Annotated in this window: 45 protein-coding genes (2 of these 45 only partly in view); 16 read left to right on the top strand and 29 right to left on the bottom strand. The window is 62.9% G+C overall.

The features are described 5' to 3' along the window. Positions 1-204 carry the end of a helix-turn-helix domain-containing protein gene (locus tag ACCO56_RS05030; RefSeq protein ID WP_433638353.1) on the top strand. Its footprint begins 600 nt before the window's first position, so only the last 204 of its 804 coding nucleotides appear in the window; its start codon lies off the left edge, out of view; the stop codon is at positions 202-204. Between the two features lie 6 nt (positions 205-210). Here the strand turns inward: ACCO56_RS05030 and ACCO56_RS05025 are convergent, their stop codons facing one another. From ACCO56_RS05025 to ACCO56_RS05015, 3 genes are all read right to left on the bottom strand, one after another. Beyond that, complete coding sequence (locus ACCO56_RS05025) at positions 211-2,082, bottom strand: ABC transporter ATP-binding protein/permease (protein WP_433638229.1); 1,872 nt, start codon at positions 2,080-2,082, stop codon at positions 211-213. A gap of 592 nt (positions 2,083-2,674) precedes the next feature. Beyond that, positions 2,675-3,622 (bottom strand): DMT family transporter, encoded by a 948-nt coding sequence (locus ACCO56_RS05020; RefSeq protein WP_433638226.1) that lies wholly within the window; start codon positions 3,620-3,622, stop codon positions 2,675-2,677. Positions 3,623-3,705: 83 nt separating this feature from the next. Then, a complete protein-coding gene (locus ACCO56_RS05015) occupies positions 3,706-6,012 on the bottom strand; it encodes a xanthine dehydrogenase family protein molybdopterin-binding subunit (protein WP_433638224.1) in 2,307 nt (768 codons plus the stop codon). A 142-nt stretch (positions 6,013-6,154) separates the two neighbouring features. Here ACCO56_RS05015 and pepN point away from each other — a divergent pair, with 142 nt between their 5' ends. Next, positions 6,155-8,800 (top strand): aminopeptidase N, encoded by a 2,646-nt coding sequence (gene pepN / locus ACCO56_RS05010; RefSeq protein WP_433638222.1) that lies wholly within the window; start codon positions 6,155-6,157, stop codon positions 8,798-8,800. A gap of 178 nt (positions 8,801-8,978) precedes the next feature. After that, on the top strand, positions 8,979-11,297 hold the full coding sequence (locus tag ACCO56_RS05005; protein WP_433638220.1) for a PAS domain-containing sensor histidine kinase: 2,319 nt from the start codon (positions 8,979-8,981) through the stop codon (positions 11,295-11,297). A gap of 560 nt (positions 11,298-11,857) precedes the next feature. On the opposite strand, the gene ACCO56_RS05000 is transcribed toward ACCO56_RS05005, so the two are convergent. From ACCO56_RS05000 to ACCO56_RS04940, 13 genes are all read right to left on the bottom strand, one after another. Beyond that, positions 11,858-14,836: a bifunctional [glutamine synthetase] adenylyltransferase/[glutamine synthetase]-adenylyl-L-tyrosine phosphorylase gene (locus tag ACCO56_RS05000; RefSeq protein WP_433638219.1), complete on the bottom strand. Its 2,979-nt coding sequence runs from the start codon at positions 14,834-14,836 to the stop codon at positions 11,858-11,860. Further along, positions 14,833-16,278: an ATP-binding protein gene (locus ACCO56_RS04995; RefSeq protein WP_433638218.1), complete on the bottom strand. Its 1,446-nt coding sequence runs from the start codon at positions 16,276-16,278 to the stop codon at positions 14,833-14,835. The genes ACCO56_RS05000 and ACCO56_RS04995 overlap by 4 nt, the downstream gene beginning before the upstream one ends. A gap of 39 nt (positions 16,279-16,317) precedes the next feature. Further along, positions 16,318-16,989 (bottom strand): response regulator transcription factor, encoded by a 672-nt coding sequence (locus tag ACCO56_RS04990; protein ID WP_433638351.1) that lies wholly within the window; start codon positions 16,987-16,989, stop codon positions 16,318-16,320. Positions 16,990-17,194: 205 nt separating this feature from the next. Beyond that, positions 17,195-18,718 carry a Do family serine endopeptidase gene (locus ACCO56_RS04985; protein WP_433638217.1) on the bottom strand — a complete coding sequence of 508 codons (1,524 nt, stop codon included), beginning with the start codon at positions 18,716-18,718 and terminating at the stop codon, positions 17,195-17,197. Positions 18,719-18,865: 147 nt separating this feature from the next. Next, positions 18,866-19,336, bottom strand: coding sequence for a cytochrome c-type biogenesis protein (locus tag ACCO56_RS04980; protein WP_433638215.1), 471 nt, complete (start codon positions 19,334-19,336; stop codon positions 18,866-18,868). Next, positions 19,333-21,324, bottom strand: a complete 1,992-nt coding sequence (locus tag ACCO56_RS04975) for a heme lyase CcmF/NrfE family subunit (protein ID WP_433638212.1) — start codon at positions 21,322-21,324, stop codon at positions 19,333-19,335. The genes ACCO56_RS04980 and ACCO56_RS04975 overlap by 4 nt, the downstream gene beginning before the upstream one ends. Before the next feature lie 4 nt (positions 21,325-21,328). Next, a complete protein-coding gene (gene ccmE, locus ACCO56_RS04970) occupies positions 21,329-21,763 on the bottom strand; it encodes a cytochrome c maturation protein CcmE (protein ID WP_433638211.1) in 435 nt (144 codons plus the stop codon). 4 nt (positions 21,764-21,767) lie between these two features. Then, complete coding sequence (gene ccmI, locus ACCO56_RS04965) at positions 21,768-22,907, bottom strand: c-type cytochrome biogenesis protein CcmI (protein WP_433638349.1); 1,140 nt, start codon at positions 22,905-22,907, stop codon at positions 21,768-21,770. Between the two features lie 97 nt (positions 22,908-23,004). Beyond that, positions 23,005-23,442, bottom strand: coding sequence for a hypothetical protein (locus ACCO56_RS04960; RefSeq protein ID WP_433638209.1), 438 nt, complete (start codon positions 23,440-23,442; stop codon positions 23,005-23,007). Between the two features lie 121 nt (positions 23,443-23,563). Continuing rightward, on the bottom strand, positions 23,564-24,946 hold the full coding sequence (locus tag ACCO56_RS04955) for an ATP-binding protein (protein WP_433638207.1): 1,383 nt from the start codon (positions 24,944-24,946) through the stop codon (positions 23,564-23,566). A 27-nt stretch (positions 24,947-24,973) separates the two neighbouring features. Beyond that, positions 24,974-25,639: a response regulator transcription factor gene (locus ACCO56_RS04950; RefSeq protein WP_433638206.1), complete on the bottom strand. Its 666-nt coding sequence runs from the start codon at positions 25,637-25,639 to the stop codon at positions 24,974-24,976. Between the two features lie 72 nt (positions 25,640-25,711). Next, complete coding sequence (locus ACCO56_RS04945) at positions 25,712-25,981, bottom strand: hypothetical protein (protein WP_433638204.1); 270 nt, start codon at positions 25,979-25,981, stop codon at positions 25,712-25,714. A gap of 107 nt (positions 25,982-26,088) precedes the next feature. Continuing rightward, positions 26,089-26,517 carry a DUF3168 domain-containing protein gene (locus ACCO56_RS04940; RefSeq protein ID WP_433638203.1) on the bottom strand — a complete coding sequence of 143 codons (429 nt, stop codon included), beginning with the start codon at positions 26,515-26,517 and terminating at the stop codon, positions 26,089-26,091. Positions 26,518-26,735: 218 nt separating this feature from the next. Between ACCO56_RS04940 and ACCO56_RS04935 the strand changes: the two genes are divergently transcribed. Continuing rightward, complete coding sequence (locus ACCO56_RS04935) at positions 26,736-28,892, top strand: transglycosylase domain-containing protein (RefSeq protein ID WP_433638201.1); 2,157 nt, start codon at positions 26,736-26,738, stop codon at positions 28,890-28,892. Between the two features lie 180 nt (positions 28,893-29,072). Here ACCO56_RS04935 and ACCO56_RS04930 read toward each other — a convergent pair whose 3' ends face one another. The 5 genes from ACCO56_RS04930 to ACCO56_RS04910 all read right to left on the bottom strand — a co-directional run bounded on the left by ACCO56_RS04930 (position 29,073) and on the right by ACCO56_RS04910 (position 33,989). Then, positions 29,073-29,660 carry a DJ-1/PfpI family protein gene (locus ACCO56_RS04930; RefSeq protein ID WP_433638199.1) on the bottom strand — a complete coding sequence of 196 codons (588 nt, stop codon included), beginning with the start codon at positions 29,658-29,660 and terminating at the stop codon, positions 29,073-29,075. Positions 29,661-29,721: 61 nt separating this feature from the next. Continuing rightward, complete coding sequence (locus ACCO56_RS04925) at positions 29,722-30,684, bottom strand: substrate-binding domain-containing protein (RefSeq protein ID WP_433638197.1); 963 nt, start codon at positions 30,682-30,684, stop codon at positions 29,722-29,724. Positions 30,685-30,730: 46 nt separating this feature from the next. Continuing rightward, on the bottom strand, positions 30,731-31,720 hold the full coding sequence (locus tag ACCO56_RS04920; protein WP_433638196.1) for an ABC transporter permease: 990 nt from the start codon (positions 31,718-31,720) through the stop codon (positions 30,731-30,733). Then, on the bottom strand, positions 31,717-33,297 hold the full coding sequence (locus tag ACCO56_RS04915; RefSeq protein ID WP_433638195.1) for a sugar ABC transporter ATP-binding protein: 1,581 nt from the start codon (positions 33,295-33,297) through the stop codon (positions 31,717-31,719). Before ACCO56_RS04915 ends, ACCO56_RS04920 begins: the two co-directional genes overlap by 4 nt. 2 nt (positions 33,298-33,299) lie before the next feature. Continuing rightward, the gene (locus ACCO56_RS04910; protein ID WP_433638192.1) at positions 33,300-33,989 is read right to left on the bottom strand and encodes a GntR family transcriptional regulator; all 690 of its coding nucleotides are present in this window, start codon (positions 33,987-33,989) and stop codon (positions 33,300-33,302) included. Positions 33,990-34,091: 102 nt separating this feature from the next. Here ACCO56_RS04910 and ACCO56_RS04905 point away from each other — a divergent pair, with 102 nt between their 5' ends. Genes ACCO56_RS04905 through ACCO56_RS04890 form a run of 4 tightly spaced genes read left to right on the top strand, consistent with a single transcriptional unit; the run spans position 34,092 to position 38,651 of the window. Then, a complete protein-coding gene (locus tag ACCO56_RS04905; RefSeq protein WP_433638190.1) occupies positions 34,092-35,096 on the top strand; it encodes an Ldh family oxidoreductase in 1,005 nt (334 codons plus the stop codon). 22 nt (positions 35,097-35,118) lie between these two features. Beyond that, entirely contained in the window at positions 35,119-36,318 is a 1,200-nt protein-coding gene (locus ACCO56_RS04900; RefSeq protein ID WP_433638188.1) for an iron-containing alcohol dehydrogenase, read from the top strand. 17 nt (positions 36,319-36,335) lie between these two features. Beyond that, the gene (locus ACCO56_RS04895) at positions 36,336-37,799 is read left to right on the top strand and encodes an NAD-dependent succinate-semialdehyde dehydrogenase (RefSeq protein ID WP_433638186.1); all 1,464 of its coding nucleotides are present in this window, start codon (positions 36,336-36,338) and stop codon (positions 37,797-37,799) included. A 15-nt stretch (positions 37,800-37,814) separates the two neighbouring features. Further along, positions 37,815-38,651 (top strand): alpha/beta hydrolase, encoded by an 837-nt coding sequence (locus ACCO56_RS04890; protein WP_433638184.1) that lies wholly within the window; start codon positions 37,815-37,817, stop codon positions 38,649-38,651. 122 nt (positions 38,652-38,773) lie between these two features. Here the strand turns inward: ACCO56_RS04890 and ACCO56_RS04885 are convergent, their stop codons facing one another. Next, positions 38,774-40,000: a PLP-dependent aminotransferase family protein gene (locus tag ACCO56_RS04885; RefSeq protein WP_433638182.1), complete on the bottom strand. Its 1,227-nt coding sequence runs from the start codon at positions 39,998-40,000 to the stop codon at positions 38,774-38,776. Positions 40,001-40,441: 441 nt separating this feature from the next. Here ACCO56_RS04885 and ACCO56_RS04880 point away from each other — a divergent pair, with 441 nt between their 5' ends. From ACCO56_RS04880 to ACCO56_RS04845, 8 genes are all read left to right on the top strand, one after another. Next, positions 40,442-41,437 (top strand): substrate-binding domain-containing protein, encoded by a 996-nt coding sequence (locus ACCO56_RS04880; protein ID WP_433638180.1) that lies wholly within the window; start codon positions 40,442-40,444, stop codon positions 41,435-41,437. A 132-nt stretch (positions 41,438-41,569) separates the two neighbouring features. Continuing rightward, positions 41,570-42,592, top strand: coding sequence for a galactitol-1-phosphate 5-dehydrogenase (locus ACCO56_RS04875; RefSeq protein ID WP_433638178.1), 1,023 nt, complete (start codon positions 41,570-41,572; stop codon positions 42,590-42,592). A 30-nt stretch (positions 42,593-42,622) separates the two neighbouring features. Beyond that, on the top strand, positions 42,623-44,143 hold the full coding sequence (locus tag ACCO56_RS04870) for an FGGY-family carbohydrate kinase (protein WP_433638176.1): 1,521 nt from the start codon (positions 42,623-42,625) through the stop codon (positions 44,141-44,143). After that, the gene (locus tag ACCO56_RS04865; protein WP_433638174.1) at positions 44,140-45,135 is read left to right on the top strand and encodes a sugar-binding transcriptional regulator; all 996 of its coding nucleotides are present in this window, start codon (positions 44,140-44,142) and stop codon (positions 45,133-45,135) included. The genes ACCO56_RS04870 and ACCO56_RS04865 overlap by 4 nt, the downstream gene beginning before the upstream one ends. Then, positions 45,125-46,621, top strand: coding sequence for a sugar ABC transporter ATP-binding protein (locus ACCO56_RS04860; RefSeq protein WP_433638173.1), 1,497 nt, complete (start codon positions 45,125-45,127; stop codon positions 46,619-46,621). The genes ACCO56_RS04865 and ACCO56_RS04860 overlap by 11 nt, the downstream gene beginning before the upstream one ends. Continuing rightward, the gene (locus ACCO56_RS04855; RefSeq protein ID WP_433638171.1) at positions 46,608-47,621 is read left to right on the top strand and encodes an ABC transporter permease; all 1,014 of its coding nucleotides are present in this window, start codon (positions 46,608-46,610) and stop codon (positions 47,619-47,621) included. Before ACCO56_RS04860 ends, ACCO56_RS04855 begins: the two co-directional genes overlap by 14 nt. After that, the gene (gene deoC, locus ACCO56_RS04850; RefSeq protein WP_433638168.1) at positions 47,618-48,622 is read left to right on the top strand and encodes a deoxyribose-phosphate aldolase; all 1,005 of its coding nucleotides are present in this window, start codon (positions 47,618-47,620) and stop codon (positions 48,620-48,622) included. The genes ACCO56_RS04855 and deoC overlap by 4 nt, the downstream gene beginning before the upstream one ends. Positions 48,623-48,632: 10 nt before the next feature. Continuing rightward, entirely contained in the window at positions 48,633-51,029 is a 2,397-nt protein-coding gene (locus ACCO56_RS04845) for an aldehyde dehydrogenase family protein (protein ID WP_433638166.1), read from the top strand. A 160-nt stretch (positions 51,030-51,189) separates the two neighbouring features. Here ACCO56_RS04845 and ACCO56_RS04840 read toward each other — a convergent pair whose 3' ends face one another. From ACCO56_RS04840 to ACCO56_RS04810, 7 genes are all read right to left on the bottom strand, one after another. Continuing rightward, a complete protein-coding gene (locus ACCO56_RS04840; RefSeq protein ID WP_433638164.1) occupies positions 51,190-51,648 on the bottom strand; it encodes a RidA family protein in 459 nt (152 codons plus the stop codon). Next, complete coding sequence (locus ACCO56_RS04835; RefSeq protein ID WP_433638348.1) at positions 51,645-52,640, bottom strand: ABC transporter ATP-binding protein; 996 nt, start codon at positions 52,638-52,640, stop codon at positions 51,645-51,647. Before ACCO56_RS04835 ends, ACCO56_RS04840 begins: the two co-directional genes overlap by 4 nt. A gap of 5 nt (positions 52,641-52,645) precedes the next feature. Further along, complete coding sequence (locus ACCO56_RS04830) at positions 52,646-53,695, bottom strand: ABC transporter ATP-binding protein (RefSeq protein WP_433638161.1); 1,050 nt, start codon at positions 53,693-53,695, stop codon at positions 52,646-52,648. Between the two features lie 2 nt (positions 53,696-53,697). Further along, entirely contained in the window at positions 53,698-54,558 is an 861-nt protein-coding gene (locus ACCO56_RS04825; protein WP_433638159.1) for an ABC transporter permease, read from the bottom strand. After that, positions 54,558-55,499 (bottom strand): ABC transporter permease, encoded by a 942-nt coding sequence (locus ACCO56_RS04820; protein WP_433638156.1) that lies wholly within the window; start codon positions 55,497-55,499, stop codon positions 54,558-54,560. The genes ACCO56_RS04825 and ACCO56_RS04820 overlap by 1 nt, the downstream gene beginning before the upstream one ends. 65 nt (positions 55,500-55,564) lie before the next feature. Then, positions 55,565-57,091 carry an ABC transporter substrate-binding protein gene (locus ACCO56_RS04815; RefSeq protein ID WP_433638154.1) on the bottom strand — a complete coding sequence of 509 codons (1,527 nt, stop codon included), beginning with the start codon at positions 57,089-57,091 and terminating at the stop codon, positions 55,565-55,567. 58 nt (positions 57,092-57,149) lie between these two features. Beyond that, on the bottom strand, positions 57,150-57,671 hold the 3' portion of the coding sequence (locus ACCO56_RS04810; RefSeq protein ID WP_433638152.1) for a creatininase family protein. The gene runs 240 nt beyond the window's last position; the window shows 522 of its 762 coding nt (coding positions 241-762); its start codon lies beyond the right edge, outside the window — the gene reads right to left on this strand; it ends in the stop codon at positions 57,150-57,152.

Here is a 57,671-nt window from a genome sequence, read left to right as displayed (position 1 = left end):
CGCGTGGTGCATGACGAAGGCACGGCTATAGTCCATCCCTTGAGGATCCGCGCGGCCGGCACCGTGCTTTCCCTGATCAGCACCATCACCGTTTTCGGTACGCCGGTCGACGTGACGCTTTCGGAGCTTGCGATAGAGAGCTTCTTCCCCGCCGATGAACAGACGCGCTTCGCCCTGCAACGAATGGCGCTCGCTGCGGCCTGAACGAATTCAGAGCGGCGACAGCCGCGTCCGCGCCGCCGGCGCCCAGGTTTCGGCGGTTCTCGGCTTCGTCTCGGCCAGGGAACGCTTGACGGCGCGGCCGCCCTCGAAGGTCACGATGCTGGCGTAGAAGGGAGCGCCAGAAGGCGACCGCGGCGCTTCCGTCTCGTGCATGACGCTGATCAGCGTCATGCCGGGACATTCTTCCTTCAGTGCCTGATGGAAGGCGATCTTACCTGCAGGGTCGAGCGCCCCCGCCGCCTCGTCGAGGAAAAGAAGATCCGGCTTGTGCAACAGGATACGCGCCAGGACGAGCTTCTGCTTCTGGCCGCCCGAAAGGACGAGGTCCCACGGTCTCCCCTCCCGGCATTCGTCGTCGAGGTGCTCTATGAACGAGCCGAGGCCTGCCTTGTGCAAAGCCGCCGCGACCCGTGCGTCCGAATGGTCTTCGATATCGCCCGGTAAGCAGACCAGAGCCTTGAGAGAAAGGCCCGGCAGCTTCACTTCCTGCGCCGCATAGAATGAGCGTACCCCCTCCGGCAATACGATATCGCCCCGTCCATAAGGCCACAACCCATTGATCGCCTTGATCAGCGAGGTCTTACCGCAGCCGGATTCGCCTTTCAGGAAGGTCCACTCGCCGCGACGGAAACGAAGATTCGTAACCTCAAGGAAAGGCTTGGCGTCCTCGCCTTGATGCATCAGTTCGAGCTGGCGCACGGTCAGTCCGAACACAGCATGCTGCGTGGAATAGGTGAAATCCGAGTGGCCGGTCAGCCGGTAGAATTCCTCTGGCTTCCGCACGTCCTCGATGGCCTGTGCCAGGTCCGTGACGCGCTTGGCATTTGCCTTCAGTGCCGCGATCGCCGGCATGACCTGAATGAACCAGGAACACTGGCCGATGAGCCCGTTGACCAATTCGGCCCCCGTTACGTAGCTCTTGAGGCTGATCTGACCGCTGACGTAGGAAAGCAATCCCGGACCGTATGAGACGATGCGCGCCGCCACGAAATGGTAGATCAACTCGAAGGACTGATAGCCGGCGTTGATCCGGTTCAGCTTGGCCCAGGTTCCGTCGATGTCGGAATAGAGGCGACCGTGCATGTCCTTCTGGACGTCCTCGCCGCGAGAGGCAGCCACGTGGAAGGAACGCCGCAACAGGGTAGTGAGCTCGGCCCTGTAGGTACCCTCGGCACGCTGCAGGGCGATGGTGAGCCTCTCCATGACCTTGCCGAGCTTCACGGCAAGAAGCGTATTGAGCGGCACATAGGCTCCGACCGCCGCGAAGGCCAGAACCGCGCTGCCATACACGCCTAGAAATTCCAGACCATCGACAGCGGTCGATGTTTCAAGCAGCTTCTGACCAACGAAATAGAGTGAGGTGGCCACTCCGAGCACGCCCATGGCCAGTCCGATCGCACCGCCTGTCATGCTCTTGATGGATTCCTGAACCCGCTGGTCGATATTGTCGGGGGGCGAGCGAACCTCGGCCGTGCCACCACCCGCGCCGTGCTGAACGTGGAAATGGGTATGGTTGCCGTCGAGAAGCGCCTCGTTGAAGCGTCGGTCCAGCCATGCTCTCCATTTACGATGGAGCGTGGCGGAAACAAGATGCCGGATGCCGACGAGTCCGGCATCCTTGGCGAAAACGATCAGTAACAGCGTTCCTGCACTGATGAGGAGCGATTGCAGTGGATTGATGTTGCGGGGGTCGTGAAAGAACGCAATCGCGTTGACGAGCTCGCCTGACGCTTCCGCCATCCAGACCGTGGCCTTGCTCGTGGCCGCCGTCAGGAGGGCGATGATCACCGTGAGGAACCACGCTTCCTTCCAGCTATCCGAGAACCAGTAGGCTCTCATCAGGCCCCAGAAGCTGCGCATCGAGGAAACAGGATCTCCCGGCGAGGATCGCGTCGTGCCGCGTTTTGTCTCGCCAATTTGTCCCAATCGGGTTCCTGCGACCCGTGCGCGAATCACCTTTTACCCACCCTTGCTTTACCCCGTTTATGGTTAAAGGTAACCTCAGTTCACGAATTTGCAAAACACTTTATTTTTATGTGATGTCAGTAATCCCGCTGAAATCGATGGATTTTCCCCTTTTTGATGAAACGGATGCACCGCTGACTAGGCCAAAAGGCCAACACTCCACGACAAGTTGAAAGCAACAAAGAAGCGACGGAATTATCAACCAATTTCAGTCAATTACGCTTTTGCCGCTTGCCTTCGCGGTTTAACTCTCCTTCTGGGTGGAACTAAAGCGCCGACCCGAAAAACGGAACAATTTGGCTGCGCCGTCCTGCGGTTCGGAAGCGCGATACGTAATATCAGAGCGATCGAGCATCCTTTGCGCGTCCAATCGGAGGCACGGCGCTCTACAGCTCATCGCGTGAAAAGGATTCACGCGATGAGCTGTAGGTTCTGGATTGCGCATGTCTTTTTCCCGAAACCGCTGCACATTTTCGGGAGACATGCTCTATTGGGGCGGAGCGAGCTTGCGAGCCCCTGCCCGCTCGATTCCGAGGCGCCGCTCACGCCAGATGATGAAGAGCCCGGCAGCAACAACGATCGCGCCTCCGACGATCATATGCAGTGTCGGGATTTCGCCGAAGGCCAGGTAGCCTACGGCAATTCCGAGAATCATCGATGTGTATTCGAAAGGTGCCACTGTAGACGCCTCGGCATAGCGGTAGGCCTCGGTCATCAGGATCTGCGCGACGCCACCGCAAATGCCGGCCGCCACAAGGAAGGCCGCCTGCTCGCCCGAGAGCGGTTCCCAGCCGAAGGGCAGCGACAGGAGGCCGGCAGCGCTGGAAGTAAGAGAGAACCAGAGCACGATGGTCGTCGACTTTTCCGTGCCGACCAGGTTCCGGACGAGGAGCAACGCTACCGCCGACACGGCCGCACCCGCCAGGGCCGCAAGGGCACCGACCGCCGCCTGATTGCCCAAGCCTCCCCCGGCGCCGAACAATGTCAGCTTCGGCCAGGAGACGATGCAGACACCCACGAGCCCTATGATGACCGCGCTCCAGCGATAGATGCGGATCGCCTCTCCAAGGAACAGCACGCTGAATATGACCACCAGCAACGGTTGCGCGTAATTGAGCGTGATCGCTTCAGGCAGCGGCAGTCTCGTCAGGGCAAAAAAACTGAGGCCCATCGCGGTGACGCCGACGACACCGCGCATGATGTGGCTGAGCGGTCGTTTCGTCGCGAGGGCGAAACGCAGTTCCTTCTGCCATGCGAGCATGACCAGGATCGGCAGAATGGCGAAGAAGGAGCGGAAGAAAACGATCTGGCCGGCGGGGACTTGTCCTGCCGCTTTGATGCAGGACGACATGCCAACGAAAATCGCCACCGAGGCGATCTTCAGGGCGATCCCACGCAGCGGACTTTGGTTGTATCGGGTGTCACCGGGCCGCATCGCGGCTCCCGGTGCTGCATTCGCGTTCCATTTCGCCCTCGGCTATCGAGGGCGCGGTGTTCATCCCGGCCGCCCTCGCCTGGTCAAGCTGATCTGGCTTCGCGAATTGTGTTCCAGACACGTGTCGGCGTCGCCGGCATCTCGACATGCCGGATTCCGTAGGCGCGGTAAAGTGCGTTCGTCACGGCATTGAGCGCAGCCGGCGTTGCCCCGATGGTGCCAGCCTCCCCCGCCCCTTTGATGCCTAATGCGTTGGTCGTCGACGGCACGTTGCGCGTTTCGAAATGAAAGGAGGGCACGGTGTCGGCACGCGGCATGGCATAGTCCATGAAGCTTGCAGTCAGAAGCTGGCCGTCCTCCCCATAAACGGCATTCTCGCTCAAGGCCTGGCCGATGCCTTGCACCACGCCGCCATGGACCTGGCCGGCGAGAAGAATCGGATTTACCGTGGCCCCAAAATCGTCGACAATCGTGTAGCGCACGATCTCGGTGGCGCCGGTATCGGGGTCGATCTCCACCTCGCAGATATGCGTGCCATTGGGATAGGTGCACTCGTCCTGCACGAAATCGCCGAACCCTTCGATATCCTCCGGCTTCTTCGCCGCCTGGGCGATTTCGGCGAAGCCGACCTGGCGATCGGTCCCGACGATGCGCGCCATTCCGTCTACCAGCTCGATGTCGGATGCCGAAGCTTCGAGCTCGTCCGCCGCGATCCTGCGGATCTTTTCGGCGAGATCCTCGCCGGCGCGGGCAGCCGACACACCGCCCAGCGGGATCGAGCGCGAGCCGCCTGTACCGCCGCCGCTCTTCAGGCGATCGGTATCGCCCTGATGCACCTTGATCTTCGCGATGTCGAGATTGAGCTTTTCCGACACGAATTGCGCATAGGCCGTAGCGTGACCCTGGCCATTGCTCTGCGTGCCGATGGACAAGGTGACGGTACCGTCGCCGTTCAGCCGCAGAAATGCCGGCTCCGAGCCCGGGAAGGCGCAAGCTTCGATATAGGTCGCCATGCCGATGCCGCGGATCTTGCCCGCACGCGCCGATTGCGCCGCGCGCGTGTCGAAATCCTCCCAGCCGGCGCGTTCCATCGCCTGCGACATGTGGCCTTCGAACTCGCCAGTATCGTAAAGCCGCCCGGTCGCGGTGCGATAAGGAAACTGCTCGGGCCGGATGAAATTCCGGCGGCGGATTTCTTCGACACCGAGCCCCATATCCCGCGCGCAGGCATCGACCAGTTTCTCGAGCAGCAGCGCCGCCTCGGGCCGCCCGGCACCGCGATAAGCATCGACCGGGCAGGTGTTGGTGTAGACCCCGCTGATCAGGACGTGGAGCGCTGGAATATCGTACACGCCCGTCGACATGCTGACGCCGACAAAGGGAATGAACGGGCCGTATTGGGAGATGTAAGCGCCCATATTGGCGACGAGGTTCACGCGCATGGCGAGGAAGCGGCCATTTTCGTCCATGGCCATTTCGGCCGTTACCATATTGTCGCGGCCCTGCGCATCGGTCAGGAAATGCTCCGTCCGATCGCCCGCCCACTTGACCGGACGCTTCAAACGGCGGGCAGCCTCGATGACCAGAGGGTACTCACGGTAGACGAAGGTCTTCGGTCCGAAGCCGCCACCGACGTCGGGTGTGACGACCCGCAATTGCGCGGTCGGCATGCCGAAGACGCCGGCCAGGATCTTCTGCATGGAATGCACGCCCTGGGATCCGGTGGTGAAAACGAAACGCTCTTCGTCCTCCCTCCATTCGGCGATGGCCGAGCGCGGTTCCATGTAATTGCAGACGAGCCGGTTGTTGACGAATTCGACGCGGGTCACCTTGGCAGCCTCGGCGAAGGCGGCGGCTGTCCTGGCTTGGTCGCCGATTTCGTTGAGGAAAGCTCGGTTCGAGCCGAGTTCCGGCCAGACCAGGGGCGTGCCTTCGTCCAGCGCGGTCGCCGTTTCCGCCGCGGCGTCCTCGCTGTCGTAGTCGATTTCGATCAATTCGGCGGCGTCCTGCGCCTGCGAGCGAGTGTCGGCCACCACGAAGGCCACGGCATCGCCGACATATTGGACGCGGTCGCGGCACAGAATCGGGATGTCGCGCGTCGGCGCGCGCGTGCCGTCGGGCTGCTTCTGCATCACGTCGGAACGAAGGTCGCCGAGATGCTCGAGATCGGCACCTGTGAGGACGAGATGCACCCCAGGTGCGGCGCGCGCCGCAGCCGTCGAGGTGATCCGGAAGGTCGCCTTTGCTACGGGTGAGCGCATCACATATCCATGCAACAGCCCCTCGGGAACAATATCGTCGGTGTAGCGGCCCTGGCCAGTGATGAAGGCCCGGTCCTCCAGGCGCAGGACCGATGCGCCCATCCCGAATTTCGGCGTGACGACGGTCATGCTTTCCCTCGCAATCGTGGTGAAGAAGTTCAGCTAAGAGCAGCAGTTTTGTCGAGGCTGCCTTTGGTGTAAAGAGCACCCGTTCGTTTTTGTTGGGCCAGCGTTTCACTCCGGGCGCCCGAGGACAAGACAGGAAACACCGATGCGCACCGATACCGGCCAGATCTTTCGGCTGGAGGACTACCGTCCGAGCGATTACCTGATACCCACGACCAGCCTGGATTTCCGGCTCTCTCCCGATCGCACGAGGGTCATCGCCGAACTCGCCATCGAGCGGCGCAAGGGCGTGGCCGGTGACGCGCCGCTGGTTCTCGACGGCGACGGGTTGGCGCTGAAGCGGCTCGAGATCGACGGCCGAGCGGCGGCCGCGAATGCCTATGAGGCGACACCGGAAAGATTGACGATATCGAAGCCGCCAAAGGCCACCCGCTTTCGCCTGACGATCGAGACCGAGCTCGGGCCGGCCACCAATCTGGCCCTGATGGGACTCTATCGCTCCAACAATGTCTATTGCACCCAGTGCGAGGCCGAGGGCTTCCGCCGCATAACCTATTTCCTCGACCGGCCCGATATCCTCTCCGTCTACACGGTGCGCATCGAGGCCGACGCCAAGGAAGCGCCACTGCTTCTCTCCAACGGCAATCCGAGAGAGACAGGCAAGCTTGAAGGCGGACGGCACTATGCGGTATGGCACGACCCCTTCCCCAAGCCGTCCTATTTGTTCGCATTGGTGGCCGGGGATCTCGGACGCATCGGAGACACATTCGTCACGGCATCCGGCCGGAGCGTCGAACTCGGCATCTATGTCGAACATGGCAAGGAAGCGCGCGCAACCTACGCGATGGATGCGCTCAAACGGTCGATGCGTTGGGACGAGGAGAAGTTCGGGCGCGAATACGACCTAGAGGTCTTCAATATCGTGGCCGTGTCGGATTTCAACATGGGGGCCATGGAGAACAAGGGCCTCAATATATTCAACGACAAATACGTCCTGGCCGATTCCGACACCGCAACGGATGCCGACTTCGCCAACATCGAGGCGATCATCGCGCATGAGTATTTCCATAATTGGACAGGCAACAGAATCACTTGCCGGGATTGGTTTCAGCTCTGCCTCAAGGAGGGTCTGACCGTTTACCGCGACCACGAGTTCTCCGCCGACCAGCGGTCGCGCGCGGTCAAGCGCATTGCGGAGGTGCGCACGCTGAAGTCGCACCAGTTCCCCGAGGACCAGGGCCCTCTGGCTCATCCGGTCCGTCCGCGCCGCTATCGCGAGATCAACAATTTCTACACGGCGACCGTGTACGAGAAGGGTGCCGAAGTCGTCCGCATGATCCATACGATCCTGGGGGCCGAGATCTTCCGCAAAGGCATGGACCTCTATTTCGAGCGGCATGATGGCGAGGCCGCGACCGTCGAAGATTTCCTGAAGGTTTTCGAGGACGTGTCGGGCAGCGACCTGTCGCAATTCGCGCTGTGGTACCATCAGGCCGGCACGCCGAACCTTGCCATCACCACCTCGCATGATGCCAAGAACAGCGAATTTCTGGTCGAGATCGAGCAGAGCGTGCCGCCCACGCCGGCCGAAAGCCGCAAGCGTCTCATGCACATCCCCCTCGCCTTCGCTCTCGTCGGCAAGAATGGAGGAGATATCGCCTACACGGGCGTGGAAGGCGCGACAGTCGAGAACGGCGTCATCCATCTGCGCAAGCGGCGCCACAACATCCGCTTCTCCGGTGTCCCCGGCCGCCCCGTCCTTTCACTTAACCGCGGCTTCTCGGCGCCTGTCACTCTTTCGGTCGAGCAGCGACCGGAAGATCAATATTTCCTGGCGCGCCACGACAGCGATACCTTTTCCCGCTGGCAGGCCTTCAATACGCTGCTCACCGACGCCCTTGTCGCGGCCTTCCGGCGGATACGCGGTGGCAAGGAACCGGAATTCGCGAGCGATATCGGAGATTTGGCCGGCGTCTTTGCGGCAGACTCCACGCTCGAGCCGGCATATCGGGCACTCGCGCTGACTTTGCCGGGCGAAGCCGATATCGCTCGTGAAATCGGCGCCAATATCGACCCGGACGCCATATTCACCGCACGCGAACTCCTCGCACGATCGATCGCCGACACGAACGTCGGGAGGTTTGGCGAACTCTATGCCTCGCTCAGGAATGAGGGAGCCTTCAGCCCGGACGCGGCAAGCGCCGGCAGAAGGGCGCTGCGCAACGTGTTGCTCGACTATCTCTCACTGAAGCCCGGCGATGTGACGCTGGCGGAGGGGCAATTCGCCGACGCGACGAACATGACGGACCGGGCGACCGCTCTCGCCATTTTGGCGCACCGGCAGCCAGGAAGCGAACCGGCAAAGGCAGCACTCGCTTCTTTCGAGAGGCGCTACGCTTCCGATCCTCTCGTGATGGACAAGTGGTTCCAGATCCAGGCAAGCGTTCCCGGCGCCGCCACTGTCGAAGCGGTTAAGGCGCTGACACGCCATCCCGCGTTCTCGATGAACAATCCGAACCGGGTCCGTTCGCTTATCGGGACATTCTCCAGCGCCAACCAGACAGCCTTCCATCGCCCCGACGGCGCCGGTTACGATTTCTTCGTCGAGGCCGTATTGAAGGCCGACGGCGACAATCCGCAACTCGCCGCGCGGCTTGCCACGGCACTTCGCTCGTGGCGATCCCTGGAACCGGGACGCCAGGGCAAGGCCCGGGAGGCCTTGCTCGCCATCGCCAACGCCAAGGATCTGTCCACCGACCTGCGGGACATCGTGGAGCGTACGCTGGCCTGAGGCGATGCCGGGCGGATAGTCGAGAGGCTTGGTCGCGCACTGCGGGTCATTTCCAAATTTTTTATAATTTTAACGATCCGGGTCTGGACAAGCCGAATCACGAGTGATTCTTTGTGGCAGATTCGGAAGTGCGGCGTTGCCGGATCCTCAACGGGCAATGGAGTATCGGGGAGCCATTATGGCGAAGGCGGACGCGTGGCGCGCGCCCGGAGGGACGATTTTCGCGCGGCGCCGGCCTGCTCGTCGGGCCGGACCCGCGGGGAATGCGAAAATCATAGCGGCGCCTGCCTACAAGCGGCTGCTGGCGGCCGAGCCGTTGCTTCGTCGCTCCATCCCGGCCCTCGTCATCATCTTCCTTGTCGTGGTCGCGGCTGCGCGGTTCCTGTCGCTCGCCGCCACCCATGACGACGTCGAACGCAACGCCAAGGCGGTGCTGTCGCTCGCCGCGGGCGAACTAGCCAATGCGCTGATGCTCACCGAGGGTGGGCCGGCGGCCGCGCAACGCTCCCTCGAAGAGATCCTGCAGACCACTGGCCAGCACGGCGCGATGGGAACGCGGCATGTGCTCGCGATCACCGACGACGATTTCAAGGTCATAGCGGTGTCGCCGGAATCGACCGGCTGGCAAGGTGACTCGATGGAGGCCATGGTGACCGGCGGCCAGCCGCTTTTCCTGTTCGGCGAACGCGCCGGAGTGATGGAAATCCGGATTGGCGGCGAGGACTGGCTCGCGGCGCTCAGCTTCACGGCCGACCGAAAGGCGGCGGCAGTCGCCCTCATCTCCCAGGACGACGCCTTTGCCGAATGGCGCAAGACCGTCTCGCTCAACGTCACCCTTTTCGTGCTCACCGCCAGCGTGCTGCTCGCCATCCTTTATGCGTATTTCAGCCAGGCTGCGCGCGCCCAGGCGGCGGACCGCATCTACCTCGAGGCGCATCAGCGCATCGATCTTGCACTGGTACGCGGCCGTTGCGGACTGTGGGACTGGGACATGGTGCGTGGCCGAATGTACTGGTCGCGGTCCATGTACGACCTGCTCGGCTATGAGCACAGCGACGACATGCTCTCCTTCGGCGACGTCGCCGAGATCATCCATCCCGACGACGCCGATCTTTTCGTCCTGGCCAACCGTATCGTCTCCCGCGAAACCGACCATATCGACCAGATCTTCAGGATGCGCCACGCGGCCGGCCATTGGGTCTGGATGCGAGCCCGCGCCCAGGTGATCGATCCCGAGGCGCCGGAGATCCAGTTGATCGGCATCGCGGTGGACATCACCGAGCAGCGCCACCTGGCGCTTCGGTCGGAAGCGGCCGATCTCAGGCTGCGCACCGCGATCGAGAGCATCACCGAGTCCTTCGTTCTTTGGGACTCGGCCAGACGTCTCGTGATGTGCAACACGAAGTATCAGCAGGACAACGGCCTAGCCGATCGGGACGTGATGCCCGGAGTGGCCCGCGACGTGGTCGAGGCACGCATGGCCGCCTTGGTGTCCGAACGCAGGCTGGCCAACGGCTCGCGCGGAGTGTCGGCTTTCGAGCGCCAGCTCGGCGACGGACGTTGGCTGCAGGTGACCGAACTCAACACGCGAGACGGTGGGACGGTGTCGGTGGGGAGCGACATCACCGCCCTCAAGCAGCACCAGGAAAAGCTCGTCGACAGCGAGCGCCGCCTCATGGCGACGATTCACGATCTCAGCCTAGCGCGCAAGGCGGAAGAGGAGCGGGCCCGCGAGCTTTCAGAGCTCAACCGTAAATACATGAAGGAGACCGAACGCGCCGAGGCAGCCAATCGCGCGAAATCGGAGTTCCTGGCCAACATGTCGCATGAGCTGCGCACGCCGCTCAACGCCATCATCGGCTTCTCCGAACTCATGGACTCGGCGCTGTTCGGGCCGCTCGGCGCGCCGAAATACGAGGAGTATGTCAAGGACATCCACAGCAGCGGAACCTACCTGCTCGGCGTCATCAATGACATACTCGACATGTCGAAGATCGAAGCCGGCCAGTTCTCCATGGACAGCGAGGAGATCGATCTCTGTCCTCTGATCCATGAGACCGTCAGGGTGATCTCGCTCCAGGCGGCGGGCAAGTCGATCACGATCGAGACAGAAATCGCTGAAACGATGCGCCTTTATGCCGATCGTCGCGCGATCAAGCAGATCGTGATCAATCTCCTGTCGAATGCGGTGAAGTTCACGGGTCAGGGTGGACGCATCACTGTTCGCGCCCGCAATGTCGCAAATGCGATGATGCTTTCCATCGAGGACACCGGCTGCGGCATCCCGCGCGATGCCCTGAACAAGCTCGGCCGGCCGTTCGAGCAGGTGCAGAACCAGTTCTCGAAGAACCATACGGGTTCGGGCCTTGGCCTGGCGATCTCACGTTCTCTGGCGGAACTGCACGGCGGCGCGCTGAAGATACGCTCCACCGAAGGTGTAGGAACCATCGTTTCGGTTCGCATACCGGCCAGGCGCCCGGTCAAGAAAGCAGCCTGACGTTGATGTTCACACATCTCGGCGATACGGAAGGAGCGGATGGTGGCTGCTGTTGCCTACGTTCGGCTGCTTCGCTCGGCACCGTCGGGTGGCCGGCCGCTTGGGAACGGAATGGATCCACGGGTCACCTCACCTCGCTTCCCTCGGCTCGGGCCCGAGGATGACGAAGCTTCTATGTCGATGCCAACCACAAGCGTTGGCGATTGATTCAAGCCTTCAACGCGAATCGTCATCCTCGGGCGTGAGCCCGCGCCAGCGGGCGAGCTGACCCGAGGATCCATTCCGTTCCCAAGCGGCCGGCCACCCGACGGTGCCGAGCGAAGCAGCCGAAGGGTATCAGCAATCGTCCCGCTCTTCGAGCTTTCGATGCATTGCGCGACGTATTTCACCATCCAACGGGCCGCCACCGCGAGATGTGAATACCGTAGGTAAAAAACGGGGAGAGAGAGGATGGCCGCTTGGGTTCCGCCATTCGGAGCGTTGGCGATTGATTGGCGAAAGTGGAGATGAAAGCGGTCTTCTCTCCGCCTGCGGGAGGTGCCGGCAGGCGGATGAAGGGCTCAATGGTTGTTGCGACCCCTATTCGACCGAAGCAAAAGGTCGAAGATTTTCCTCACCTTCCGCGACGTTTCCTTCACATGCGCTTCGAGCACCGCGAAATCGGGAAGATCAGTCACCCCCAAGAGCAGGTCGCAGAGACCTGGAGGGGCATCGTCCCGTTCGAACGGGCCGGTCAGGCACAGGCGTATGATCTGCGTCAGAGCGGAATAAAGATGATGCGCATCGACGAGCTCCTGGCGCCGCTGAGCATCGGCGAGCGAGGGCGCGAGATGGGCAAGCACGTCTCCCGTCCCCGTCATGTGGGCAATCCCGGCCCCTTGCCCGGTCAACACCGCAAACTGCGCGATAAATTCGAGATCGATAAGGCCGCCCGGGATCAGCTTCAGGTCCCAGAGGTCGCGCGGCGGCTTTTCCTCGCCGATAAGCTCGCGCATTTCCGCTACTTCCCTGGCAATTTTTGCCGTGTCGCGCGGCAACGCCAGAATCTCGTCCACCTCCTTCTCGATCTCCGCCGAGAGCGCGGGATCGCCGGCGACCGGTCTGGCCCGGGTGAGAGCCATGTGTTCCCACGTCCAGGCGTCGTTTCGCTGATACTTGCGAAAGGCGTCGATATGGGTGGCGACCGGCCCCTTGTTGCCGGATGGCCGCAGGCGGAGATCCAACTCGTAGAGCACGCCTTCGGCGGTAGGGGCTGAAACAGCCGCGATCAGCCGTTGCGTCAGCCGAGCGAAATAATGCGACGGGGCAAGCGGCCGGCCGCCGTCGGACTCCTCCGTATCGGCATCATGGTCGTAGAGCAGGATCAGATCGACGTCGGAGCCGGCAGTGAGTTCGCGACTGCCGAGCTTGCCCATGCCGAGGATCACCGCCTTGCCACCCTTTACCCTGCCGTGATGCAGCGCGAATTCCTTCTGGACCGCATCGAAAGCCGCCCCGATGGTCAGGTCCGCCAGGTCGGAAAATGCCTTGCCCGCGCGCACCGCGTCGATCGAACCGGTGAGCAATCTGACGCCGATCAGGAACTTCTGCTCCGCCGCGAAAATCCGAAGCCGGTCGAGCACGTCCTCATGTCGGATGGTACCCTCCAGAAATACCGAGAGGCGAGCGGCGAGGTAGGGACGATCCGGAAGCTCGGACAGGAGTTGAGGATCGAGCAGCCCGTCGAAGACGTGCGGACGGCGGGTGATGATCCCCGCAAGGCGCGGCGCGGCACCCATGATCGTCGCGATAAGCTTCAACAGCCATGGATTGGATTGAAGCAGTGAGAAAAGCTGGATGCCGGCGGGCAGGCCGGCCAGGAACTCGTCGAAGCGCAGCAGCGCCTCGTCGGCCCGGTGCGTTTGGCCGAAAGCCTGGAGAAGCGCCGGGGTCAGTTCCGTCAGCCTCTCACGCGCCTCGGCCGACCGAGTGGCCCGGTAACGCCCGAAATGCCAGGTCCTTATCACGCGGCAGATATCGCTCGGCCGCTCGAAGCCGAGATTGCGCAGGGTCTGAAGCGTGTCCGGATCGTCCACGTCGCCGGTGAAAACCAGATTGCCCACGCCGGCCGAAAGCTGGGGCGCGGCCTCGAACAAGGCAGCATAGTGCTTCTCGACCAGTTGCAGCGACACCCGGAACACCTGCGAGAAGGCGGCTGCGTCCGAATAGCCCAGCAGGTGCGCGATGCGCTCCAGCCCCTCATCGTCCTCCGGCAAGGTATGGCTTTGTTCATCGGCCACCATCTGGATGGCATGTTCGACCCTGCGAAGGAACCAGTATTGCTGCGTCAGCGCGTCCCGCGCCTCAGGCGTTATCCAACCGCGCGAAGCGAGCACCCCGAGCATCGAGACGGTCTCGCGGCCGCGGAGTTCAGGAAAACGGCCGCCGGCAATGAGCTGCTGGGTCTGGACGAAGAACTCGATCTCGCGGATGCCGCCGCGACCGAGCTTGACGTTATGGCCTTTGACCGCGATCTCGCCGTGCCCTTTGTGCGCATGGATCTGCCGCTTGATCGAGTGCACGTCGGCGATCGCCGCGTAATCGAGATATTTGCGCCAGACGTAGGGTTCCAGCTCCTTGAGGAACCGACTGCCCGCCGCAACGTCGCCGGCGACGGGCCGCGCCTTGATCATGGCCGCGCGCTCCCAATTCTGGCCTCTGCCTTCATAATAGTTGAGCGCGGCGAGAACCGGGATGGCCAGGGGCGTCGAGCCGGGATCCGGCCGCAGCCGCAGGTCGGTTCGGAAAACGTAGCCGTCGGACGTCCGATCCTGCAGGATGCGCACCAAACGGCGCGTGAGGCGGGAAAACAGGTCGCTCGCTTCGTACGGGTCGAGGACGGCTGGCGCCTCCGGATCGAAGAACACCACCAGATCGATGTCCGACGAGAAATTCAGCTCGTGCGCGCCCAGCTTTCCCATGCCGAGCAGAATCCAGCCTGATCCTTCGGAGGGGTGCTCGGGAAGCGGCAGCTTGAGCTTGCCTTGCATGTGGGCGTCGCGCAACAAGAAGGACACCCCTGCGGTCACGCAGGCATCGGCGAGGTCGCTCAGACGGCGTACGGTTGTTTCCGCCTCGACCTCGCCCGCCAGTTCGGACAAGGCGATCAGGAAATGCGCCTCCGTCTTCAATGCTCGCAATGCCGACATCAGCCCCGCCTCGGAAACGTCACCGGCGAAGGGTGCAGCGCCTATGGCCTCGACGATGCTCGCCAGCCGCTGATCCGTCGTCTCGCCGAAGAGCCGGTCGAGCATTCCGGGACGCCGGCGCGCGCAGTCGCGCAGGAAGAAGGAGAGATTGAAGGCTGCGCCGAGGAAATCCTGCAGAGGGCCTTCGCCCTCGAGCAGCGCGGCAAGCCTGGGCAGCTTTGCCTCCTTTGCCGCGTCGGCGAGTTCGACCAGTTCCCTGGCCGCCTCGCTGGCGTCGAGAGGCGTCAGCGCGCGCGCCGGCCCGCCGAACCATTCGATCCGCTTCGTCTTCCGTTTCGGCGCGGCCGTCATCCGTTACCCCAACGTTCCGGGAAAATCATCGTGACGGATAATCCGGGATCGCGAGGCGAAAGATCAAGCCTCCCGCCATGAAACTTCATGACGGCCTTGGCGAGGCTGAGGCCGAGGCCGGAGCCCGGCTGCGAGCGGCTCTTCTCCAACCGGACGAAACGCTCCGTCGCGCGCTGGCGGTCGGCGTCGTTGGGAATGCCCGGACCGTTGTCCGAGACCTCTAGCGATATCTCACCGCCATCGCGGGCGAGGCTTACCCGGACCTGCGGCTTGCCTTCGGTCCCGGCCGAATATTTGATCGCATTGTCGACGATGTTGGAAAGGGCCTGGGCGATCAATTCGCGATTGCCGTCGATGGCGAAAGCTCCGCGCACGTCCGCGTCGAGCGCCACGCCCACCTCGTCCGCGACCGGTTCATAAAGCTCGACCACTCCCTGGACCAGTTCGACGAGGTCGACCTTCGAGACAGCCTCGGTCGAATAGCCGGCTTCAAGGCGGGAAATCATCAGGATCGCGTTGAAAGTACGGATGAGTTGGTCGGATTCGGCGATTATCGCCTCCAAGGTCTCCCGGTATTCAACCGATTTCTTCGGACCGGCAAGGGCGGATTCCGCGCGGTTGCGCAGCCTCGTCAGCGGCGTCTTGAGGTCGTGGGCGACGTTGTCGGAGACCTGTTTGAGGCCCTCGTTGAGGCTGGCGATCCTGGTCAGCATGATGTTCAGGTTTTCCGAGAGACGATCGAACTCGTCTCCCGAACCGGTCACCGGAAGCCGGCCGGCCAAGTCGCCGCCCATGATACGCACGCTCGCCTCGGAAACGCTGTCGATGCGCTTCAGGGCCCGGCGCCCGACGAGATACCAAATGGCCAGGCCGCCGAGGCTCATCATGCCGAGGGCAACGACCAAGGCCCTGCGGACGACGTTTCGGAAGCGCTCGGGCTCGCCGAGGTCCCGTCCGACCATCACGATCATGCGATTGGGGAGGCGAAGGACCAGCGCGATCGCCTCGTGCCGGTTCTCGCTGGCACGCGAGACCTGCCCTGTATTGCCGCGGTCGATTGTGCCGGTGTCGCCATAACGCTGGTAGGAGAAGGGTCTCCGTGTCCAGCCCTCGACATCGAGTATGCCGCCATCGAGGCTTTCGACATTGCCGGAAAGAATACGGCCGTTGGGATCGGCGATCAGATAGAGGTTGGCGCCGGGCTGGCGGGCCCGACGTTCGATGGTCCGGACCAGAAGTGGCAGGCCCCCGCGCTGATATGCCGAGGCGAGCCCCTGCATTTCCTCGTTGATCGTCTCCTGCAACTGTGTCGCCAGCATCCGCTCGGAAAGCGACGTCATGTAGAAGACGAGAAACGTGGCGCAGATCGCGAACAGCAGCAGATAGAGCGCCGACAGCCGAGCGGCGGTCGTTTTCATGATGGCCGAAAGCGTTTTCCACATCCGGCTTTAGACCATGAGGAGACCAAGGTGCATGATGGTCTAAGCCTTGAGCATGTAACCGGCCCCTCGGACCGTATGAAGAATGGCGCTATCGAAGCCCTTTTCGATCTTGCTCCGCAGACGCGAGACATGAACGTCGATGACATTGGTCTGCGGATCGAAATGATAATCCCAGACATTTTCGAGCAGCATGGTACGCGTCACGACCTGGCCGGCATGCCGCATGAGATATTCCAGCAGCCGGAATTCGCGGGGCTGGAGAATGATCTCCTTCCCGGCGCGGCGAACCGTATGGGAAAGCCTGTCGAGCTCGAGGTCCCCGGTGCGGTAGAGGGTTTCGACTTCCTTGGCGCCGACACGGCGGCTGAGCACTTCGACCCGCGCCAATAGTTCGGAAAAGGCATAAGGTTTGGTGAGATAGTCGTCGCCACCCGCGCGCAGCCCGGTCACACGGTCGTCGACTTCGCCGAGCGCGGAGAGGATGAGCACCGGCGTCTTGTTGCCGCGCGAACGAAGCGCGGCAATCACCGAAAGCCCGTCGCGACGTGGCAGCATGCGGTCGACCACCATCACGTCGTAGTCGCCGGCATCGGCCAGCGCGAAGCCCGTTTCGCCATCAGAGGCCACATGGGCGGTATGCCCCGCCTCGGCGAAGGCCTTCACCATATAGTCCGCTGCTTCGCGGTCGTCCTCGATCACGAGAATCTTCATGGGTGTGTTATACGCGATATCTGCTTCGATTGCCGCCCTGGCGCGCATTTCAAACACTCCCCGCTCTCTGGTCAAAGTTGCGGCAGCGGGAGATGGGACCCGCTGCCGCAGGAGCCGATGCAAGAACTGACGCAGCATCGACCCCGGCCCTGTCGCCGGCCACCCCGGGGATGGAGTAGCCAGCGGCAAGGTTGCATGGCTCGGCTCAGCCTTGCTCGACGGGGAGCGCTACGAAGCGGCTCGTATCCTCACGCATGACCTGCATGAGCACCGCCTTGCGGCCGGACTTCGCAGCCTCGGCCACGGCTGCCGTCACCTCGTCGCCCGAGGACACGTCCTTCGAGTTGACCGACACGATCACGTCTCCCGCCTGGATGCCCCTGTCAGCGGCATCGCTGCCGGGCTCGACATCGGTAACCACGACGCCCTTCCCGTCCTCGTTGCGGGTCACGGTCAGGCCAAGATCCTCGAGCAGGTTTGCGTCGGCCGGAGCAGGCTGCTCCACCTTGGCCTGTTTGTCGGCGCCGGGCATCGTGCCGAGGTCGACCTTGACGTTCTCGGACTTGCCGTTGCGCCACAGCGACACTTCGACGGACTTGCCAGGCTGGACGCTCGCAATGAGACGCGCCAGCTCCCGCGGCGACGCGACCTCCTTGCCGTCGACGGCGGTGATCACATCACCGGCCGTAATGCCGGCCTTCTTGGCAGGACCATCAGCCGGAACATCCGACACCAGCGCGCCCTTCTCGGCCGAGAGGCCAAGCGACTCGGCGATGTCCTTGGTCACCGGCTGGATCTGCACGCCGAGCCAGCCGCGCGAGACGCTGCCGTTCTTCATCAGATCCTGGACGACCTCACGCGCGGTCGAAGCAGGAATGGCGAAGGCGATGCCGACATTCCCGCCGGAGGGCGAGAAGATCGCGGTGTTGACGCCGACCACCTCGCCATTGAGATTGAAGGCCGGGCCGCCGGAGTTGCCACGGTTGACGGCCGCATCGATCTGGATGAAGTCGTCATAGGGGCCAGCGCCAATGTCGCGGCCGCGAGCCGACACGATGCCGGCAGTCACCGTGCCACCGAGACCAAAGGGGTTGCCCACGGCGACGACCCAGTCGCCGACCCGCACCTTTCCGTCGTCTGCGAAGTCGACATAGGTGAACTTATCCGAGCTGTCGACCTTGAGCACCGCGAGGTCGGTGCGCGGATCCGTGCCGATCAGCTTGGCATCCATCTCGTCGCCAGAGTCGGTCACGATCGTAAATTCGGAGCCGCCGTCTACCACGTGGTTGTTGGTGACCAGATAGCCGTCCTCGGAGATGAAGAAGCCAGAGCCCTGGGAGCTGGGGCGCGCCCTCTCGCGGCGCTCGCGATGCTCGAAGCGCCGACCCCCGTCACGATCCTGATCGCCGCGGAACTCGCGGAAGAAGCGCTTGAGCGGGTGGTCGTTGGGGAGATCCTCGAACGCACGAGGCCCAAAGAACATGCTGTCGTCGCTGGCCGGCTGCACTTTGGATTTCACGCGGACGCTGACAACCGCCGGGCTGACTCGCTGCACGACATCGGCAAAGCTCGGCACCTGCGGTGCCTCGACACGCACGGCTTCGGCAAGAACTGGGGCTGTGCCGGACGCTATGGCGCCGGCGCCGATCGCGCCGGCGATCGCAACAGAGGCAACCGCAGCCAAAAGACGCTTGCGGCGGCTCGAAGACGGATTGGGGGAAGAAGTCATGATCTCGTGTCCTCTCGGGTTCCGGGATGCGTGCTTCGGCATCCGTTAAGCCGAGAGATAGGAGCCGTCACATTACGGCGTCCTTTCCACCGAATGAAATTTTCGTAATGTTGAATAAACTACTGATTTTACAAGAAGTTTTTCGATCTACTCGCCATCGCGCAGCAGCCGATCGAGCGCCTCGCTTTCAGCCTCGGTCAGTTCCCCCGTTGCCGGTCGTTTGCGGCTGCGAGCCGAAACGAACAGGAAGAAGCCGCCTGCGAGCAGCAATATGGCCGGCACCGACCATAAGAGCGCATTGCGCAGGTTGAAGCGCGGCTTCAGGAGGACGAATTCGCCGTAGCGCGATACGACATAGTCGAGCACCTGCGCGTCCGTGTCTCCGGCAGTGAGCCGATCCCGCACGACGATACGCAGGTCGCGCGCCAGATCAGCGTCCGAATCGTCGATCGACTGGTTCTGACACACCATGCAACGCAGTTCGGAGGACAGGCGGCGCGCGCGCTCCTCCAGCGCTGGATCCTTCAGAACCTCGTCCGGCTGAACCGCCCGTGCCGCATGGCCCGCGAAAAGCGCCACAAGCAGGACGAGACAGGCTAAGGTCTTGCCGAAACTCATGACGTTGCAGCTGCAGGCTTGGAGGTGCCGCGAGGTTTCTTGCGCGAGGGGGCGCCGACACGCAGTCGGCGATCCGCCAACGATACGAAACCGCCCACCATCATCACCACGCAACCACCCCAGATCAAAGTCACCAACGGCTTCCACCAGATCCGCACGACGATGGCGCCGGACGGCGTCGCGTCGCCCAGGGAGACATAGAGCTGGCTCAAGCCAAGCGTTCTGATGCCAGCCTCCGTAGTCGGCATCTGGCGCACTGGGTAGAGCCGCTTGGACGACATGATCTCTCCGAGTTTGCGGCCCTTCGAGTCGAACAAGGGGAAGCGTCCCTGATCCTCGGTGTAGTTCGGGCCCCTGACGCTCGCGATACCTTCGAAGCGCAGCGTGTAACCAGCGATGTCAACGGTTTCGCCGGGCCGCATGGCGACGATCCTCTCGCCCTCGAAGGCCGTGACGCCGACAATTCCAAGGACGGTCAGGCCAAGCCCCATATGGGCCAGCGCGGTGCCGAAGACGGATTTCGGCAGGCCGACAAACCGTCGGAAAGCGACATTCGGCTTCACCGAACCTACACCGGCGCGCAAGGACAGATCGGTCAGCGCGCCGAGCACGAGCCAGGCGGCGAGCCCCGCACCCAGAGCAGCCAGGACGCTCGCACCGTCGACGAAAAGAAGGAGGACGAGCACGACGGCCAAGGCGCAGGCAAAGGCAGTGAGCAGCCGCTGCGCCGCGGCCAGCAGATCCCCACGTTTCCAGGCCAGCAGCGGCCCGAACGGCACCATGACCAGCAGTGGCACCATCAGCGGGCCGAAGGTCAGGTTGAAGAATGGCTCACCCACGGAGATCTTGTCGCCCGTGAATGCCTCGATGAAGAGCGGATAGAGCGTGCCGATCAGAACCGTCGCCGTGGCAGTGGTGAGGAACAGGTTGTTCAGCACCAATGCGCCCTCCCGCGAGATCGGATGAAACACGCCTCCGGTGGTCAGTGATGACGCCCGAAAAGCGAAAAGAGCGAGCGAACCGCCGATGAAAAAGGTGAGGATGCCGAGGATGAAGACGCCGCGGCTCGGATCGGTGGCAAACGCGTGGACCGAGGTCAGCACGCCGGAGCGAACGAGAAAGGTGCCGAGCAGCGATAGCGAGAAAGTGAGTATCGCCAGCAGCAGGGTCCACACTTTCAGCGCCGAACGTTTCTCCATGACGATCGCCGAATGAAGCAAAGCCGTTCCGGCAAGCCAAGGCATGAAGGAAGCGTTCTCGACCGGGTCCCAGAACCAGAACCCACCCCAGCCCAGTTCGTAATAGGCCCAATAGGAGCCCATGGCGATGCCGCCGGTCAGGAAGGTCCAGGCAGCGAGCGTCCAGGGCCGGACCCAGCGCGCCCAGGCAGCATCGATCCTGCCGTCGATCAACGCCGCCACGGCAAAGGAGAAGCAGACGGAGAATCCGACATAGCCGAGATAGAGAAGCGGCGGATGAACAGCCAGGCCGACATCCTGCAGGATAGGATTGAGGTCCCGCCCTTCGAACGGCGCCGGCGAAAGACGCGTGAAGGGATTGGAGGTGACGAGGATGAAAAGAAGAAACGCCGCGCCGATCACGCCCTGGACCGACAGGACATTGGCTCGCAGGGACGCCGGAAGGTTGCGCCCGAACACGGCGACGAGCGAGCCGAAGAACGCCAGGATGAGCACCCAGAGCAACATCGAGCCTTCGTGATTGCCCCAGGTGCCCGTGACCTTGAACAACATCGGCTTCAGCGAATGGGAGTTCTCCCAGACATTCGCCACGGAGAAATCCGACCGCACATAGGCGAGCGTCAGCACGAAGAAGGACAAGGCCGTCAGGACGAAGCCCATGATGGCCACGGGCTCGCCGACCGCCATCAGCCGTTGGTTGGCGATCCGGGCACCGATCACCGGCACGCTCGATTGGACGAGGGACAGAGCGAAAGCGAGTACAAGGGCGAAGTGACCGATCTCAACCATCGCTCTACTGCTCCTGCCAGAGGCCTTTTTCCTTCAGGCCTTCCGCGACTTCCCTAGGCATGTAGGTTTCGTCGTGCTTGGCCAGAACGCTGTCTGCGATAAAGATGCCACTGGCATCGAAGCTACCTTCGGTGATGACACCCTGCTCCTCCCGGAAAAGGTCCGGCAGAATGCCGTTATAGACCACCTTCACGGTTTCGACCTGGTCGGTGACGGCGAAATCGACCTCCGTGCCCTGTCCGCGTTGGATCGAGCCTTTCGCTACGAGGCCGCCCAACCGGATGCGCTGGCCTTGCGCGACAGGGTTCTCGGCAAGATCGCCAGGCATATAGAAATAGGACGCCTTCTGTCCGAGCGCGTAGAACGTCAGAAAGGTGGCGAGGCCGAGAAAGGCCAGCGCCCCGCCAATCACCGACAATCTCTTCTGCTTGCGTGTCATCGTCCTACTCGGTTCGCGTCAGGCCCAGTCCGGCGGCGAACTCCAGCAGCGCGGCAGCATCGGTGCTACCGGCGCCCAGCGCCGTGACGCCGCGGTCCAGCGCCGCCGCCGCTTCCGTCCGGCGATCGAGCACCATGTAAGAACGCACCAGTCTGCGCCATCCTTCCGGATCCTTGGGATTCTGCCGCAGCTTCTCGTCCAGATTGGCGACCATGGTCTCGATCATGGCTGTGCGGTCGGCATCGGACATCGAGGCTGCCGCATCCATGTCCTCCTGCGAGGGGCCGGGCGATCCGGCGGGTTCACTGGTCCCGGTCAGGCGTTTCGTTGTTTCGGCAAGGGCCTGCTTCGCTGCGGCGCGCCACGGCGAATCGGCGGGTAAATCCGCGACCATGGCTCGCCAGCCGGCGCTCGCCTCCTCGACGCGGCCGTCCTGCGACAAGGCAGCGGCAAGAAAGAATCGCGCCTTCGGATTGCCGGGCTCCAGCTTGAGGGCCCGTTCGAAGGCCGCACGCGCCTCGGGGTTCAAGGCGCCTCCAGCCGTTGCCGCGATAGCCTCGCCGAGCCCGGCCTCGCGATTCGCGGTCGCGCCCTCCAGCCGGATCGCATTGCCGTAGGCCGTCACGGCATCCTGGAACCGCCCGACGCGCAGATATATCGGCGCCAGAACGTTCCATCCCTTGCCGTCATCCGGATTGGCGGCCAGATGAGCTTCGGCCCGTGCCACCAGTTCCTCGACCGGACTTTTCGCCGGATCGGCCTCCAGTCGGGCCTGCAGAGGCTCGGATGGTAGATCAGGCGACCCGAGGTAGCTGTAAAAAGCCCAGCTCACCAACGGCACGGCAAGCACCGCGGCCATGCCGACGAGCCGCGTCGCGAGCCGGCCTGTCGGCTCGCCGCCAGCTTGTGCGCCGGCAGCCACCTTGAGAATGCGCCGGCCGATTTCAGCTCGTGCCTCGCCAGCTTCCGACGGCTGGATCAGGCCGCGGCCGGCGTCCCGGTCCAGCTCGGCGAGTTGGTCCTTGTAGACTTCGAGATCGTGCTCGCCCGCGCCTGGCCGGTCGGGCTCCCGACGTGCCAGCGGCATCAGCACGGCCAGACTGGCAGCAAGGGTAAGCAAGGCTGCGGCAAACCAGAAGAACATGCCGATGACATAACCCTTGCTGCGACCGGTGCCAATGATCACGTGATGCGGCCAATTGACGAGTGCCAGCCGGCTCCGCGCCGGATCTGGCGACCGATCAGGTCAGAGGTGTCCAACTGCCGTCAGGATTGCGGCAGGCTGTGCCACGCACCGTCTTCGGCTCTCCGTTGGCGATGACCGTATGCTTGTATTGGCGGCAATCCTGCGAGCCAACCCGGTAGGGCTGAGCGGCGACCACTTCGCCATACCGTCCATCGTCGCCGCGCCAGGTCACCACCTGTCCGCTCGGCGTATGTTCGAGCGCCCGGTACTCTGCCTCGAGCGCGCTGCGCCGTTCGGTATTGTCGAGCCCATTGCCGATCGAGCCGCCGATCAGCCCTCCCCCCATGGCGCTGATGATCGTCGTGGCGACCTGCTCGGGCTTCGCCTCGCTGATAGCGCCGCCGGAGCCTGCATTGGTTCCGCGCCCGATCCCCATTGTCGTACAGCCCGAAACAGCCAGCAATCCGGCGACCACCGCCACCTGAAATCTCATCGTCCGCACCGGTCTGCCACAATTCGAGGTTGAACGAGCCAGGTCCTCGCAACAGCGAAACCCGCTAATGCCGATCTTTGACCGAATTTGGACCAAGTTGCTATCCTACGTTCGACGACAATTACTGCGCTCGTTTGAGCTCGACGATGGCCTTGAGCCCGCCCAGCGCGGAGCGTTCCAGCGCCAGCCGTCCGCCATATTCATTGATCAGGTCGGCGACGATTGCCAGCCCGAGACCGGTACCCGGCTTGGTCTCATCCAGCCGTCTCCCCCGCTTCAGCGCCTCGCGCGCCTCGGCTTCCGGAATACCAGGCCCGTCATCCTCGATCGCCAGCACGAAAGTCGCGTCGCGCTGCTGCTCCTCTCCAGCGGTCACCGAAACCGCGACTGTAGACGAAGCCCATTTCATCGCGTTCTCCAGGAGATTCCCGGAAATCTCCTCGAGATCCTCGCGTTCGCCGGCGAACAGGAGTTCGTTGGACGGTAGAGAGAGCCGCATGCCGATCTTGGGATTGAGCTTCTCCATGACTCGGATCATGCGCTTGAGCGAGGTGCCGACGGGTGTGCGATAGACGACGCTGTCGCGCTGAGCGGCGATGCGCGCCCGCTGCAGATAGTGATCGAGTTGCTTCTGCATGGCCGTGGTCTGCTCGGTGATGAGCCTGCCCTTGTCTCCGCCGATAAGCCGGCCCTCGTTGAGCAGCACCGCCAGCGGCGTCTTGAGGGAATGAGCGAGATTGCCGACCTGCGTCCGCGAGCGCTCGACGATTCGCCGGTTGTTCTCGATCAGGGCGTTCGTCTCGTTGGCCAGCGGCTCGATCTCGGCAGGAAAACTGCCGTCAAGGCGTTGAGCCGTGCCTTCGCGAACCTGGGCCAGAGCATTGCGCACACGCTGCAACGGCTGCAGTCCGAGCAAGATGGCCCCGGCATTGATGGCAATCATGCCGACACCGAAGATCGACAGATAGGTGTAGAGGCGGCGCTCGAAACTGTCGATCTCTGCGTCCAGCTCGCTCAGGTTACCCATGACCCTAAAACGCGCAATGCGATTGCGGATATCGAGAACGAACTCGCTTTCAATGACCCGCAGCCTCTCGCCGGCAATACCCTCGGCCGTGTAGCCGCGCTGGAATTGGGCAGTGAAGGGAACCTCCGACACCAGCGGTGATGGGATCGATCGCGTCATGGAGGGCGAGTGGAGCTCGCCGATGAGGCCCTCCGAAACCGGCTCGACCGACCAATACCATCCGGAAGCGGGTTCGGAGAACCTGAGATCGCCGAGGTCGGGGCTGCCGATCAGCGATCCGCCGCCCGAAACCCCCACCGAGCCGATCAGGTTGAAGAGATGCGCCGAAAGCAGGCTCTCGAAACCGCGTTCGCTTGCCTGGCGATAGAGCGTTGTGATGACCGTGGCGATGGCGATCAGCGCCAGAACCGCCCAGATCGTGGAAAGCGCAATGACCCTGATGGTCAGTGAGCGTGGAACGATCCTGAGGGTCGCCATGACTTCAGATCGCGAACGCGCCGCCGCTCACGCCCCGGGCTCGCGCATGCGATAGCCCATGCCGCGCACGGTCTCGATCATGTCCACGCCCATCTTCTTGCGCAACCGTCCGACAAAGACCTCGATCGTGTTGGAATCGCGGTCGAAATCCTGATCGTAAAGATGCTCCACCAGCTCGGTGCGCGAAACCACTTCGCCGACATGATGCATAAGATAGGCGAGCAGCCGAAACTCGTGAGAGGTGAGTTTCAAGGGCATGCCGTTCACGTCGGCTTTCGAAGCCTTGGTGTCGAGGCGCAGCGGGCCGCAGATCAGTTCCGAAGATGCGTGACCAGCCGCCCGACGAATCAATGCGCGCACGCGCGCCAGCACCTCCTCGATGTGGAAGGGCTTGGTGACGTAGTCGTCCGCGCCGGCATCGATGCCAGCCACCTTGTCGCTCCAGCGGTCGCGCGCCGTCAGCATCAGCACGGGCATTTTCCGGCCGTCGCGCCGCCAGCGCTCGACCACGCTGATCCCGTCCATCTGCGGCAGGCCGATATCGAGCACCACGGCGTCGTAAGGTTCCGTCTCGCCAAGATAATGCCCCTCCTCGCCATCGAAGGCGCGGTCGACGACATAGCCCGCATCGACGAGCGCCTCGGAAATCTGGCGGTTCAGGTCCTTGTCATCCTCGACGACGAGTATGCGCATGGAATCACATCGGCTGTTGAGACGGCGTCGGAAGGTATAGGCCGAATTGGCAGGATTGGAAAATCGTGATCGTCAATTCTGCGGCACGACGAATTCGGCCCTGCGCGGGCGCTCGCCCTCCTTGGCGGGGAGGAGCACGACTATCCGGCATACGGGCTGCCCGTCCTGCGTGGCAGGCGTGGCCCTGGCGAGGGTTCCGCCGTTTTGCGCCGCGACTTGCTGCCCGATCGCAAAGCAATCCGCCGCGGCTACCGTGGGGGCCGTCGCCCCAAGCACGGCAACCACCGCCGCCATTCGAAGCGCGGCAAAGGGTATGCGAAGAAGGGTGCGGAAAACTGTCATGCCTGCTTCTAAATCACGGGTCCTGAACACGAAATGAACGGCAATGTAACCTTTCCGGCATCTAACGACAAAACACCGGGAAGTGGAAGCAGTATGGGGAAGAAGGATCAGGCCTTCGTCATGCCCCGCGGACGGCGAGCTCGCCTGGGGGCGGCGCCTGCTGTCGCGCGGAATCGAAGCAAGCCATGGCGAAGTTCGAGGTCCTCGTCATGGCGGGCTTCCGTGAACTCCAGACGCACCGCCGCGACCTCCCCGTCACCAAGGGCAAGCGTGCGCCCGTCTAGAAGCGCCCTGGCGCGTTGCATGATGGACAGGGCTTCATCGTCGCTGCGCGCCTTCGACCATACATGAAGCGTGAAGAGTTGTTCATTCTCGTTTTCCGTGCCGCTCCAGTCGCAGACGCCGGTTCGTCCGAAGGTGATGTGAGGATATCCGGCCGGCGTCCTGTCGTGCACGCTTGAAATACCTGGCAGAGCCGCTTCGGTGGAGAGCGTACGCAAGACCGCGTCCTGCAGGTCGGTGGCCAGAGACGCCATGTTTCCTCCCTCTCTGCTGTCATACCTGCGGTGAAACGTCTCGAACGCCGTTTCCACAGGGCAGTTCCTACACTTTACCGTGTTTACGAAAAGCTATCGGTCAGTAGGCTTTGTTCTTGCCGCCGGTAGGAAAATCAGGGAAAAACGGCGGCCTCCTTGCGGCCATTCCGTGACATTCCCGGTTTGGCTCCCACATGTTCATGGAGGCAAGGTGTACGATGGCGGATCCTGTCGAACCACGGAAGTCGCAAGGCTTGAAGGCCAAACGCCTGCTGGCCATCGATGCCTGGATCGATTCGAGCCTCTATGATGCGGGGTTCAAAGCCCGCGAGCTCTGGGAAACGCTGACCATCTTCTTCCGGCGCTTCCGCGTTACCGGCTGGCGGCGGGCCGCCGTCGAACTCGCCAGCGAAGCCGCGACGCTCGGGACAGCGGGTTCGGTCGTCCTGCTTGCGCTGGCCATGCCCGCATTCGAGGAAACGTCCAAGGACTGGCGTTCGCAGGGCGACTTCGCCGTCACCTTCCTCGACCGCTACGGCAACGAGATTGGGCAGCGCGGCATCATCCAGCGCGATTCCGTGCCGGTCGACGAATTTCCCGACCATGTCGTCAAGGCGGTTCTGGCGACCGAGGATCGCCGGTTTTTCACCCATTTCGGCATCGACTTTCTCGGCCTTACGCGCGCCATGCAGGAGAATGTGCGCGCCAATTCCGTCGTGCAGGGCGGCTCCACCATCACTCAGCAATTGGCAAAGAACCTCTTCCTGTCGAACGAGCGCACCGTCGAACGCAAGATCAAGGAGGCGTTCCTTTCGCTCTGGCTGGAGATGAACCTCACGAAGAAGGAAATTCTCCAGCTCTATCTCGACCGCGCCTATATGGGCGGCGGCACCTTTGGCATCGCCGCCGCCGCCGACTTTTATTTCGGCAAAAAGATAAAGGATTTGACCCTTGCAGAGGCGGCCATGCTGGCCGGACTGTTCAAGGCTCCCGCGAAATACGCGCCTCATGTCAACCTGCCCGCTGCCCGCGCACGCGCCAATGAGGTCCTGACCAATCTGGTGCAAGGTGGCTTCATGACCGAGGGCCAAGTGCTTTCGGCGCGCCTACACCCGGCCAACGTCATTGACCGCGGCAACAGCAAGAGCCCGGATTATTTCCTGGATTGGGCATTCGAGGAAGCCAAGCGCGTTGCCGAGAAATCCGGCATGCATTCGATGGTCGCACGCACCACGATCGACATGAACATCCAATCGGCGGCTGAGGAATCTCTGGAATACCATCTGCGGCAGTTCGGCAAGGATTACGGTGTTACCGAAGGCGCGATCGTCGTCATCGAGACCAATGGCGCCGTACGGGCGATCGTCGGCGGACGCGACTACGGGACGAGCCAGTTCAACCGCGCCACCAAGGCGTTGCGCCAGGCCGGCTCCTCCTTCAAGCCTTACGTCTATGCCGCCGCGATGGAGAGCGGCCTCACGCCGGACTACGTGATCTCTGACGGCCCGATCTCCTGGGGTGGCTGGTCACCGAAGAACTATTCTCGCGGCTATTCCGGACGCACCACGCTCGCCATGGCGCTGATCAAGTCGATCAATACCGTCCCGGTGCGGCTGGCCAAGGACCATTTGACCACCAAGCCCATCAAGGAACTGGCCAAGGCGATGGGCGTGGAATCGGAGATCAGCTCCCATAAGACCATGGTCCTGGGCACATCAGGGATGACCGTCATGGATCAGGCGACCGGCTATAGCGTGTTCGCCGACAACGGTTATGCCGGACTGCGGCACGGCATAACACAGCTCGTCACTCATTCCGGCGAGGTGATCTACGATTTCGAACGCGACGCTGCGAAGCCGCGTCGCGTTCTGTCGGAAAAAGCACTCGCCGAAATGAACTCGATTCTCGTCCAGATACCCGAGATCGGCACTGCACGCCGCGCCGCGCTGCCCGGCATCCGTTCGGCAGGAAAGACCGGCACCACGCAGGCCTATCGCGACGCCTGGTATGTCGGCTTCACCGGCAACTACACCGCCGCGGTGTGGATGGGTAACGACGACTTCACCTCGACGAAGGAAATGACCGGAGGCTCATTGCCTGCAATGACCTGGCAGCGGCTGATGGCCTATGCCCATCAGAACATCGACATAAAGCCGATTCCCGGCATAGAGAATCCATTCGTTTCGCCCGAGGTGGCCGCCAAGGCCGCGGAGAAGAACAAAAAGACAGCCGAAGGAGAGGCCGCGCCCGACGCAGGACGGCCGCCTGTCCTATCCGCCAATACGACGCGCGTGCTACGCTCCATGACGGATCTGTTCCGCACCGCGCCGATGCTCAACATTCCCGAAAAACCGGAGAAGCTGTCGGCGTTGTAGGCGCCTAGAGCATTTCGCAGCCGACCGGAAATCGGTCGGCGTCGCGAGAATGCGGCAAAAACAAAGACCTAAAGCGTGTCATCCGAATCCGATTGCCAGCGACACGCTCTAAGCGCGGCGCCTTGCCGCTGAATCGATCGATGAAAGGTGGGCGCCAAAGCGCCCTCCTTGCAAAATGGTTCAGCCGTGGGAGATCTTGGTCCCTAGTACCTTCAGGCATTCGCGCATGAAGGCCGCCAGACCGGTCCAGCCCTTGGCTGAGACCATGTTGCCATCGACGAAGGCCTCATGCGGCTTCACGTCGATATAGGTGCCTCCCGCCAAGATCACTTCCGGCTCGCAGGCGCCGAGGGCCGCCACTTTCTTGCCTCGCACCACGCCATCCACTGCCACAAGGATCTGGACGCCGTGGCAGATCGTGAAGATCGGCTTTCCGGTCTCATGGAAGTGGCGCACCATGGCCTGGACGCGCTTGTCGGTTCGGATGTATTCCGGCCCACGCCCGCCAGCACAGTAGACGGCATCATATTCCTCGAGGTTGACCTCGGAGAAGGTCTTATTGATCTCGGCCAAGTGCCCGTAGCGCTCGACATAGGTCTGATGGCCCTCGAAGTCATGCAGCGAGGTCTGGATCATCTCGCCCTTTTTCTTGTCGGGGCAGACGACGTGGACGATATGTCCGACAGCCTCCATCCCCTGCTGAAAGACGTAGATTTCATACTCCTCCGTGAACTCGCCGCAGAGCATGAGGATTTTTTTGCCACTCATGATTGGTCTCCTGTCTGTATGTCAAAAAGGCCCGGGATACAGGCGCCTTGGGCAAGGGTCATCAGAACGGCGAGTCGGGGAAGTAGAACTGCTCGGCGTTCTCAGGCGTGATCAAGGGGGCGTCCAGTTTGAAACTCCCGCGCACCGGCGCCTGCCCCGCAAATTGCGCGGCGGTCATGTAGATGGCCGATTTGATCATCGAAGGAGGATAAGGTGTTGAGATCGGAGTAACGGCGTCTTTCGCCATCACCATCTCGACGACATCCTTCATGCCGTTGCCGCCAAGCGCATATTTGATCTCGGTCCGACCGGATTGCTTGACCGCCTCCAACACGCCCAAAAGCATGTCGTCGTCATTGGCCCAGACGGCATCTATATGCGGATATTTGGCGAGATAGTCCTGCATCAGTTTGAAGGCCTCGTCCTGATTCCAGTTGGCATACTGGATGTCGAGGACTTCGATCTTTGTGCTCTTGATGACGTCGGTAAAGCCCTGGATGCGCTCGTCATCGATCACCGTCGGAATACCGCGCAAGACGACGATCTTGCCCTCGTTCCCCAGCTTTTCCGCCAGCCACTTCGCGGTGTTGGCCCCGACGGCAACATTGTCGCCGGCGACGTAGAGATCCTGAATGGCAGGGTCGGTCAGGCCACGGTCGACAACGGCGATAAAGGTGCCGTTCGCCTTCACCTGCTCGACCGGGCCGGTCAACTCTTCCGAGGTGAACGGCAGGATGACCAGAGCGTCGAGCTTCTGGCTGGCGGAGAGGTCTTCCAGTGCCGAGACCTGTGCTGTAGCCGAGGGCGAGGTCTTCACGATCACATCGATGTTCGGGAAAGCGGCCTCGATCTCCTTTTCAGCCTGTTCGGCGTGGTAGACCACGCCACCGGTCCAGCCGTGGGTCGCAGCCGGGATCGAGACGGCTATGGTCCTCTTGTCCTGTGCGATTGCCGCAGTCGCGGCAATTGCTACGAGGCTGGCTGCTGAAAGCAGGCCAAGGGCGCGCTTGGTGATAGTCGTCATCTACATTTCCTCCTTTTTCGAACTGATGGCCGCCAGCCTCAGGCGGCTATTTCATGAAGCGATGGGCAAGCATTGCGAGGATGATGATCACCCCTTGCACGGCGGCCACGAGGTATTCGGACACCATGTTTGAAAGCACCATGAGGTTGGCGATCACTTCGAGGATCAGCGCACCCGCGACCGTGCCCCAGATCCTCGCCTTGCCACCGCGCAGTGCGGTTCCGCCGATCACCACGGCGGTGATCACCTGTAGTTCCCAAAGTTGTCCGGTGGTGGGCGTGGCCGCGCCAAGACGGGGGATGTAGCAGATAGCGGCGGTGGCGACGCACAGGCCCTGGATTACAAAAGCGGTAGTACGGACCTTCGCCACCGAGACTCCCGAGAAGCGCGCCACCTCGGCGTTCGATCCCGCCGCCATGCAGCGCCTCCCGTATTTGGTTCGGTAAAGGACGAACGCCCCGATCAGAACCACGACCAGCGTGATGAGTACGGGCACGGGTATGCCGAGCACGTTGCCGAAATAGACCGGGCGATAGGGGTCGCGCAGGGCACGGTCGATCGGGATCGAGCCGCCATCCGACATCCATGTTATCAGGGCGCGGAAGATCCCCATGGTACCAAGTGTGGCAATAAAAGGCTCAATTTTACCAACCGTCACGATCAGTCCGTTGAGCAAGCCACACAGCGCGCCGACCAACAAACCGACCCCCGCGCCGACCAGAATGGCATTTGCGCCCATCGACGGCTCCAGTCGGTTCATCGTCAGGATCATAATGCCGGTCACGAAGGCCATCATCGAGCCGACCGAGAGATCAAGCCCGCCCGACGAGATGACAAAGGTCGCGCCCACGGCAATGATCGCGATGAAGGCGGAGCGGGTGACAACATTGGCGATATTGGTGTCAGCGACGAAACTGCTGTTGATCAGCGTTCCGATCAGCACCACCACCCCCAGCGCGATGAACGGGCCCATATCGGCCCAACGGATGCGGAGCGAGCCCTCGTTGCCCGCCGCCGTAGCTGTGACGCTTGTCATTGCGCTTTCCCCTCGGTTGCGCGCAGAGCGGGCTCGTGACCCTTTCCGCTGGTCGCCGCATAGACGACGTTCTGTTCGGTAATTTGCTCGCCGATCAGTTCGGCCACGATGCGCCCCCCTCGCATCACCAGAACCCGGTCGGACAGCCCCACGAGTTCGGGCAGTTCGGACGAGATCACGACGCAGGCCTTACCGACCCGGACCAGCCTGTCGATGAACTCGTAGATCTGGCTCTTATTGCCGATATCGATACCGCGGGTCGGTTCGTCGATGATCACGACGGAAGGGTCGGTCAGCATCACCTTGGCCAAAAGCAGCTTCTGCTGATTGCCGCCCGAAAGCTGGCCCGCGTCCAGGCGGGTCGAGCGGACGCGAATATCGTATTCCAGCAAGGCGCGGTCGAGCTCCGCCGCCTCTCTGCGGCGATCCAGCGCCAGCCGGGGGTGCACGACATCAAGCGCCTGAAGGGTCAGGTTGCCCGCTAGAGATGCCTCCAGCAGCAGGCCCTTTCCCTTGCGATCTTCGGTCAGGTAGACCAGCCCCGCGCTCTGCCAGGCGTCGACCGAGCGATGCACAATCGCGGCCCCGTTCAGCGTCACACACCCTGCGTGGGAACGGCGCAGCCCTAGCAGGCCCTCGAACAACTCGGTCCGGCCCGAGCCGATCATGCCACCAATGCCCAGGACCTCGCCGGCTCGCAGAGAAAAGCTGCCCTGCTGCGCGCCATGATCGATCGAAAGGCTCTCGACCACCAGCAGCGGATCGCCCTGTGGCGCGGGCCGCTTGCGGGGGTAGAGCATATCCAGTTCGCGGCCGACCATCAGTTCGGCCATGTCGCGCTGCGACAACCCCTTCGCGGGCCACGTGCCGATCATCTTGCCGTCGCGCAAAACCGTAATTCGGTCGGCCAGCGCCTCCACCTCATCCAGCCGGTGAGAGATGTAGAGAACAGCCGCGCCCTTGTCGCGCAGGCCCCGCACCACATTGAGAAGGGCGGTCACTTCGTCGTTGGCCAGAACGGCAGTGGGTTCATCGAAGATCACCACCTTGCGCGGCTCCAGCAGTGCGCGGGCGATCTGTACCAGCTGCCGCTGGGCGAGTGGCAGGTCGCCCACCCGGTCTCGTGGATGGCAATGCGCGCCGATCGAAGCGAGGGTTTCCGCCGCTCGTCGGTTCATCGTTCGATCATCGGCGATCAGCCCGCGTGTCAGTTCACGGCCGAGGAACAGATTTTCCGCCACGGTCAGATCGGGGGCCAACAGGATTTCCTGATGAACCAGCACCACTCCCGCCGCCTCAGCGGCAACCGCATCGTCGAATTCGGTCGACTGGCCCGCCATCGACATATGCCCTGCCGTCGGGCGCAAATGACCGGACAGCAACTTCATCAGCGTGGATTTTCCCGCCCCGTTCTCACCGATGATCGCATGCACCTCGCCTGCGTAGATATCGAGCGTGACATCGGTCAGCACGGTGATCGCACCATAGGCCTTGCCCAGTCCCTCGGCACGCATCGCCGGGGACGGGCCAGTAGCAACCACCGGAGCCGGGCCGGAAACAGGCAGCGTCTTGGACATGGTCATTCGAAGGCGGCGAGCAGCCGGTCACGCGAGCGTGAGATATGTGCGCGCATCGCGTTCTCGGCCGCTGCGGCATCGCCCGCGCGGAAGGCGGCGAGCAGGTTTTCATGTTCTTCCAGCGCTTCTTGTGTGACGCGGCTATGGAACATCAGGCGGAAGATGTGCAGATGCACATGCTGGTTGAACAGGGTCGAGCGTATTACCTCATTCCCGGCGATCTTGAGGATCTCGTCGTGGAAATGCGCATCGGCGCGCGCAAAGCGCGAGTAGCGGCTGGTGCGATCCACCGGCGGCGCCCCACGCCCCATGTCGGCGGCAGTCTCCTCCAGCGCCTTCAGCGCGACCGGCGTCATATTCAGAGTTGCCAGTCGCGCCCCTTCGGGCTCGAGCAGCAGGCGGAAGGTGTAAAGATCGTCAAACTGCTTGCGCGTCAACTGCGGTGCGGCACTGTATCCGATCAGATGCGCCTTGCGCACCAGGCCTTCGCGCTCCAGCCGCGAGAGCGCCTCGCGCACTGGTGTCTGCGAGACATTCAGATCGCGGGCGATCACATCGATCGGGATGCGCGCACCCGGCGCGATCTCCAGCGACATCAGGCGCTCGTAGACGTTGTCATAGACGCCGTCCACGACGCTTGCTGGACGCACCATGGCGGCTTTGCTCCCGTCACGCTCCGCAGCGGCTCCCATCAATTCATCCTCGCATCTTCGACTTGACACGGCCGAATGAATTGCAAATACGATATCGAATGTCAAACACAATATCATATACGATTTGAAATAGGATTTCCGATGCGGGTCGCTGAATCCGATCTGAGAAGGCTGGCTACCGGCTTGCTGGAGGAGCGTGGCGCGCCACCGAAGGTGGCTTGGCTACAGGCTGATCTGTTGATCGAAGCCGAACTGCGCGGCCTGCCTTCGCATGGGCTTCAGCGCCTACCACGACTGCTCGCGCGCATCGACCGTGGCCTGGCCAATCCGTTCGCGACGGGAACGCATCGATGGCGTGGGCACGCTCTGCTGCAGGTCGACGGCCAGCGCGCCTTGGGACCGGTCGCCGTGATGAGCGCGCTTGAGGCGCTTTTACCGGCAATTGAGAATTCGGGCCTTGCTCTCGCCGCGATTCGCGATGCGAACCACATCGGAATGTTGGCCTACTACGCCGAACAGGCGGCGCGGCGTGGGCTGATCGGCATCTTGCTTTCGACGAGCGAGGCGTTGGTTCATCCCTTTGGGGGCACGGAGGCGATGCTGGGCACCAATCCCATCGCCATAGGTATTCCTACCGGCGAGACGCCCTTCGTACTGGATCTGGCGACGAGCCTCGTCTCCATGGGCAAGATCCACAACTACGCCCTGCGTGGTGAGAGCCTGCTGCAAGGATGGGCAGTCGATGTGGATGGCAACCCGACCACAGACGCCGAAGCCGCAAAGTCAGGGGCGATCGCCCCCTTCGGCGATGCCAAGGGCTACGGCCTCGGGTTGGCCTTCGAACTGCTGGTGGCCGCGCTGGCGGGCTCCGACCTCGCACCCGAGATTCATGGCACGCTCGACACGACGCACCCGGCCAACAAAGGCGACGTGCTGATCCTGATCGATCCCGGTGCGGACGAACGAACCATAACCCGGCTTGCCGCCTATCTCGACGCGCTGAGGTGCTCGCGCCCGGTCGACATCAATCGGCCGATAGCGGTTCCCGGCGATGGGATGCGCACGCGGCGTTCCGCCACACTACGCGACGGAATCGACGTACCCGAAGCCTTGTTGAACGAACTGCGGACCTTGCAGCCCGCCTGACTTGAACTGGAGGATACCAAATATGCAGCAATTCGGCACGATCAGAGCGCCGCGCGAGATCATCTTCGGTGCCGGCCAACGAAAGGCGCTTGGCCTTGTCGCCTCGCGCCTGGGGAACCGGGCGTTGGTCGTCACTGATGCAAGGATGGCGGCGGATGGTGACTTCCTCGCCATGATCGCGGACCTGGACCGGGCGGGTCTATCCGTCCACGTCGAAAGCGGCACGCCGCCGGACGTGCCGGTCGACGCCGTCATCGCCACCGCGGAGGCCGCGACAGGCTTTGCTCCCGATCTGGTGATCGGAATCGGCGGCGGCTCCTGCCTCGACATGGCGAAGTGCATGGCGCTCTTGCTGACGCATGGCGGCAGGCCGCAGGACTACTACGGCGAACTCAAGGTGCCCGGCCCGATCCTGCCCCTGATCGCAATTCCGACCACCGCCGGGACCGGATCGGAGGTCACGCCTGTCGCCGTCCTTTCGGACGCCGAGCGTAGCCTGAAGGTTGGCATTTCCAGCCCGTACCTGATCCCCGCCGCAGCGATCTGCGACCCGGAACTGACACTGACTTGCCCCACGGGGTTGACGGCAATCGCCGGAGCCGACGCGCTGACTCACGCCATCGAGGCCTTCACCGCTACCCGCCGCCCAACCACCGCCACGCTGACTCAGGAACGGGTGTTCATAGGCAAGAATGCTATCTCGGACCAGTTTGCACTGATCGCGATCGCGCATTTGTGGCAAGGGCTGGAGATCGCCTGCCGGGATGGTGGCAACATGGAAGCGCGGAGCAAGGTGATGCAGGGATCCATGTTCGCCGGCCTTGCCTTCGGTGTTGCGGGAACGGCCGCGGCCCATGCGATCCAATATCCGGTGGGCACGCTGACCCATACGGCTCATGGCGCGGGCGTGGCCTGCCTGATGCCCTGGGTCATGGAGTGGAACCGCCCCACCATCAAGACGGAGCTTGCGCAGATCGCCGCCGTGACAGGGCTCGGATCCGTCGATGAGGTCATTCCCGCTACAGCTGCCCTTTTCGCCCGCATAGGCATCCCACCGACGCTGAAGGCGTTGGGCCTCGCCGAGGACCGGCTCGACTGGGTCGCCGAGCAGTCCTGCGGGATCGAACGGCTGATCCAGAACAACCCCCGCCCTATCGACCGGGAGGGCATGACCCGCCTGTTGCAGGCCGCCTTCACTGGCGACCACAGCCTGATCCAGTAACCGGAAGGACCTATTCGATGAATCTCCACCCCCGCGACGCCAACTACGCCGATCCGTCGCTTCACAGTCACGGCCTCTACATCGGCGGCGCATGGCTGCCCGGTTCGGGGATACCGATCGTGGACCCTTCGACCGCCAAGGTGATAGCCGAGGTGCCCGATGCCTCGATCGAGGATGCGCTTCGTGCTGTCGACGCGGCGGAAGCGGCGGCGGCGGGTTGGCGCACCACCTCCCCGCGGCAGCGCGCCGAAATCCTGCGTCGCTGGTTCTCGCTAATGACCGATCATTCGGAGGAACTCGCCGTGCTCGTCTCTCTGGAGAACGGCAAGGCCCTGCCCGATGCGCGCGGAGAGTTAGCCTATGCCGCCGAATTCTTCCGCTGGTATGCCGAGGAAGCGGTGCGCGTCCCCGGCGAGTTTCGCCACGCTCCTTCGGGTGCCAACCATATTCTTGTCGATCACGATCCGATTGGAATCTCGGTTCTGATCACGCCGTGGAACTTTCCCGCTGCAATGGCCACTCGCAAAATCGGTCCCGCATTGGCAGCGGGTTGCACGGTGATCCTGAAACCCGCCTCCGAGACGCCCCTAACCGCCTATGCCATGGCCCGCCTCGGCGCCGAGGCCGGCGTACCGCCGGGCGTCGTCAACGTCCTGACCACCTCCAAGCCGGGCCCTGTCGTCTCCGCCATGCTCGACGATCCGCGCGTGCGGAAACTATCATTCACCGGGTCGACGGGGGTCGGCCGAATTCTGCTGGCCGAGGCAGCGAGGACTGTAGTCTCCTGTTCGATGGAACTCGGCGGCAACGCGCCCTTCCTCGTCTTCGACGATGCCGATCTGGAGGCCGCGCTCGATGGTGCGATGATCGCCAAGATGCGCAATGCGGGGGAGGCCTGCACTGCGGCGAATCGGTTCTACGTACAGGCGGGAATCCACGATACCTTTGTCGCGGGCCTGACGAAACGGATGGAAGCGCTGAAGGTCGGCCCCGGGATTGATCCGGCCACGCAGGTGGGTCCGATGATCACGACGAAGGCCGTGTCGAAAATCGATCGTCTGGTGAGCGAGGCGATCTCGCGCGGGGCCAAGGTTCGAACCGGGGGATCTCCCCTGTCGGGCAACGGCTATTTCTATCCCCCGACCGTGCTGGAGAACGTGCCGACCGATGCCGAAATCGCCCATGAAGAAATTTTCGGTCCCGTCGCTCCGGTGTATCGCTTCGAAACGGAGGAGGAGGCGATAAGACTTGCGAACAACACCGAATACGGCTTGGCCGCCTACGTCTATTCCCGCGATCTCTCGCGCGCATTGCGGGTTGGCAGGGGTATCGAAAGCGGCATGATTGCCATCAATCGCGGCCTGATGTCAGATCCGGCCGCACCGTTCGGTGGTGCCAAACAAAGCGGATTGGGACGCGAGGGTGGCGTGAGCGGCATCCTCGAGTTCATGGAGCCGAAATATTTCGCGGTGAATTTCTGACGCAAGGGAAGCAGGATGGACAAGGACTTTTATCGAAACCGCGACTTCATTCCGGATTTCGACGAGATCATGGCCGAAACCGCTGCGCGATCGCGCGAACTGGCAGCGCAGGTGACCATGAAAGTCGACGTACCCTATGGTCCCGGTACGCGAGAGCGAATGGACATCCTGTTTCCCTCCAACTCAGCCACGGGTGCGCCCCTCCATATGTTCATCCATGGCGGCTATTGGCGATCAGGCAACAAAGAAGATCACCGTTTGGTCGCGGCCCCGGTTCTGGAGGCGGGCGGCGTCGCCGCTATCGTCACCTATGAGTTGATGCCCGACACCCGCCTTGCCGCCATAGTCGCGCAGGTGCGGGCGGCTGCCCGTCATCTGCTGTCAATCGCCCCTGCCCTGGGCATGGATCCGGCCCGGTTTACCGCCAGCGGCCACTCCGCCGGAGCCCACCTGGCCTCGTATCTCGCCTCCACCGGAGCGGATGAGACCACAAGTCCCGACCTGCCGGATCTGAAAGGAATGCTGCTAGTCAGCGGGATCTATGACCTGTCGGGCATTCCCGCCAGCTTCCTTAAGGAAGAGGCGAAGATGCGCCCCGATGAAGCAGCGGCCTGGTCGCCCCTGACTGCGACGCAGCATGCGGGTCCGCTTCGCATCATCGCCCGAGGGGAAAAGGAAACCCCTCCGTTCCACGATCAAGCCCAGCGGCTGGTCGAGCAGTTGACGCGCCACGCACAGGCCTCTGAAAACAGGAACGAGGCCGGGCTGAACCATCTTACAATCGTTCTCGACCTGGCCGATGCGCGGCGCCCACTCGGCCAGCGTCTTGCCGATTTGGTAGCGTCCTGCTGAGCCATTCTCTCGTGGCAATCGGGAGACGAAACCTGATGACGTATTTTGCTGCGAGCTAAGCTACTCCCGCTGCCGTAGAACTGCCTCTATTCGCTCTGGCAGGCCGAGGCTTAGCGGGAGAGTTAGCGGCCGGAAGCTTCTCGCCGGATCAGTCGCCCGAGCCGGGTCATCCCTTCTTCCGCGGCGGTCTCGTCGGCCAGAGAAAAACTGAGGCGGATGGTATTGGCACCCGAACCATCGGCGTGGAAGGCCTGCCCGGGTACGAAGGCGACATGTTCGGTTTCGATGGCGCGGGCAAGGAGCGCCCCGCCGTCCATGCCCTCGGGCAAGGTGACCCATATGAACATGCCGCCCTCGGGCTTGGTCCAACTCGTGCCTTCCGGCATGTGTCTTTCCAGCGCCTGCAGCAGGAGGTCGCGCCGACGACGATAGGCGTCGCGCAGCATCGCCGTGTGGGAGTCGTAGTGGCGCAGCGCGACGTCGTGCATGACGGCCTGGTTGATCGTCGGGCTGTGCAGGTCCGACGCCTGTTTCATCAGGACCAATTTGCGGATAACCGGCGCGGCGCCGCAGATCCAGCCCATGCGCAGGCCCGGCGACAGGGTTTTGGAGAACGTGCCGCAATAGATCGTGCGGGTGTTGTCGATGCCACCGCTGCGCTCGACGTCGAGCGCGAGGATGGGCGGCACCGGATCGCCATCGTAGCGCAGCGCCTGATAGGCGGCATCCTCGATCAGCGGAATATCCAATTCGTCAGTCAAATCGAGCAGGCGTTCGCGCGCCGCGCGATCGATGGTCTCGCCGGTCGGGTTGGAGAATTCCGGTGTGAGATAGGCCAGCGCGACGCGCCCGCCCGCCTTCTCGGCAGCATCCCGATAAGCTTGGGGGGTCATGTTGTTGCCTTCCGGCGCGAGCCGGTCGTAACGGGGCTCATAGGCGTTGAATGCCTGGAGGGCTCCGAGATAGGTCGGCCGCGCGACAAGCGCCGTGTCGCCGGGGGACAGGAACAGCTTGCCGAGATAGTCGAGCGCCTGCTGCGACCCGGAAACGATCATGACGTTCTCGGGCGCACAGGGAACACCGAGCGAACCCATGTGATCAACCAGCCATGCCCGGAGCGGCAGATAGCCTTCGCTGACCGAGTACTGCAGAGCCGCTCCCGCCCCTTCCCCCGAAAGGACGTTCTCGTAGGCTTCTCGAAAGGAGTCGTTAGGGAAGAGCGCGGGATCGGGAATGCCGCCGGCGAAGGAGATGATATGCGGCTGATCGAGCAGCTTCAGCAGTTCCCGTATCTCCGACGCACGCATGCGCACAGCACGTGCCGCATATTTTTCTTCCCAGGTCGACACAATCTTCTCCTTGCCTAACCAAGCCATCCCATGAGCAACGTGCACGTCGCTCGTGGGATGGCGCTCAGCATAAAGCGCCGGGATCCGATTTATGTCAACGATACTGACCTAGCTGGGTTTGATCTGCGTGGTTCCGCAATCGCATGGAACCTTCACGGCAGTTCGCAAGGGTCCGCTTGCATCCCGAAAGCAGCGACATCCGAAAACCCAACCATCCCACGGCACACCGAATGACGACCAGCCACGCTGGACCGTTCTCCACAATGTCGAAGCCACAAAACATTAGCATAATCATGAGGATGTCCGCCCTTGCTCGTCGCTTCCCATCGCCGCGCGAGCTTGGCCTTATTGACAACGGACGATCTCTACCAATAGTTTGATCTCACAAATGTGAAAACTCTGCACATTTGGGAAGTTTCATCGAACTCTTGGGAGGAAACCATGCTCGACCGCCGTAATGCCTTGACCCGTATTGCATTCGCCGTTTCGTCGCTTTCGATTGCCGCCGTGCTCGGCTTTTCGCCGGCCAGCGCGCAGGCTGAAGGCCTCAAGATCGGCTTCAGCCAAGTGACGCTCCAGTCACCTTTCTACGTCCAACTCCGCAATGGCGCCGAGGCGGCCGCGAAGGCCGGCGGCGACACGCTGATCTTCCTCGATGCCAACGGAGATGTTTCCAAGCAGAACAACGACATTCAGGATCTCATCACGCAGGGCGTCGACGCGCTGATCATCAATCCGGTCAATCCGGATGCCGTCGTTCCGTCGCTTGAAGCCGCCACAGCTGCCGGCATCCCCGTCATCACCGTCGACCGCCCGATAAATGGCGAGGGCGTCACGGCGCATGTCGGCCGCGACAACAAGAAGATGGGCGGTTTGGTGGGCGAGGCGGTCGTGAAGAAGCTCGCTGACGAAGGCGTCAAAGGTGCCAAGATCGTCGAGATCCAGGGCGACGCAGGCGGCGCGGTCATGATGGACCGCCGCGACGGCTTCCATGCCGCTATCGAGGGCTCAGGTCATACGATCGTCCAGGGGCCATATGCGGAATACATTCGAGCCAACGCGGTCACTGCAATGCAGGACCTTTTGCAGGCCAATTCGGACGTAAAAGTCGTCTACGCCCATAATGACGACATGGCGCTCGGCGCGCTGCAGGTCCTGACCGAGAACGGCCGCAAGGACGTGTTCGTGGCCGGCGTCGACGGTCTGTCGGAAGCGCTGCAGCTCATGGAAAGCGGCAGCAACTATATCGCGACCGCCCTCAACGATCCGCAGTATCTCGGGGACGTGACCATTCAGGTCGCGCGTGAAGCTGCGGCCGATCGGAAAGTTTCCGACTTCGTGGACGCTGGCACCCAGCTTGTCACGCCCGAGAATGTCGGCAAGTTTCCGCATGACGGGCTCTTCGCGGAATACCGGCCACAGGTGATCGGCCAGTAAGCAGGCTCGGGAACGAGCATCCTCCCCACCCTCGCGAGGTCCGTCTTTCGACCTCGCGAGGGACGGGTCGAGGCGGCGAACGTGTCGCTCGCCCGTAAGAATATCACACCAAAAAGCAGGACCTTTCCGAGCATGCGCGCTGCAGTTCTCCATACGCCCGGAGACATCCGTCTCGAAACCGTTCCGAAACCCATCGTTTCGTATGGCCACGTGATGGTGAGGGTGGCCTCGGTAGGCGTCTGTGGCTCCGACTTGCCGCGGATGCTGATCAAGGGCGCGCACAAAATGCCGCTGATCTGCGGTCACGAGTTTTCCGGCCATATCACCGAGATTGGTGATGGTGTGGAAGGGTTCGCGCCGGGCGAACTCGTGGCGGTCGCGCCCATGCTGCCCTGCTTCAAGTGCGACCAATGCCAGCAGGGGCATTTCTCGCGCTGCCGCCACTATGACTATTTCGGATCACGCCGCGACGGTGCCTATGCCGAATTCGTTGCCGTGCCGGTGGGCAATCTCATCAAGACCCCGAAGGGGATCGACCCACGTGCGGCGGCCATGACCGACCCGGCTTCGATCGCATTGCACGCGATATGGAAGGCAGGCGGCGTGCGCATGGGGCAGCGCGGCGGCGTCATCGGGTGCGGGCCGATCGGCCTCTTCGCCATACAATGGATGAAGCTGATGGGCGCGAGCCAGGTCGTAGCGATCGATATCTCCGAAGCAAAGCTGGAACTCGCGCGCCGCGCCGGCGCGACGCATACTTTCCTGGCCGGAACCGAACCGGGCACCGATCTGCTGTGCGACGTCATCATCGAGGCGGCGGGCCATCCCTCCGCTATCAATGCAGCCACGCGGCTTGCCGCGCCAAGTGGACATGTCGCCTTCATCGGCATTCCGGTCGGCGAGGTGCAGCTCGACAACAAGACATTCCAGCATTTCCTGCGCCAGGAGGTTTCGCTGCACGGATCCTGGAACTCGTTCGGCGCACCGTTTCCTGGCCCCCAATGGACGGTTTCACTCGAAAAGCTCGGGTCAGGCGAACTCGAATGGGAGTTCATGATCACGCACGATCTTGATCTTTCCGAACTCCCTGCAATGTTCGCACGCTTCAGGGAGGACCGGAGCCTGTTTTTCTCCAAGGTGCTTTTCCGGCCCTGAAAACGGCAAGCATCGGGAGGAACCGACGGCATGACGAAGGTTTTGAGCATTGATCTGGGCACTGGAGGCGTGAGGGCCGGTGTCTATGATATAGAGCGCAGGAAGATGCTGTCGCTGCGCGAGGCCTCCTATGAAACCCGATACCCGAAACCCGGTTGGGCCGAGCAGGACATCGAGCAATGGTGGCGATCGCTGCTGAGCGCAGGATCGCAGGCGGTGGCCGAAGCCGGAACCGGCGAGATCGCGGCGGTATGCGTCGCGACCACCGCCTCCTCCGTCGTCGTCTGTGACCGGGAAGGCGCACCGCTGCGGCCCGCAATCCTCTGGATGGACGCCCGCGCGACGAAGGAATCGCGTGACACGGGGCGCATCGACCATCCGGTGATGGCCTATAGCGGCGGCGAGGATGCCAGCGAGTGGCTGGTACCGAAGGCAATGTGGCTCGCGGCGAACGAACGGGCCGTCTATGATCGCGCCGCTGTCATCTGCGAAGCGCTCGATTTCGTCAACTACCGCCTGACCGGCGAATGGGCCGCCTCGCGCATGAACGCTGCTTGCAAGTGGAACTACGATTCCCTCAACGGCGCGTTCGTCCCGGACGTTTATGCAGCGCTGGGCGTGCCCGAACTGGCGGACAAGCTTCCCCGCCGGGTCGTCCCCGTCGGGGAAACGGTGGCCCCCCTTCGTCCGGATGTGGCCGCCGCGCTCGGCATCACCTCGCGGGCTATCGTCGCACAGGGCGGCATCGACGCACATATCGGCGTGCTCGGCGCGGGCACCGTCGCGCCGAGCGGCATGCTGCTGATCGGCGGCACCTCGAATGTCCACCTCACCCATCTCGCCGAACGGGGCGACGTCTCCGGCTTCTGGGGTCCTTATCCCAACGCGTTGGTGGATGGCCTCTGGCTGGTCGAAGGGGGTCAGGTGTCGACGGGCTCCATCCTCAACTGGCTCAGCCACACCATCTTCGGCCTCGATGCGGCGGGCCATACGGCGCTTATCGCCGAGGCGAGCGGCCGCATCGCCGAGGGTTCGGGGCTGCTGATGCTCGACTACTGGATGGGCAATCGCACACCCTACCGAGACGCCAATCTGCGCGGAGCGATCCTCGGCCTGTCGCTCGGGCACGACCGGGCGGACATCTACGCGTCGGCAGTGGACTCGATCGCGCTGGGGTCCGCGAATGTCGTGGACGTGCTCGAGCAACGAGGGGTCGAAATCGACCGGATCGTGGTGGCCGGCGGCATCTGCAAGAACCCGCTCTGGCTGCAATCGACGGTCGACGCGCTCGGACGCCCGGTTCGGGTAGCACATGAGGATAATCTGTCACTCGTGGGCACGGCCGTCAGCTCCGCGTCGGCCCTCGGCCTGTTCCCTGATCTCACCACAGCCTCGGATGCCTGCACCGCGCCGACGCGAGGCCTCGAACCGGACGCTTCGCGCCAAGACTGGTACGCCGAAGCGATGTCGAGTTATCGAGAGACTACACAGGCGCTTCGGCCGCTTTTCCACACGCTTTCGGCACAGCAGACGGCGGGAGCGGGCCGATGAGCGAGGCAAGCCAGCCCCAATCCGTCCGCCTGCCCTCGGACGAGCAGCGCGAGCACCTCATGGTGCGCGTGGCCAAGCTCTTCTACGACCTGGAGCGCACGCAAAGCGAGATCGCTGCCGAACTCGGCCTGACACGATGGCAGGTCAAGCGCCTCCTGACCGAGGCGCGCGAACTCGGCGTCGTGCGCATCGAGATCACGCCGCGGACGCGCAGGCGCACCAATCTGGAAGTGATGCTGCAACAGGCCTACGGATTGCACGACGCCATTGTCGTGCCGAACGGCGTGGCTGCCGACAACGCATTGCTGATCGAGGCTGTCGCCCAGGCTGCCGCCAACTATCTCGTCGGGATCAATCCGAAGCCCGACCTGCTTGGCGTCTCTTGGGGACGCACCATGACGGCGGTGGCGCGTCGGCTGCCGGCTAACTGGAGCCCTGGGCTGCACGTGGTCCTCCTCAATGGCGCGATCAACCTGCGCTCGACCGCGTCACAGACCAGCGCAGTGGCTGAGGAGATCGCGAAGTCCGCCAATGGCATCGCCACCCTGCTGCCTGTTCCGGCAATCGTGGGAAAGAGCACCACGCGCCAGGCGCTGGAGGAAGACCCGATCGTCGAACGTGTGCTCGACCTAGCCCAGCAGGCAGAAGTTGTCTGCTTCAGCATGGGTCCGATCAGCAACGATTCTGTTCTTTTCGGCTCGGGCTATCTCGAGGAAAGCGACCTCGACCGGCTGAAGGCGGCAGGCGCCGTTGGAGATATCCTCGGCCGCTTCGTCGATGCGCGGGGCCAAATCGTCGACGCCGTGCTGGATGACCGCACGGTAGGTCTGCGCATCGAACATCTGAAGTCGAAGCGATGCTCGATCGGCGTCGTCGCCGGCGCTGACAAGACGCGTATCGCGTTGGCGGCGCTGAGAGGCCGCTACGTCTCGGTCCTCATCACCGACGAGACGATCGCTCGCTTTGCGTTGGAGATCAGCGATGGAGAGTGAGATTCTCGCAGTCAGGGAAGTGGCGAAACGCTTTCCGCCAAACATCGTGGCTCTGGAAGCCGCAAACCTCAGCGTACGCAAGGGCGAAGTGCACTGCCTGCTCGGCGCCAATGGAGCGGGCAAATCCACCCTTCTGAAGATCATAGCGGGCGCCTACCGCCCGACCAGAGGCGCGCTCGTCGTGGATGGCCAGGAAGTCCATCCGCGCTCTCCCGCCGAAGCTGCACATCTCGGCATCTCCATGATCTACCAGGAATTGGACCTCGTACCTCAGCTTACCGTGGAGCAGAACATGTTCCTCGGCCATGCGCCGGCTCGTATGGGCTTCATAGACCGCCGCGCGAGACGCAAGCGTGCGCAGGAAGCGCTGTCGCGCGTGGGCGCTACTTTCCCGCTCGACGTCCGTGTCGAAACGCTCTCCATCGCCAACCAGCAGCTCACCGCCATCGCCCGCTCGCTGACGATGGACGCCAAGATCATCATCATGGACGAGCCTTCGGCCTCGCTCAACGAGACCGAGATCGAAGCCGTGTTCGACGTGATCCGCGAACTCGCGCGGCAGGGGGTGGCGATCCTCTATGTCAGTCACCGCCTGGGCGAACTGCGCGAGATCGGCGATCGAGTCACGGTGCTGCGCGGCGGGCGCACCATTGACACATTCGAGATAGAGGCGACACCGGACGACGTGCTGGTCGAGGCGATCATCGGCAAGGAACGCTCGCTGGTGGAGCGAGCTGCACGACCGCCGGTGACGGGCGATACGGCCTTGCGAGTCAATCGGCTAGCTGGTGCGGAAGGGCTCGACATCAGTGGGCTCGAGGTCCGCTGGGGCGAAGTCGTCGGGCTCGCCGGCCTGAATGGCTCGGGCCGCACCTCGTTCCTCAAGGCCCTGTTCGGCGTCCATGCCTTCCGCGGCGACATCGTGCTCGACGGAAAGCCCTTCCATCCGCGCAGCCCCGCGGCGGCGATCCGCTGCGGTGTCGCCCTCGTGCCGGAAAGCCGGAAGACGGAAGGGTTGATCCTGCACGCGCCGATCTACAAGAACGCGACCCTGCCCTCGATCCGGGGCAACTGGCTCATGCGCCATGGCTTGCAGAAGCAGAAGGCGACGGCCGTCCTGAAAACTCTTTCCACGAAGTACGGCAGGCCCGAACAGGCCGTCGCACAGCTTTCCGGCGGCAACCAGCAGAAGGTTGTGCTATCGAAGTGGATCATCAATGGAGCGCGCCTGCTGCTGCTCGACGAGCCCAGCCGTGGCCTCGACATCGGCGCCAAGGCAGACCTCTACAACCTCGTCGACAAGCTTGCCGACGAGGGCGCGGCTGTCATCGTTGCCAGCAGCGAGCTCGACGAGATCTACGCGGCCTGTGACGCGATCTGGGTATTCCATGAGGGGCGCAACATCGGCAAGTTCAATCCATCGACAACGGATCGCGAAACGATCCTGAGAGCCACAATCCTGGGTGAGGATCATGTCCAGCACTGACACGGCCCTGATGCCGGCGAGCGGCCAGCAGCCTGGCTTCGGCCGCAAGCTTGTCGACATTATCATCGAGTACAATTTCGTCCTGATTTTTCTGGTCGTCGTCGCGATAGCCGCGTCGCTGTCCGACAACTTCCTGACGTTCGGCAACATCGCCAATCTGTTCCAGCAGGCGACCGTCGTCGGCGTCGTGGCCGTCGGCATGACCTTTGTCATCCTTACCGGCAACATCGACCTGTCGGTCGGCTCGGTTGTGGCGTTGTGCGGCATGGTCGTGGCGGTGCTGATGACGAACGGCTACGACCCGTTCCTCGCTATTGCGATCACGGCTCTTGTCGGCCTTTGCTGCGGCGCCGCGATGGGCGCCGTCTCGGCACTGGCGCAGGTGCCGAGCTTCATCATTACGCTGGCAGGCCTCGTCTCGTTCCGTGGCATCACCTATCTTCTCACCGATGGTGTTCCGGTGAGCGGCCTGCCGCAAGGCTTCGCCGCCATCAGTTCGACGATGATCCCGATCTTCCCCGGCTTTGCGCTGACATCCATGGCGGTGATCTTCATTGTCCTGTGCATCGTCGCCGGCATTATTCTGCGCTTCACCGTCTTTGGAGAATATGTCTACGCGACCGGCGGCAATCCGGAAGCGGCTCGCTTGTCCGGGCTGCCAACCAGGCTGATCGTCACGGGAGTCTTCGCGGTTTCCGGGCTGATGGCGGCCCTGGGCGGCATCCTGCTCACTTCGCGCCTGCGCATCGGCCAGCCGACCGCGGCCCAAGGCCTTGAACTCGACGCCATCGCCGCCGTGGTCCTTGGAGGGACCAGCCTGTTCGGCGGGCGCGGCGGCGTGCTCGGCACCTTTTTCGCCGTAATGCTGCTGCAGGTGCTGCGCAATATATTCAATCTGCTTGGATTGGGCTCCTTCTACCAGATGACCGTCACAGGCCTGATCATCGTCGCGGCCATTTTGCTCAATCGCTTCATCGACCATAGGAAGGGACGCACATGACCGTGCAGACATCGAGCCCACCGTACCTCGTCGAAATCCCCAGGGGTGAAGCCCACGCGCGCAATCCGGGAACCGGTTTCCAGCCCGATTGGTTCAAGGACATCTCAGTGAACCTGTCCGCCAGCGAGCGGCGAGCCGCAACGCTTACGACCCGCCGTAGCGTGAAGAAGGCGCATCAAGCCGCATGGCTCGTCAAGGCGATCACCTGCATCGACCTGACGACACTGTCCGGCGACGACACGGCCGGGCGTGTGCGTCGTCTCTGCGCCAAGGCGCGCAAGCCGATACGCGACGACCTCGTCGAGGCGCTCGGGCTCGCCGGCGAGAACATCACCACCGGTGCGGTCTGCGTCTATCCCACCATGGTGGGGCATGCGGTGAAGGCGCTGGAAGGCTCCGGCATACCGGTCGCTTCGGTCGCGACCGGCTTTCCGGCAGGCCTCACACCGCTGCCGCAACGTCTCGCCGAAATCCGTTACGCGGTCGATCAAGGCGCTGCGGAGATCGACATCGTGATCACCCGCGAGCATGTGCTGACGCAGAACTGGCAAGCCCTATACGACGAGGTGCGCCAGATGCGCGAAGCCTGCGGCGACGCGCACATGAAGGCGATACTCGCCACAGGCGACCTCAAGACGCTCCGCAATGTCTACCGTGCCTCGATGGTCGCGATGCAAGCCGGTTCCGACTTCATCAAGACCTCGACCGGCAAGGAGGATGTCAACGCGACGCTTCCCGTCAGCCTGACCATGGTTCGGGCCCTGCGCGACTACCTCGATTTGACCGGCGAGCGCGTCGGCTTCAAACCGGCTGGCGGGCTCAAATCCGCCAAGGACGCCATGTCCTGGCAGATCCTGATGAAGGAGGAACTTGGGCTGCCCTGGCTTCAGCCGAACCTCTTTCGCATCGGCGCCAGCTCAATGCTCGGCGATATCGAACGACAGCTCGAACACCACGTGACGGGCCGCTACTCCGCCTCCTTCCAGCATCCGCTTGCATGAGGACCCGCCGATGAACCAGATCAAGGACATTCTGCGCACGATGGAATATGGTCCCGCGCCCGAAGCCAATGACGATGTGCGCCATTGGCTGGAGTCCCTCGCCGACGGGTTCGGCCATTTCATCAATGGCCGCTTCACTGCGGTCGGCGTCGAGACCTTTGAGGTGACCGATCCGGCGAACGAGAAAGTGCTGGCGCGCGTGGCCCACGGCTCCGCATCCGATGTAGACGCCGCCGTCAAGGCGGCGCGCTCCGCTTTCCCGAAATGGTCGAAGCTCTCCGGTCACCAGCGCGCGAAATATCTCTACGCGATCGCCCGCCATATCCAGAAGCGCGAGCGCTTTCTCGCGGTGCTGGAGACGATGGACAACGGCAAGCCGATCCGCGAAACCCGCGATATCGACATTCCGCTCGTCGCGCGCCATTTCTATCACCATGCCGGCTGGGCCGAATTGGTGGAGAGCGAGTTCGAGGATTTCTCGCCGGTCGGTGTCTGCGGGCAGGTGATCCCGTGGAACTTCCCGCTGCTCATGCTCGCCTGGAAGGTTGCTCCGGCCTTGGCCGCCGGCAACACGCTGGTTCTCAAACCTGCCGAGCAGACCCCGCTCACCGCGATCGCCTTCGCCGAGATCTGCCACGAGGTTGGGCTGCCGGCCGGCGTGGTCAATATCGTCCACGGCGACGGCACGACCGGCGCCGCACTCTGCGGCCATGACGACGTCGACAAGGTCGCCTTCACCGGCTCGACAGAGGTCGGCCGCGTCATCCGCGACCAGCTTGCCGGCTCCGGCAAGAAGCTGTCGCTCGAACTCGGCGGCAAGTCGCCCTTCATCGTCTTCGAGGATGCCGATATAGACGGCGCCGTCGAAGGCGTCGTGGACGCGATCTGGTTCAACCAGGGCGAGGTCTGCTGCGCCGGCTCCCGCATCCTCGTTCAGGAAGGCATTGCCGAGCGCTTCCACGGCAAGCTGCGCAAGCGGATGGAGACGCTGCGCGTCGGCGATCCGCTCGATAAATGCACCGATGTCGGCGCAATCGTCTCGAAGGATCAGCTCAAGCGCATCAGCGGCCTCATCGCCCAGGGGCAGCAGGAAGGCGGCACCCTCTGGCAAGCGTCCGCCAAGCTACCCGCGAAGGGCAATTTCTTCGCGCCGGGCTTCTTCACGGATGTCGAGCCCGCCTCGACGGTCTGTCAGGTAGAGATCTTCGGCCCGATCGCCACCGCCATGACCTTCCGCACGCCCGACGAAGCGGTGTCCCTCGCCAACAACACGCGTTACGGTCTCGCCGCTTCGGTCTGGTCGGAAAACGTCAACCTAGCCCTTGACGTGGCCGCGCGGGTAAAGGCCGGCGTCGTTTGGATCAACTGCACCAACATGCTCGATGCCGGCGCCGGTTTCGGCGGCTACCGCGAAAGCGGCTTCGGACGCGAAGGCGCGCGCGAAGGCCTCCATGAATATCTCGTCGCCAATTGGGAAAAGGCACTCCCCGTCGCGAAGGTCGAGGCGCAGCTGAAGCCTTCCGCTGCTCCCGCTCTTGGCATGAAGCTGGCCCATTCGGACGCGATCGACCGTACCGCCAAGAACTACGTCGGCGGCAAGCAGGCGCGGCCCGATGGGGGCTACTCCTACTCGGTGGTCGGCAAAGGCGGCGCGGTCATCGGCGAGGCGGGCATCGGCAACCGCAAGGATATCCGCAACGCCGTCGAGGCCGCGGCCAAAGCCGGCGGATGGGGCGGCGTGACGGCGCACAATCGCGCGCAGGTGCTGTACTACCTGGGCGAGAATCTCGATGCCCGCCGCGCCGAATTCGAGGCGTTGCTGATCGACAGCACCGGAGTTTCGGCCAAGGCGGCTACGACCGAGTTCGATGTGACCCTCAGGCGCATCTTCTATTATGCCGCCCAGTCGGACAAGTTCGATGGCGCAGTGCATTCGACCAAGTCTCGCCATGTGACGCTCGCGCTCAACGAACCCTGGGGAGTGATGGGAATCATATGCCCGGACGAGATGCCGCTGCTCTCCTTGGTGTCGTTGGTCCTGCCGGCCATCGCCATGGGCAACCGGGTCGTCGTCGTGCCCTCGACCAGGCATCCGCTGGTCGCTACCAATCTCTATCAGGTCCTCGACACGTCCGACGTACCGGGTGGTGTCGTCAATATTGTCACCGGCGAGCGGGACCTCCTGGCGAAGACGCTCGCCGAACACGACGAAGTGGCAGCGCTATGGTATGTGGGTTCGGCGGAAGGCAGCGCCATGGTCGAGAAGGCGTCCTGCGGCAACCTCAAGGCGACCTGGGTCAACGCCGGCAGAACTCGCGACTGGATGGACGCCCGTCAGGGCCAAGGCCGTGACTATCTGCGCCGAGCCACGCAGGTGAAGAACATCTGGCTTCCTTACGGCGAATAGGCGTCGAGCGCCTGCGCGCAACATATCGGCATGTGAGCTTGGGCAGGTCGCGATCAGGGCGCCGATCGCGACCTCACTGGGTGAATCCGATCGGTAACGGCCGAGAGTCGGAGCGCAACCGCGTCGCGGCGGGCTGTGGTCGGGCATCCTCGCTGCAGTGTCAATCTACAACAACGATAGCCTCGACCTCGACGGTAATGTTTTCCGGCAGCGAGCCGAGGCCGACGGCGGAGCGGGCATGGTGCCCCTTCTCGCCGAAAACCGCCACCAGCAGGTCCGAGCAGCCATTGATGACCTGCGGGTGCGAGCGGAAATCGGGCACCGCATTGACCATGCCGAGCAGCTTGACCACGCGGCGCACTCTCGAGAGATCGCCGATCGCCTTATGCAGCACCGCCAGAAGATTGAGGCCGGTAAGCCTCGCATCTTCATAGGCCTGCTCCACGTCGATCTCGGCGCCTACCTTGCCGGTGCGAAAGGTGCCGTCCGCCTCGCGCGGGCCCTGCCCCGACAGGTAGATCATGTCGCCCTCGCGTACGAACGGGACGTAATTCGCGACAGGGCCCGGCAATGGCGGCAGGGCCAGGCCGAGTTCTGCCAGCCGGTCATAGGGGCTCATTGGATTTCCTCGCAGCTTGCTTGCAACTCCGCCTGACGGATACAAGCCACACTGTGACCGAGACCCACCACTTCGCGGGAAGGCACCTTTTCCGCGCAGGCGGGAAGCGCATATCGGCAACGAGTACGGAAGACACAGCCGGACGGCGGATCGAGCGGGCTCGGAATATCGCCTTGCAGGATCACTCGTTCGCGCCGCACATTCGGATCCGGTACCGGCGCGGTGGCGAGAAGCGCCCTCGTGTAGGGATGACGCGGCCGCGCGTAAACGGAGCGCGCCGGCCCCTGCTCCATGATCCGCCCGAGGTAGAGCACCACGATCTCGTCGCAGAGATATTCGACCACCGTAAGGTCGTGCGAAATGAAGATCATCGACAGGCCCAATTCCCGCTGGAGCTCCTGGATCAGGTTCAGCACCTGGGCCTGCACCGACACATCGAGAGCCGACACCGGCTCGTCGGCAATGATCAATTCGGGTTCCACAGCCAGTGCCCGGGCTATGCCGATGCGCTGGCGCTGGCCGCCTGAGAACTCGTTGGGATAACGGCGTGCGTGCTCCGGTGACAGTCCGACGCGCGCCAACAGCTCGTCTATGCGCTGCTTCCGCGCTGCGCCCCTCGCCAGCCCATGCGTATCGATCGCCTCGCCGATGATCTCGCCGACGCGCATGCGCGGATTGAGGCTCGAATACGGGTCCTGGAATATGATCTGCATACGCCGGCGATAGGCGCGCAGGCTCTTCTCCGGCAGCTTGAAGATATCGACGCCGTCGAAGACGGCCTCGCCCGACGAGGGTTCGACCAAGCGCAGCACGCACCTTCCGGCCGTCGTCTTGCCGGAGCCGGACTCGCCCACGATGCCGACGATCTGGCCGCGCCTGACGTCGAAGGAAATATCCTCGACCGCCCTCACCGCGCCGCTCTTGGTGGGAAACTGCTTGCTGAGGCCACGGACGGACAGCAGGATATCCTCTCGCGGCCGGGCTTGGTTCACGTCGGTCAAAGGAGTTCGTGCCTCCAGCAGCGGGTAAGATGTGTGGAGGAAGCTTCCAGCAGAGGCGGAAGCTCGGTTTCGCAGCGCGTCTCGTTCAAGGGGCAACGAGGCGCGAAAGCGCAGCCTATTGGCAGCGCCAGCACGCTTGGCACGCTGCCGGGGATCGGGTTGAGCATGCGCCGCGTCCCGTCCTCGGCGCGGTCACGTTTTGGATCGGGGATGCAGGCAAGCAAACCGTTGGTGTAGGGGTGGCGCGGTCTTGCGAAGAGGTCCTGCACGGGCGCTTGCTCCACGACGCGGCCGGCATACATGACCGCGACCTCGTGGGCGATCTCGGCCACGACGCCCAGATTGTGCGTGACGAACAGAATGCTCATGCCGATCTCTCGCTGGAGCCGGCGCATCAGGTCCAGGATCTGCGCCTGTATGGTCACGTCGAGCGCCGTGGTCGGCTCGTCCGCGATCAGCAGCGCCGGGTTGCATGAAAGGGCAAGCGCGATCATCACCCGCTGGCGCATGCCGCCCGACATCTCATGAGGATATTGGTCGAGACGCTTTTCCGCCGCCGGGATCTCTACCAGCTCCAGCATATGCCTGGCCCGTATCCGAGCCTCGGCCCTCCCAATCGGCTCATGCAGGCGGATCATCTCCATGATCTGGTCGCCTATGGTGAAAAGCGGATTGAGGCTTGTCATAGGCTCCTGAAAGATCATGGCGATCTCCTTGCCGCGAATGGCGCGCATGCGCTTCTCGCTGAGAGTCGCAATGTCGACTACCGCACCATCCCGCATGCGGTAGAGCAACTGCCCGCCGACGATCCTTCCGGGTTGCGACAGCAGCCGCATGATTGAAAGGCTTGTGACGGATTTTCCCGAACCGGACTCGCCGACGACCGCGAGTGTCTGGCCACGGCGGACCGTCAGCGTGACACCATCGACCGATTTGGCCGTGCGCGACCCCGCGATGAAATGAGTGCGCAGGTTCTCGGCGCGCAGGACGATGTCCTCGTCGACTATCGTCGCGGATTGGGAAGTGGTGGGTGCGGAAAAGACCATGATCAAAGGTCTTTTCTCAAGCGCGGGTCGAGAAGGTCGCGCAGCCCGTCACCGACCAATTGCAGTGAAAGAACGGTGAGGACGATCGCAAGGCCCGGAAAGATCGTCATCCAGTCGGCCTGGCCGATATATTGGCGGCCCGCGGCGATCATCGTGCCCCACGTCGGAATTTCCGGGCTGACGCCAACACCGAGAAAGGAGAGGCCGGCTTCGGCCAGCATGGCGTAGGCAAAGATGAAGGTCGCCTGAACGAGAATCGGAGAAACGAGATTGCGCAGGACGTGCCGGGTCATGATGCGCCATGTCGGCACGCCGAGCGCGCGCGCCGCCTCGACATAGGGCAGTTCGCGGATCACCAGCGTGGAAGCGCGCACGATACGCGCAAGGCGGGGCGCATAGACGATGCCGAGCGCAACGATGACTGTGGGAAGCGACGGTCCGAGTGCCGCGACAAGCGCGATCGCCAGCAGGATATCGGGGAAAGCCATCATCGCATCGACGACACGCGACAGGATCGCATCGGCCTTGCGGAAAAAACCCGCCATGATGCCGAGCGTGATGCCGACGATCCCCGCGAGCGCAGTCGATGCGGCGCCGACGAGCAACGACAGTTGGCCTGCATAGATGGTGCGGCTGAAAACATCCCTGCCGAACTCGTCCGTGCCGAAGAACCACTGGGCGCTTGGCGGCTTGAGTCGATTCACGATCGACAGCTTGCTTGGCGAATAGGGCGCGACCAACGGCGCAAGCACGGCAAGCAGTGTGATCGCCAATATGATGGCGAGACCGATAGCGAGCGTCTTGCGCTGCAGGACGAGCCTCGAAATGCGCGGAGCATCCGTGCTGGCGGGCAAGGCGGACATTAATAGCGCACCCGTGGGTCTATCAGGAGATAGAGCATGTCGATTCCGAAATTGATCAGCACATAGATCGCCGCGATCACGAGCAAGGCTCCCTGGATGACCGGATAGTCGCGCCTGAGAACGGCCGAAACCACGAGATTGCCCACGCCGGGCAGGCTGAAGACCGTCTCCGTGACGACGGCGCCCGAGACCAGCAGCGCGGCGGTGAGACCGATCACAGTGAGAACGGGAATCAAGGCATTCTTGAAGGCGTGTTTCATGACGACCCTCAGTTCCCCCATGCCTTTCGACCGCGCTGTACGCACATAGTCGTCATTAAGAACGTCCAGCATGGAAGCCCGGGTGAAGCGGGTGATGAGGGCCGACGACACGATGCCCAGGGCCGTCGCGGGAAGCACGAGATGACTGAGCCTCGTCAGGAAGGATGCGTCCGGTCCTCCGTAGCCGGCGACCGGGAACCAGCCCAGCCGCACCGCGAAGAGCTGGATCAGGATCAGGCCGAGCCAGAAACTCGGGATGCTTGCTGCAAGCATCGTGAGGGTCGTGATCGACTGGTCGAAAAAGGTGCCGCGCCTATAGGCGGACAGTATACCGACGGGGAGCGCGATCGCGCTGGCGATCAGCATCGCGAACAGGGTCAGGAAAAAAGTCGGTTCGGCTCGCTCCAGCAGTGCGCTCGCCACCGGCATGTCGAGAAAAATCGAATGGCCCAGGTCGCCACGGCCGAGTTGCGCCAGAAAATAAAGATACTGGACAGGCAGGGGCTGGTCGAGGCCTAGACGAATTCGCAGCGCCTCGATGTCCGCCGCCGTCGCGTCGGGGCCAAGCATGACGGCCGCCGGATCGCCGGGCGCCACGCGCACGATGACAAAAACGATCGTGACCACGGTAAACATCACCGTCAGCATACCGAGAAGGCGTTGCAGCACGTATCGTGTCATCGATCGGCTCCCCTTCGGTCCTCGGCGCAGCAACGCCGCGCCGAGGGCCTTATCGCCATTTGGCGTTACTTGCCGAGATGCGCGTTCCAGAAGAAAGGCCATGCCGAGGGGGTAAAGCCCTGCAGGCGGGGTGACTTCGCAGAGAGCGCGCTGAAATCGCCGACCTTGTAGAAAGGCGCCTCGTCGTAAATCAGCTTCTGAAGATCAGACCATATCGCAACACGCTTCTGAGCATCCATTTCCGTATTGAGCGCGACGAGGAGCTTTTCCTTCTCCTCGCTCGCCCACCAGCCCGGGTAGGATGCCGGAAGCGGTGCGATCAGCGCAGGATCCGGCAGGAAGGGGCTGTGCGTGATGAAGATGTCCCACAGGGCCGGCTCCGCGCGGCGCTGCACCAGCGTTGCCCAGTCCACGACGTCGAGCTGGACCGCGAAGCCCGCCATCTTCAGGTATTCGGCGGCCACCTGTGCCATCTTGTAGTGGAACTCGTATTGCCGGCTGGTGAGGATACGGATCGGCTTGCCATCGTAACCGGCTTCGGTTGCGAGTGCCTTCGCCTTTTCCGGATCTCCAATATTGTAGGCGTCGACACCTGCATCGGTGCGCCATTGATAACCCTCAGGGTAAAGAGCGCCGTCGACGGTGTAGAATTCTGGCTTGCCGAAGGCGGCGGCCAGCATGTCCTCGGCGTTCAGCGCGGCCTGGACGGCTTTGCGCATACCGACCGTGGTCATCATGCCTTCCTTGTTGTTCATGATGAACATCGGCCAGCCGAACGACTTCAGCACGAGAGGCTCGGTCTTGGCCTGGCCGTTGAGGCGATCGAAGGCTTCGGCCGGCAGCAGGTCGGCATAGTCGTACTGTCCGGCGATGGCACCCTCGACACGGGTGTTGGCGTCCGGTACCGGCACGAAGCGGATCTCGTCGAGATATTGCTTGCGCGCACCGCCGAAGCCGTCCGGCTCTCCCTCGCGGGCCTTGTAGCCATCGAAACGGACGAGCTGCAGATACTGGTCCGGCTTGCGCTCCTTGATCATGTAGGGGCCTGTGCCGACATATTCCGACAGCGTCTCCGCGATCTTCTCGGAGGGAAGCACGACGGCCGCGGAATTGTTGAAGGCCAGAAGCACGGCCAGTGGCGCGAAAGGCTGCTTGAGCGTCAGCTCGATCGTGTAGTCGTCGACGGCTTCGAGCTTTTCCAGATTGGCCGCGACCAGCTTGCCGCGTGATGCGACAGCGAGCCAGCGCTTGAGCGAAGCGACCACGTCTTCCGACGTCATCGCGCTGCCGTCGTGGAAAGTGATGCCCTGGCGAAGCTTGATCGTATGGACCTTGCCGTCGGCAGAGACTTCCGGCAGCGCCTCGGCAAGCAACGGCGCGACGTTCCAGTTCTTGTCGAAGGTGTAGAGCGTCTCGAAGAAATGCTGCGTCACCATGCCGAGCAGATCGCCGGTGGCCGTCATCGGGTCGAGCGTCGTGAGCTCGCCGATCGTCGCGACATTGACGACGCCGCCGCGCTCCTGCGCCTGGGCATATGCGGCAACCAGCATGCTCACGCCGGCGAATGCCGCGACGGTCAATTTTTTCAACATGTATCCTCCCTTCTGAAGCCCGAAAACGCTATCGCTTCCGTCGAAACCGCATCTTGCCTTAGCCGGTCTTGGCCAGCGATGTGACGACGCGTTCCACCTGGGTCAGCACAGCATCGCTGATGCGCTGCCCCTTTTCCACGGTCGCGCTCGACGGATCGCCGACCACGCCCGTTCCGCCCGACATTTCGTACATGGTGCGGAAAAGCGCACCGCGGCTGGCGCGGATCATGTCGGCATTCGCCCAATCATGTGTCTCCACATAGGACATCCCGCCGACCAACTCGCGCCGCACGTCGTCGGGCGCGGCAAGGAGCATCAGCGAGGTCTCGAATTCGCAGGCATGGTTCACACCGGCAAAGCCGGTCTCGCGAATGGTTTCAAGTTCCGGTGCGGCAAGCCGCCACCAGGTCAGCATGGCGACATGGCAATTGCGGTGGCTCGACCCGAACCTCTCGAGCAGCACCTGCCCGACGGCCTGGTTGCCGCCATGGCTGTTGAAGATCACGATATTCGTGAAACCGTGCCGCGCGACGCTGTCCAGCATGTCGCCGACATAGGCGAGGAAGGTCTCGTGGCGCAC

Origin of the sequence: Mesorhizobium sp. 1B3 (assembly GCF_050958605.1) — a bacterium.
In the GTDB taxonomy this organism is placed as follows: domain Bacteria; phylum Pseudomonadota; class Alphaproteobacteria; order Rhizobiales; family Rhizobiaceae.
The sequence above is the reverse complement of the archived record's forward strand: the minus strand, read 5'-3'. Positions and strand labels throughout refer to the sequence as shown.

Coding starts and splice junctions, on each gene's coding strand:
- ACCO56_RS05025 (WP_433638229.1), bottom strand. CDS start 2,082: ATGCGCAGCTTCTGGGGCCTGATGAGAGCCTACTGGTTCTCGGATAGC.
- ACCO56_RS05020 (WP_433638226.1), bottom strand. CDS start 3,622: ATGCGGCCCGGTGACACCCGATACAACCAAAGTCCGCTGCGTGGGATC.
- ACCO56_RS05015 (WP_433638224.1), bottom strand. CDS start 6,012: ATGACCGTCGTCACGCCGAAATTCGGGATGGGCGCATCGGTCCTGCGC.
- pepN (WP_433638222.1), top strand. CDS start 6,155: ATGCGCACCGATACCGGCCAGATCTTTCGGCTGGAGGACTACCGTCCG.
- ACCO56_RS05005 (WP_433638220.1), top strand. CDS start 8,979: ATGGCGAAGGCGGACGCGTGGCGCGCGCCCGGAGGGACGATTTTCGCG.
- ACCO56_RS05000 (WP_433638219.1), bottom strand. CDS start 14,836: ATGACGGCCGCGCCGAAACGGAAGACGAAGCGGATCGAATGGTTCGGC.
- ACCO56_RS04995 (WP_433638218.1), bottom strand. CDS start 16,278: ATGTGGAAAACGCTTTCGGCCATCATGAAAACGACCGCCGCTCGGCTG.
- ACCO56_RS04990 (WP_433638351.1), bottom strand. CDS start 16,989: ATGAAGATTCTCGTGATCGAGGACGACCGCGAAGCAGCGGACTATATG.
- ACCO56_RS04985 (WP_433638217.1), bottom strand. CDS start 18,718: ATGACTTCTTCCCCCAATCCGTCTTCGAGCCGCCGCAAGCGTCTTTTG.
- ACCO56_RS04980 (WP_433638215.1), bottom strand. CDS start 19,336: ATGAGTTTCGGCAAGACCTTAGCCTGTCTCGTCCTGCTTGTGGCGCTT.
- ACCO56_RS04975 (WP_433638212.1), bottom strand. CDS start 21,324: ATGGTTGAGATCGGTCACTTCGCCCTTGTACTCGCTTTCGCTCTGTCC.
- ccmE (WP_433638211.1), bottom strand. CDS start 21,763: ATGACACGCAAGCAGAAGAGATTGTCGGTGATTGGCGGGGCGCTGGCC.
- ccmI (WP_433638349.1), bottom strand. CDS start 22,907: ATGTTCTTCTGGTTTGCCGCAGCCTTGCTTACCCTTGCTGCCAGTCTG.
- ACCO56_RS04960 (WP_433638209.1), bottom strand. CDS start 23,442: ATGAGATTTCAGGTGGCGGTGGTCGCCGGATTGCTGGCTGTTTCGGGC.
- ACCO56_RS04955 (WP_433638207.1), bottom strand. CDS start 24,946: ATGGCGACCCTCAGGATCGTTCCACGCTCACTGACCATCAGGGTCATT.
- ACCO56_RS04950 (WP_433638206.1), bottom strand. CDS start 25,639: ATGCGCATACTCGTCGTCGAGGATGACAAGGACCTGAACCGCCAGATT.
- ACCO56_RS04945 (WP_433638204.1), bottom strand. CDS start 25,981: ATGACAGTTTTCCGCACCCTTCTTCGCATACCCTTTGCCGCGCTTCGA.
- ACCO56_RS04940 (WP_433638203.1), bottom strand. CDS start 26,517: ATGGCGTCTCTGGCCACCGACCTGCAGGACGCGGTCTTGCGTACGCTC.
- ACCO56_RS04935 (WP_433638201.1), top strand. CDS start 26,736: ATGGCGGATCCTGTCGAACCACGGAAGTCGCAAGGCTTGAAGGCCAAA.
- ACCO56_RS04930 (WP_433638199.1), bottom strand. CDS start 29,660: ATGAGTGGCAAAAAAATCCTCATGCTCTGCGGCGAGTTCACGGAGGAG.
- ACCO56_RS04925 (WP_433638197.1), bottom strand. CDS start 30,684: ATGACGACTATCACCAAGCGCGCCCTTGGCCTGCTTTCAGCAGCCAGC.
- ACCO56_RS04920 (WP_433638196.1), bottom strand. CDS start 31,720: ATGACAAGCGTCACAGCTACGGCGGCGGGCAACGAGGGCTCGCTCCGC.
- ACCO56_RS04915 (WP_433638195.1), bottom strand. CDS start 33,297: ATGTCCAAGACGCTGCCTGTTTCCGGCCCGGCTCCGGTGGTTGCTACT.
- ACCO56_RS04910 (WP_433638192.1), bottom strand. CDS start 33,989: ATGGGAGCCGCTGCGGAGCGTGACGGGAGCAAAGCCGCCATGGTGCGT.
- ACCO56_RS04905 (WP_433638190.1), top strand. CDS start 34,092: ATGCGGGTCGCTGAATCCGATCTGAGAAGGCTGGCTACCGGCTTGCTG.
- ACCO56_RS04900 (WP_433638188.1), top strand. CDS start 35,119: ATGCAGCAATTCGGCACGATCAGAGCGCCGCGCGAGATCATCTTCGGT.
- ACCO56_RS04895 (WP_433638186.1), top strand. CDS start 36,336: ATGAATCTCCACCCCCGCGACGCCAACTACGCCGATCCGTCGCTTCAC.
- ACCO56_RS04890 (WP_433638184.1), top strand. CDS start 37,815: ATGGACAAGGACTTTTATCGAAACCGCGACTTCATTCCGGATTTCGAC.
- ACCO56_RS04880 (WP_433638180.1), top strand. CDS start 40,442: ATGCTCGACCGCCGTAATGCCTTGACCCGTATTGCATTCGCCGTTTCG.
- ACCO56_RS04875 (WP_433638178.1), top strand. CDS start 41,570: ATGCGCGCTGCAGTTCTCCATACGCCCGGAGACATCCGTCTCGAAACC.
- ACCO56_RS04870 (WP_433638176.1), top strand. CDS start 42,623: ATGACGAAGGTTTTGAGCATTGATCTGGGCACTGGAGGCGTGAGGGCC.
- ACCO56_RS04865 (WP_433638174.1), top strand. CDS start 44,140: ATGAGCGAGGCAAGCCAGCCCCAATCCGTCCGCCTGCCCTCGGACGAG.
- ACCO56_RS04860 (WP_433638173.1), top strand. CDS start 45,125: ATGGAGAGTGAGATTCTCGCAGTCAGGGAAGTGGCGAAACGCTTTCCG.
- ACCO56_RS04855 (WP_433638171.1), top strand. CDS start 46,608: ATGTCCAGCACTGACACGGCCCTGATGCCGGCGAGCGGCCAGCAGCCT.
- deoC (WP_433638168.1), top strand. CDS start 47,618: ATGACCGTGCAGACATCGAGCCCACCGTACCTCGTCGAAATCCCCAGG.
- ACCO56_RS04845 (WP_433638166.1), top strand. CDS start 48,633: ATGAACCAGATCAAGGACATTCTGCGCACGATGGAATATGGTCCCGCG.
- ACCO56_RS04840 (WP_433638164.1), bottom strand. CDS start 51,648: ATGAGCCCCTATGACCGGCTGGCAGAACTCGGCCTGGCCCTGCCGCCA.
- ACCO56_RS04830 (WP_433638161.1), bottom strand. CDS start 53,695: ATGGTCTTTTCCGCACCCACCACTTCCCAATCCGCGACGATAGTCGAC.
- ACCO56_RS04825 (WP_433638159.1), bottom strand. CDS start 54,558: ATGTCCGCCTTGCCCGCCAGCACGGATGCTCCGCGCATTTCGAGGCTC.
- ACCO56_RS04820 (WP_433638156.1), bottom strand. CDS start 55,499: ATGACACGATACGTGCTGCAACGCCTTCTCGGTATGCTGACGGTGATG.
- ACCO56_RS04815 (WP_433638154.1), bottom strand. CDS start 57,091: ATGTTGAAAAAATTGACCGTCGCGGCATTCGCCGGCGTGAGCATGCTG.